The following is a 57,671-nucleotide window of genomic DNA, read 5'->3' on the forward strand; positions in this document are numbered from 1 at the left end:
GGAGACGTCGTAGGACGGCTTCTCCCCCACGAACGGCGCCCGCCTGGTCGGGTAGTCGTCGGGCGCGTCGGGCCGGGGGACGGTGGAGATCTCGTCGGGCACGCCGCGCGGCGGCCTCGGCAACATGCGGGCCGTCTGCTCGGCCAGGTCGGCGGCCTTGGGCCGCTTGGCCGGGTTGCGCTGGAAGCCCGCCTTGAGCAGCGGCTGCAGCTCGGCCGGCACGCCGCTGATGTCGGCCTTGCCGGCGGTGATGTTGTAGAAGATCATCTCCAGCGTGCCCTTGCCGAAGGGCGGCTGGCCGGTGGCGGCGTAGAGCAGCGTGCCCGCCCAGGCGTGGATGTCGACCTCGGGGCCGGCCTCCTGGCCCTCGATGATCTCGGGCGCGAGGTAGCCGGGCGTGCCGATGAACATGCCGGTCTGGGTGAGCCTGGTCGCGTCGACCGCCTGGGCGATGCCGAAGTCGATCAGGACGGGCTCGCCGTCGAGGATCAGCACGTTGCCCGGCTTGAGGTCGCGGTGGATCACGCCGACGGAGTGGACCACGGCCAGCGCGGAGGCCACCCCGTGGGCGAGCCGGACCAGCGCGGGCAGGTCGAGCGGCCCGTCGTCCTTGACGATCTCGTCGAGCGGACGGCCGGGCACGTAACGCGTGACGATGTAGGGACGATGACCGGTTACATCCGCATCGACCACTTCTGCGATGAATTTGCTGCGGACCCGGCGCATGGTCTCGACCTCACGCGAAAGCCGTCGCCTGGCGACCTCGTCACCGGCGACCTCTCCGCGCAGGACCTTGACCGCCACCTGTCGCCCCTGGGGGTCGACAGCGAGGTGGACAACGCCCATCCCGCCTTCACCGAGCCGCCTGAGCAGCCGGTAAGGGCCTAGTCGGTCATCGTTCATGGCATGAAGCACCATATCGGCTTAATCCCCGCCCACGAGATGAACCATGAGGCCACATTCCCACTCGTACAACGTCCGGTACGGCCTCATCGGTTTCCCATCCAACGGTCTCGAATTGGCTTCAGTTCGGCTTCGGAGCCTTCAGGTCGTCAGGGACAGGACCTCGGCGCCCTTCAGCCCGGCCAGCGCGGCGCCCGGCACGGCGAGCTTCGACCTGCGCAGGCCGCTGCCGATCACCACTCTGGGATGTTCGGCGACGTGCACGTCGACCAGGACGGGCCAGTCGCCGGGCAGCCCGAGCGGGGTGATGCCGCCGTACTCCATGCCGGTCAGCTCGACCGCGTCGGCCATCGGCGCGAAGCTCGCCTTGCGGGCGTCGAGGTGTCTGCGCACCACGCCGTTGACGTCGACGCGCATCGTCGCGAGCACCATGCAGGCGGCGTAACGCGTCTCGCCGCCGCGTTTGGCGGCCACGACCACGCAGTTGGCCGACTCGTCGAGCCGTACGCCGTAGCGCTCGCAGAACGCGGCCGTGTCGGCCAGGTCGGGGTCGATCTCCGCCACCTCGGCGCCCTCGACGCCCGGCACGGCGAACGCCACCGGATCGGCCAGCAGGTCGGCGCGGCCGGTCGCGGGCACCCAGTGCAACGTCATCCTCGTCTCCTCGATCGCTCTTCCTTGACCGACCCTATGCCGGTCGAGGAAGTGGCGTGCGACGTCACGCGGACTGCAGCACCCGCCGGTGCAGCAGGGTGACGGCGCTGCGGGCCGACTCCATGGCGCCTGCCTGCCAGGCGATCAAGTGGGTGAGCCAGTCACCCGCGAAGTAGACCCTTCCGGCGGGGCGTTGCAGAAGAGTGAAGGACGAATCAAAGGACGGCCAGTACATCCAGCCTCCCTGGATGTGCTCCTGGCGGTGCCAGGCGATCGAGACGCTGGACAGCAGGTTCTGGCGGTACTTGTCGCCGTGGATCTTCCTGCCCTGGGTGAGGGCCTTGCGCCTTCTGTCCTCGGGGGTGAGGGAGCCGTACAGCTCGGCGTTCTGCTCGGTGTTGTAGTAGCCGACGATCAGGCCGCGGTCGGAGTGGTAGCCGTGGGAGGGGTACCAGATGTGGGTGATGTCCAGGTCGGTCTCGGTGACACCGCCGTAGATGCGGTCCTCCAGCTCCCACCAGCGCCTGCCGTACTCCAGGCCGATCTTGCCGGCGGCGACCGGGATGGGGGTGCTCAGGGCGCTGGTGACCTGCGCTCCGAGGTTGTGCGGGATCTTGGTGAGGAGGTGCGGGGGGAGGGTGGCGATGCAGTAGTCGGCCTTGACGCTGCCGCCCTCGTACGTCACCTCGACGCCGTCGTCCAGGGTCGTGATCTTGGTTACCTTGGCGCCGGTCCTGATCCGGTCGGCCCCCACGGCCTCGGTCAGCTTGGTGACGATCGCGTCCATGCCGCCGACCGGCTGGAACATGGGGGTGGCCATGTCGTAGCCGAAGTCGTTGGTGATGGCGCGGCCGGTGGCGGCGGCCAGCACGTCGTGCAGGGTGCCGGGGGGCGGGATGGGGGTGCCGCCGTCGAGCGCCGGGTACTTGGTGAAGCCGCGCCGGGGTGAGCCCTCGTAGTCGAGCTTGGGGCCGAGGTCGCCGAACCGGCGGAGGAACTCCAGCAGGCGCTGCCGGTCGTCGGCGGTGATCGCCTTGTCGAGCGCGCCGATATTTGTGGCCTTGGCCAGCAATTCTGCGACATATCCGTACATGTCGGCTCGGGCAGTGCGGGCCCGCACGGTCTTCCCGTTGGTGTGGACGTACGCCGAGGCGTTGTTGTTGACGAACGTCTCGATCGGGACGCCCAGCTCCCTGCAGTAGTCGAGGGTGACCATCCAGGGGGCGATGCGGCCGGGCCCGGCGTTGAAGTAGACGCCCTCACCCAGCTTGACGTCCTGGGCCGGGCCGTTCAGCTCGGTCAGGCGGTCGCCGCCGCGCAGCGTCAGGTTCCGGCCGCCGGCCCTGCCCCTGGCTTCGAGCAGGGTGCAGTCATAGCCGGCCTTGCCCAGCTCGTACGCGGCGGTCAGCCCCGCCACGCCCGCGCCGAGGATCACCACCTTGGCCGCGCCCTTGCCGCGCAGGGAGAAGTCGCCGGGACGCGGCGCGGCGAACTCCTTGTCCTGCTCGGAGGGGGCGAGCCCGAGCGCGCCCATGGCGGCGTACATGGCGCCCGCGCCGCCCACCGCTCCGATCCCGACGAGCAGCCCCCGCCGGGTCAGCGCCGCGCCTTCCACCGTCACCCGCCCCCTGAGTCAGCAGTTACCGACATCTCAGCCGTACGGCCCGCTGCCGCAGGCCACCTGGCCGCCGATGGTGGCGAAGATCCCGAGCAGCGCCATGATCTGGCGGAAGTCGTCGGTGGTGAACTCGGTGTGCCGGGAGCCGGCCGTCTTCACGCCGGGCACCAGCGCCACCGCCGCCGCGATGGCGGTCGAGTTCCACTCCACCCCCAGCGTGTACGGCGCCTCCACCCGATAAGGCGTGAAGTCGCTCAACCGGGACAGCCCGCGAGCGGCGGCCTCACGGATCTTCGCCTGGGCGACGCTCGGCGGCAGCAACTCGGCCGAGAACTTGTCGATCCCCTTCTTCACCGCGACCGTCTCGACGTCGCCGAGCAGCTCGCGCGCCTCCTCGCCGACGGCCTCGTCCCCGGTCACCAGCACGACGGGCACGCCGTGGAAGCCCGCGCACGCCGCGACCAGCCGGGTCTCGCCGCACAGCTCGCCGTTGAGGTAGACGTTCTGGATCTCCTTGCCCATCCACGTGTGGTTGAGCACGCCGTGCTGGACGCCGGCCCTGGCGTGGTAGCCCACGAAGCACGCGGCCTGGAACGTGCCGTCGAGCCCCTGGGCCATGCGCTGGGCCTTGCCCGGCCCCCGGATCAGGGTGGCCCGGGGGTCCAGGAGGTCGATCCGCAGGTTCTTGGTGGACCCGTGGGCGTCGTTGACCAGCACCGAGCCGGCGCCGGCGGCGAACGCGCCCTCGACGGCGGCGTTGGCGTCCGCGGTCATCAGCTCGCAGCCGCGGTCGTAGCCGCGTTTGCCGGCGTGCATCTCCTCGGGGTCGGTCAGCCCCGTCACGCCCTCCATGTCCACCGACAGGTAAACCTTCACGCAGTCAACTCCTCGCACTTCGCCGGATCCGTCCCGCGGACGGTCACGCGCCCCACGTCTCCACCCGCCGCACCTCGGCCTCGGTCATGAGGCCGACCTGGGAGGTCAGGAAGGCGGCCGCCTCCGCCCGCCACGGCTCGGGGATCTCCTCGATCGCCGGCGGGTAGCAGTGGTCGAGCCAGCTGGTGGACTCCTCGGTGGCCTCGAAGTGGTCGAGGGCCTTGGCGAACAGGGACCGTTCGACGCCGGGGATCCGGGCCAGGCCGTACTCGACCATCTCCTGGCCCCCGAAGGGGGGCGGCCGCAGCCACTTGCGGGCCACGGGACGGTCGGCGGTGAGTGGCGTGTCCAGGGGACGGCGCTCGACGGCGGCCTGGATGAGCTCCTTGTACAGGCACTTGCCGCAGGTGCGGCAGGGGCCGTCGGTGCCGCGCAGGCACCAGCGCACCTGGTCCTTGAGCTCGGAGTTCAGGGCCAGCCGCATGGTGACGGCCTCGCTCACCCCGCCGACCGGGAGCACGATGTGCACGCCCGCGGCGGCGAACAACCGGCCCCACGCGCCGTGCGGCGCCCACATGGGGTTGTCAGGCGTGAACCGCAACAAGTAACGGTCGCCGCCCAGCCAGCGTGAACCGAGTTCATAGCCGAAGCCCAGGCCACCGAGGTTCATCCGGTCGGCCAGCAGCAACGCCCCCGCCGCGACGGCGTGGTGCTCCGGATAGCCCGGACGCGGCTCGGCGAGGGTGAACTCCAGGTCGGAGGTGACGGTGGTGAGCTCGCGGCCGGTCCGCTCGGCCAGCTTGGCCAGCACGTCGGAGCGGTAGTGCGGCCACCGGTTGGGCACCCGCGGATGCGGCACCCGCCGGAAGTGCACGAACGGCGCCGACGGATGGATGGCCGCCGCGGCCACCGAGTCCGCGCCGCCGCTGTAGGAGAGGGCGAGCCGGTCCCCGGCCCGGCGCGGCTCGGCCCCGACCGGCCCGGCCTCGATGCCCCACCCGTCGTGCAGGGCCGCGGCCACCTCGGCGGAGACGGCCCGGTCGAACGTGATCCGCCGCCTGGTCCAGGGCGCCACGATCGTCCAGGCGGCCACGGCGAACAGGTCGGGGTGGGCGTCGGCGGGCACGCCGCCGATCGAGCAGGAGTTGGTGGCCAGCTTGACGGGATGCTCGTCGGCCGCCCTGCCGGTGATCTCGTCCTCGGGGTCGAGACGGAAGGTCAGCTCGGTGCCGGACCAGGTCACGCGCACGGCCGGCCCCCCTCGGGGACGCGGGCCCGCAGGTCGTCGATGGCCTGCCAGACGAGCACCTCGTTCTGGAGCACGCCGTCGAGGGCCTGCGCGGTCTCCTGCGCCAGCCGGTAGGTGTCGTCGACCCTGGCCTTGTCGATCACCGGCCCGGCCGGCGGGCGGGCGTTCCGCAGCCGCTCGACCTCGCCCTGCAAAGTGGCCATCTCCCTGCGCAGGGTCTGGACCTCCCAGAGCGCGTCCCGGATGTCCTGCCGGTGGTCGGCGACGGAGATGTAACGGGAGTCGAACCACGAACGCACGGCTTTACGCAGCCGGGCGGGGACCGGGACGCGCATCATGAAACGCCACCATACTGGCAAACCCGCTTCCCCTTGGACGGCCTACTCCAAAGGGTCGCATTCGTATGGCGGCCGGGCGGTCACCGTCCGGTGAACTTGGCCTTGGCCTTCTCCGCGAAGGCCCGCATGCCGATCCTGGCGTCGTCGGTGGCGAACAGGCCGGAGAAGTGCAGGCGCTCGATCTCCAGGCCGGAGTCGAGGTCGACCTCGGCGCCCTGGTCGACGGCCTGCTTGGCGGCGCGCAGCGCCACGGCCGGCCCGCCGACGAACGTGGCCGCCCACTCCAGGGCCGCCGTGTAGACCTGCTCGTCCGGCACCACCCGGTCGACCAGCCCGATGGCCAGGGCCTCGGCGGCGGGGACGTGCCGGCCGGTGAAGATCAGATCCTTGGCGCGGGACGGGCCGACGAGCCGGGGCAGGCGCTGCGTGCCGCCCGCGCCCGGGATGAGCCCGAGCAGGATCTCCGGCTGGCCGAGCCGGGCCGACTCGCCCGCCACCCGGAAGTCGGCGCACAGGGCCAGCTCGCAGCCGCCGCCCAGGGCGTAGCCGGTGACGGCGGCGATGACCGGCTTGCCGATGCGGGCCACCGTGGTGAAGCACGCCTGGAGCGTGCGGGAGTGGGTGGACATGTCGGCATAGGACATGTCGGCCATCTCTTTGACGTCCACGCCGGCGGCGAAGACGCGCTCGCCGCCGTAGAGGATCACCGCCTGCACCTGGTCGTCGGCATCGACCTGAAGCGCCGCCTCGACGAGCTCCCGCTGCGTCTGAACGTCGATCGCGTTCATCTTCGGACGGTCAAGACGGATCGTGGCGATCTGGTCGGCCACCTCGACACTCACAAACTCACCCATGAGCCGAACCTAACAGAGCGCCCCCCGCTCACCCCGCTGCGGCCGACCTCACCTCGTCGGCGGCCTTCTTGCTGGTCGACACGCGGACCAGCGCCGCCGACAGGCGGGCCAGCTCGTCGCCGGAGCCGGCCAGGCGGGCCAGGCCGCGTTCCTGGCGGGGCAGGCCGAGCCGGGCCGCGCCGTCCAGCACCCGCCCGTCCAGGTGCGGCGCGACCTGCGGCCACACGCCCTGGACCTCGCGCAGGAAGATGTCGGCGCCGGTCGGGCCGATGCCGGGGAACTCCCGCAGCAGCTCGCCGATGCGCCCGGGGTCGCCCCCGGCCTCGTCGCGCAACCTGCGCAGGTCGCCCTTCCAGCGGTCGAGCAGCAGTTCGGCGCCCCTGCCGAGCATGGTCGAGGTGCGTTCGTCGTAACGCCGGTAGTGGCCGCGGCCCAGGGCGTCCACGCGGTCCTGCCAGCTCGCCCGCGCCATGTCCCGCGGCGTGCGGTACCCGGCGGCGAACAGCTCGCGCGCGGCCGCCACCGCCACCCCGGACGAGATGCGCGCGCTGAGCAGCGTGGCCAGCACGAGGAGCTGGTACAGCGGCCGCGGCCGGTCGGCGAGCCGGATGCCCGCCTCCGCGGCGAACGTCTGGCCGCACTGTTCGAGCAGGGCGTCCAGCACGCCCTTGTCCTTGTCGGCGTCCTTGTCAGCCATGACGCTCCGCTACCCCCGTGGCGGGCGCTCATCCCGGCCCGGCGCGTTTGCCTCCCAGGTCGCGGGGGAGGCGGGGGGTCTCCAGCGAGAAGGAGCGCATCGTGCTGACTTTGACTGACAACGCCGTGGTCGCGATCCGTGACCTGATGGTCGGCGAGGACGTGCCCGCGCACGCCGGCCTGCGGATCGCCGCCAAGCCGGACGAGGCGGGCGCCTTGGAGGTGTCGCTGGCGAGCACGCCGTACGCCGGGGACCAGGTCATCGAGCAGGGGGACGTGCGCGTCTTCGTGGCCGAGGACGCGGCGCCCATTCTCGACGACAAGTCGCTGGACGCCCAGCCGGGCACGCCGGGGCACCCGACGTTCCGGCTGGACCGCCGCACCTGACTGACCGGTCCTACCGGGCCTCCGGCGGCCCGCCCGTCACCTCGGGGCCGCCGGGAGGCCGTCAGCCGGCGGCGCGGCCGGCGCGCACGGCGTCGGCCAGCTCGGCCAGCAGGAGCTCGGTCTCCTCCCAGCCCACGCAGGCGTCGGTGATGCTCTGCCCGTACGTCAGGCCCTCGGCCGGGCCGGGCTCCTGCCGCCCCGGCACCAGGAAGCTCTCCACCATCAGCCCCGCGATGCCCTTCTCGCCCGCCGCCAGGCGTCCGGCCACCTCGCGCACCACGGCCGCCTGCCGTACGTGGTCCTTGCCGCTGTTGCCGTGGCTGGCGTCGATGATCAGCCGCTCCGGCAGCCCGGCCTTGGCCAGCAGCGCCAGCGCGTCGCCGATGGACTGGGGGTCGTAGTTGGGGCCGGTGCGCCCGCCGCGCAGGATGACGTGGCAGTCGGGGTTGCCGGTGGTCGAGACGACCGCGGCCCGGCCCTCGTCGTCGATGCCGAAGAACACCTGCGGGTGCGCGGCGGCGTTCACGCCGTCGATGGCCACCTGCACATCGCCGTCGGTGGCGTTCTTGAAGCCGACCGGCATGGACAGGCCGGAGGTGAGCTGGCGGTGCACCTGGCTCTCGGGCGTGCGCGCGCCGATCGCGCCCCAGGTGACGGCGTCGGCGATGTACTGCGGGCTGGTCGGCTCAAGGAACTCGCAGCCCACCGGCAGCCCGGTGTCGAGCACGTCGAGCAGCACCGTCCTGGCCAGGCGCAGCCCGCGCTGGACGTCGTGGCCGCCGTCGATGTCCGGGTCGTTGATCAGGCCCTTCCAGCCGATGGTGGTACGCGGCTTCTCGAAGTACACCCGCATGACCACGCACAGGGCGTCGCCGAGGTCGCGGGTGGCGGCGGCCAGGCGGCGGGCGTAGTCGAGCGCGGCCTCCGGGTCGTGCACCGAGCACGGGCCGACGATGAGCAGCAGGCGGTCGTCGTCGCCGGCGAGCACGTCGCGCACGGCGTTCCTGCTCGCCGCCACCAGCGCCTCGCGCTCCGGGCCGAGCGGCTGTTCACCGATGAGCTCGCGGGGCGTGGGCAGGGGTTCGAACGAGGTGATGCGCAGGTCGCTGGTCGTGGTCATGGGCTGGTCCTCCGCTTTCGCTGGAAGTTCGAAGGCGGTACGGCCCACATCCGTGGCCCCCGGAGCCGTCCGCCTGAACGACGAAAGGCAGAGACGGGACGTCTCTGCCTTTGGGCTCCGGGTGATCAGTAAGTCAGCGCATGTGACCTTCGGCTCCACCCGGAGCCGCCACATAGCGCCAAAATCGGCTGATCACTGACATGCTGTTGACGCTAGCAGACGCCGGGTGACGGCTCCAAATCCCGTCCGCTATCCGAGATCGGATTCCCAGCCGGGTTCGCGCAGGTCGCCGAGCCCGTAGAGGCCGACCAGGGTGCCGTCGGCGCGGGTGACGACGACGTGGTCGACGTTCGCGCCCTCCATGCGGGTGGCCAGGGCGTCGAGCTGCTCGCTGGGCCGTACGGTGGTGACGCCGGTGTTCATGGCGGCCTCGGCGGTGCCGGTCAGGTCGGCGCCCTTGAGCTCGCGCGACCCGATGACGCCCTGCACCACCTCGTCCCGGTCCACCACGACCGCGAGCCCGGCCGGATCGGCGACGATGCGCTCGCTGAGCTCCTCCAGCGGGTCCTCCAGGTCGGCCGTGACCGGGTCGCGCCGGGCGCCCGAGCCCACCAGGACGGCCTCCCCCTCGTACGGCAGGTCGGCCGCCAGCCAGTCCATCTTGCCCAGGCCGTAGTCGTGCACGTCGGCGAAGCCCAGCCGGGCCAGCCGGTGGGCGGCGCGCGGGCTCAGGTCGCAGAGCCAGTCGTGGCAGTAGACGACGACCGGACGCGACCGGTCCAGCAGGTCGCCGGCCAGCCGGTCGAGCGAGCCGAGCGGCAGGTGCACGGCGCCGGGCAGGTGGGCCCAGGCGTACTCGCGCTCGGGCAGCACCTCGGCGAGCTGGGCGGCGCGCGTCGCGAGCAGGTCCTGGACGCCGACGCGGTCGATGATGCCGGTCATCGGGGCCTCAGCGCTCCCCCCGGCGGGGCCGTTCGGACTTGGGTCCTTCGGCGCGGTCGCCGCCCACCTTGCGCGGGCTCTTGTCCGGGTCCGACTGGAGTTTCCTGGCCACGCGCTTCTTGAGCTCCTGCTCGCTCATCCCCTGCCGGTCCAGTTGCTTGCGCAGCCGGCGGCGCTCGTTGTCGTAGGAGTGACTTCCGGGTCGAGGCATGACAACTCCCCTCTCCTCCGAGGCCCGCCTACCCAGCCCGTCACCTGGTAGTCCTCGGTGGCGGGCGGCAGGAGCCGGTCCGGCGGTCTGTTAAGGGATGAAAAATATCTTCGCAAAGTTCTCGCCAGAGAAGGAAAATGTTGAGACGCTGAACGCGCACCACGCCCCCCCAGTCAAGGAGCGGTTCATGCGCAGAGCGCTGGCGATCGCCGTCGTCGCCTTGTTGCCCTTAACCCAAGTGCCCTCGGCCAACGCCGAAGAACCCGCCGACCGGCAGCAGGCGTTCGCCGCGGCGGCCGACGAGTTCAAGGTCCCGCAGAGCGTGCTGCTCGGCGTCTCGTACCTGGAGTCGCGCTGGGACGCCCACGCGGGCCAGCCGTCGAGCGACGCCGGGTTCGGCCCGATGCACCTGACCGACGCGGCCGCGTACACCGGCTCGAACCACCACGGAGAGGGCGAGGAGGACGCCCGCGGCGACGAGAGCAGGCCGCTCGCGCCCACGGCGACCCCCGCCCCGGCGGAGATCCCCGCCTCGCTGCGCACGATGGAACGCGCCGCGCAGCTCACCGGCGAGAGCCACGAGCGGCTGCGCACCGACGACGCGGCCAACATCCGCGGCGGCGCGGCGCTGCTCGCCGACTACCAGAAGAGCCTCGGCGCGCCCCTGAGCGCCAACCCCGGCGAATGGTACGGAGCCGTCGCCAAGTACTCCGGCGCCGACGAGGCCGACGCGGCCAAGTTCTTCGCCGACGAGGTCTACGCCACCATCCAGGAGGGCGCCGAGCGCACCACGGACGACGGGCAGAAGGTCACCCTGCCCAAGGTCCCGGACCTGGAGAAGATCGAGAAGTGGCTGGAGAAGCTCGGCCTGCGGCCCGCGCGGCGCGACGGCGTCGAGTGCCCGGCCTCGATCTCCTGCGAGTGGATCCCCTCCGCCTACCAGGAGCTCCCGCCGGACGACTACGGCCACTACGACCTGGCGAACCGGCCGGTCAGCCAGAAGGTCGACTACATCATCATCCACGACATGGAGGGCTACTTCCTCCCGTCGATCAAGCTCAACCAGGACCCGAACTACGGCGCGAGCTGGCACTACTCGGTCCGTTCCAGTGACGGGCACATCGCCCAGCACATCAAGACCAAGGACGTCGGCTGGCAGGCCGGCAACTGGTACATCAACGCCAAGTCCATCGGCATCGAGCACGAAGGCTTCCTGGCCGAGGGCAGCACCTGGTACACCGAGGCGATGTACCGCTCGTCGGCCCGGCTCGTCCGCTACCTGGCGCTCAAGCACGGCGTGCCGCTCGACCGCGCCCACATCCTGGGCCACGACAACGTCCCCGGCACGATTCCGAGCACGGTCCGCGGCATGCACGAGGACCCGGGGCCGTTCTGGGACTGGGCGCACTACTTCCAGCTCATGGGCGCGCCGCTGCACCAGTTCGGCGGGCCGCAGGCCGGCTCGGTCATGATCAAGCCGGACTTCGCCACCAACAAGCCCTACTTCTACGGCTGTGACCGCAAGAACCCCGAGGCGGCCTGCCCGCCGCTCAGCGCCGGCACCGTGTGGCTGCGCACCGAGCCGCGCGACGACGCCCCGCTGATCAAGGACATCGGCAAGCACCCGACCGGCGGCTCGCTCTACAGCGTGTACGACCACAGCGCCAGGGCCAGCACCGGCCAGCGCTTCGCCGTCGCCGACCGCCAGGGCGACTGGACGGCGATCTGGTACCTCGGCCAGAAGGCGTGGTTCCACAACCCGGCCGGCGCCCCGACCGCGATCCCCTCGATGGGGCTCGTCGTCACGCCGAAGCCGGGCAGGGCGACCGTGCCGGTGTTCGGGCGGGCGTACCCGGAGCAGGAGGCGTACCCGGCCGGCATTCCGTACCAGGCGGTGACGCCGCTGCAGTACACGTTCTCGGCGGGCGAGAAGTACACGCTGGCCGGGCCGGCCGCCACCGAGTACTACCGGGCGGTCACGTTCGACCTGGCCGACCACACGGTGGTCAGGGGCAAGACGAAGTACCTGGAGATCCAGTTCGGGCACCGCGTGATGTACGTCAAGGCTGACGACGTGCAGGTGTCGTTCTCCGGGTGAACTCCTTGACGGCGCGCCTGGTGCTCGCGAGCGCCTCCTGAGAGGAGTCGAACGTGCGCTGGGCGACGCCGACGAACACGCAGTCGACGACGAGGAGCTGGCTGATCCTGCTGGCCAGGGCGCCGGGACGGAACTCCGTCTCGCGCCCGGCCGAGATCAGCACGTGCTCGGCCAGCTCCGCGATCGTCGAGCGCGGGTTGTTGGTGACGGCCACCGTGGTGGCCCCCGCCTCCCCCGCCCGGCGCAGCGGCTCGATCACGTCGGGGGTCTCCCCCGAGGTGCTGATGCCGATCGCCACGTCGCCCGCCTTCAGCAGGACGGCGCTGGTCAGGGCCAGGTGGGCGTCCTGGAAGGCGTGGCTGGACAGGCCGATGCGCAGCAGCTTCTGGGCGACGTCCTCGGCGACTAATCCCGAGGCGCCCACGCCGTAGGCGTCGATGCGCCTGGCCCCCACGATCGCGTCGACGACCAGGCCCAGGCGCTCGCTGGTGAGCTGGGCGACGGTGTCGTTGATGGCCTCCGACTCGGCCCTGGCCACCTTCTGGATGACCTCCGACAGCGGGTCGTCGGGCGCCAGGTCGCCGGGCACGAGCCGGTCGGGCTGCGCGGCCGCCGCCGCCAGAGCCAGCCTGAGCTGGGGGTATCCGGCGAAGCCGAGCAGCCGCGCGGTGCGCACGATGGTGGCCTCGCTGGTGCCGGAGGCGGCCGACAGCTCCGTGATGGTGCTGCGCGCGACCGTCGCCGGATTCTCCAGGATGAGCCGGGCGACGGTCTGCGCGGCAGGCGTCAGGGACGGCAGGACACCGCGGACCGTGGCCACCAGATTGTCGGCCCGCAGGCCGTTCCCGCTGTCGTCCACGGTCCTGATTATGCACCGCCCGACCACCGGGCCGACCTCGTCCGGATATATCAGCGCAAGGTACCGTTCGTCATTCCCACCGGCTCCTCCGGGACGGCGATCAGCCCCAGTTCCGCCGGAGTGGCAGCGAACGGGTGATGCGGGACAACCCGGACGGTGTATCCGAAGGCCCCCGTACGGTCGAGCGGCACCCGGCCCGTGAAGTGGGCGTGGCCGTCGTCCTCCAGCGACTCCAGGGCCAGCCGCGCGTACCGGGGCCGGACCAGCTCGTCGTGCGGCCCGACCTTGCCGTACGCGGCCTCGACCAGCACGTCACCCGGTTCCAGGTCGCCGAGCGCGATCGTGGCCCGCAGCTCGACCGAGGCGCCCACCTCGGGGGCGTCGCCCACGCCGGACGCCTCGACGTGCTCGACCCGCACGCCCGGCCAGGCCCGCGTGACGCGCACCCGCCAGGCCGCGAACGCCCTGGCCGCGGCGTAGTTGTCGGCCGACAGCGCGCGGGCCGACTTGGCGGCCGGGGTGTAGAGGCCGACGACGTAGTCGCGGAGCATGCGTCCGGCCAGCACCTTGGGCCCGAGCGAGGCCAGGGTGTGCTTGACCATCTCCATCCACCTGCGCGGCAGCTCGTCGAACGGCCGGTCGTAGAAGCGGTCGGACACCTCGTGCTCGATCAGGTCGTACAGGGCGCCGGCCTCCAGCTCGTCGCGCCGGTCGGGGTCGCTGACGCCGTCGGCGGTGGGGATGGCCCAGCCGTTGGTGCCGTCGTACCACTCGTCCCACCAGCCGTCGCGGATCGACAGGTTGAGCCCGCCGTTCAGCGCCGACTTCATGCCCGAGGTGCCGGACGCCTCCAGCGGCCGCAGCGGGTTGTTCAGCCACACGTCGCAGCCCTGGACCATGAGCTGGCCGAGCGTCATGTCGTAGTCGGGCAGGAAGACGATGCGGTGGCGCACGTTGTGCTGGTCGGCGAACTTGACGATCTGCTGGATCAGCTTCTTGCCGCCCTCGTCGGCCGGATGCGCCTTGCCGGCGATCACGATCTGCACCGGCTTGTCCGGGTCGAGCAGCAGCCGGGCCAGCCGCCTGGGGTCACGCAACATGAGCGTGAGCCGCTTGTACGACGGCACCCGCCGGGCGAAGCCGATCGTCAGCACGTCGGGGTCGAGCGCGTCGTCGATCCAGCCCAGCTCGGCGACCGAGGCGCCGCGCTCGCGCCACGACCTGCGCAGCCGCTCGCGCGCGCCCTCGACCAGCCGCCTGCGCAGCTTGCCGCGGATCTCCCAGATCTCCCGGTCGGAGATCTTCTGGATGCCCTCCCAGCCGCGGGCGCGCTCGATCAGCGAGGGCAGCTCGCGGCCGGCCAGCTCCATGAACTCGCGCCCGACCCACGTGGGCGCGTGCACGCCGTTGGTGATCGAGCCGATCGGCACCTCGTCGAGGTCGAAGCCGGGCCACAGGTCCTTGAACATCTCCCGGCTGACCGCGCCGTGCAGCTCGGAGACGCCGTTGACGCGCTGGGCCAGGCGCATGCCCATGACGGCCATGTTGAAGCGGCCGGGCTCGGCCTCGGCGCCCAGGGCCAGGATGCGCTCGACGGGCACGGTCGGCCAGGCGGAGTCGCCGCCGAAGTGGCGTTCGATCAGGTCGCAGGGGAACCGGTCGATGCCGGCGGGCACCGGCGTGTGCGTGGTGAACACCGTGCCGGCGCGGACGGCCTCCAGGGCCTCGTCGAACGACAGGCGCGACTCGGTCAGCTCGCGGATGCGCTCCAGGCCGAGGAAGCCGGCGTGGCCCTCGTTGGTGTGGAAGACCTCGGGCTCGGCGTGGCCGGTGATGCGGCAGTAGGCCCTGATGGCGCGGACGCCGCCCACGCCCAGCAGCAGCTCCTGCATGAGCCGGTGGTCGGTGCCGCCGCCGTAGAGGCGGTCGGTGACGTCGCGGGCGGCGGTGTCGTTGTCGGCCACGTCGGAGTCGAGCAGCAGCAGCGGCACCCGGCCCACCTGCGCCACCCAGACCTGGGCGTGCAGGACGCGGCCCTCGGGCAGGCCGAGACGGATCTTGACGGGTTCGTCGCCGTCCTTCAGCAGGGTCAGCGGCAGCCCGCCGGCGTCGAGCGCCGGGTAGTGCTCGAGCTGCCAGCCCTCCGGCGACAGCGACTGGGTGAAGTAGCCGTGGCGATAGAGCAGGCCGACCGCGAGGATCGGCACGCCCAGGTCGCTGGCCGCCTTGAGGTGGTCGCCGGCGAGGATGCCGAGACCGCCTGAGTACTGGGGCATCGCGGCGGCGATGCCGTACTCGGGGGAGAAGTAGGCGATGGCGCGTGCGACGTCGGGCAGCGTCTGGTACCAGCGCGGCGATGTCATGTATTCGCGCAGGTCGTCCGCTGCGTCGGCCAGGCGGCGGAGGAAACGGCGGTCGGCGGCCAGCTCGTTGAGCCGGGCCGGTGTGACGGCGCCGAGCAGGGCCACGGGATCGTGCCCGACCTGTTCCCACAGGGCCGCGTCGACCTCGGCGAAGAGGTCGAGCGTCTCCGGGTGCCAGGACCAGCGGAGATTGTGCACGAGCTCGCCCAGGGCGGCCAGCTCCGTGGGCAGGACGGTGCGGACGGTAAACCGGCGGATAGCTCTCACGTTTCTGCACCCTACGGGCTAGGAGGGACCTCTCAGTCCTTCACCCCCAAGAAGCCCCTTCAAACCCCAGCACGGAACAAGCATGAAGCCGGACGATTGGGGCAACTTTCCTCTTTGTTGGCTCTCCCGGGAACACACTCGGGAGGTCTATCCGCTGCTGTCCAGTATTTACGTGCAAGGATCGTTACTGCCGGGGTAGGCCGTATCCAGCGGTCCCACGCGGTTGCGGAATCTTGCACATACGGAAAGCCTCCGGCGGCGCCGAGCGCGCCGTCGCAAACCCTGCGAATGCGATGATCGGACGAATTCCCATCACGGACATCTCCCCCGTCGTCGACTGCGGGCAGTGGCCCGCCAAGGCGGTCGCCGGCGAGACCTTCCAGGTCTCGGCGACCGTCTTCCGAGAGGGCCACGACGCCGTGGCCGCGGGCGTGGTGCTCACCTCGCCCGACGGACAGCGTGGCCGCCTGAAACCCATGCGCGAGCTGGCCCCCGGCACCGATCGCTGGGGCGTCGACGTGTGCCTGCCGGCCGAGGGCGACTGGATGTTCCGCGTGGAGGCGTGGAGCGATCCGATCGCGACGTGGCTGCACGACGCCGAGATCAAGATCCCGCGCGGGCTGGACACCGACCTCATGTGCGAGGAGGGGGCCCGGCTGTTCGAGCGGGCCGCCAAGGCCGTCCGCACGGCCGACTGCCCCGCGCCCGGCGGCCAGGGCGGCCCCGGCAACGGGCACGCCAGGAACGGCATGGGCAACAGCAAGGGCAACGGCAACGGCGACAGCGCGTGCGGGCACCGGGCGGCGCTGCTGTCGGTGGCGGCCACGCTGCGGGACGAGGATCTCGACCCGCGCGCCCGGCTGTCCATCGCCCAGCTCCCCGAGACGGCCGCGCTGCTGGCGGCGCATCCGTTCCGCGAGCTGGTGACCAGGGCCAAGCCGTACAAGGTCAGGGTCGACCGGCGCAGGGCGCTCTACGGCTCCTGGTACGAGTTCTTCCCCAGGTCCGAGGGCGCGGTCGTCACCGAGTCCGGCGTCTCCAGGTCGGGCACCTTCGAGACCGCGGCCAAGCGGCTGCCCGCCATCGCCAAGATGGGCTTCGACGTCGTCTACCTGCCGCCGATCCACCCCATCGGCCAGACCTTCCGCAAGGGCCGCAACAACACGCTGAGCCCGGAGCCCGACGAGCCCGGCTCGCCGTGGGCCATCGGCTCGGAGGACGGCGGCCACGACGCCGTCCATCCCGACCTGGGCACCCTTGAGGACTTCGACGAGTTCGTCAGCCGCACCCGCGCCCTGGGCATGGAGGTCGCGCTCGACTTCGCCCTGCAGTGCTCCCCCGACCATCCGTGGGTCAAGGAGCACCCGGAGTGGTTCACCATCCGGGCGGACGGGACGATCGCCTACGCCGAGAACCCGCCGAAGAAGTACCAGGACATCTACCCGATCAACTTCGACAGGGACCCCGAGGGCATCTTCGCCGAGGTCCGGCGGGTGCTGCGGCACTGGATGGACCACGGGGTGCGGATCTTCCGGGTGGACAACCCGCACACCAAGCCGGTGGCGTTCTGGGAGCGCCTGCTGGCCGACATCCACGCGACCGACCCGGACGTGGTGTTCCTGGCCGAGGCGTTCACCCGGCCCGCGATGCTCCAGACGCTCGCCAAGGCCGGGTTCCACCAGTCGTACACGTATTACACGTGGAAGAACTCCAAGTTCGACGTGGAGACCTACCTGTCCGAGCTCGCGCACGAGACGTCCGCGTTCCTGCGGCCGAACCTGTTCGTCAACACCCCGGACATCCTGCACGAGTACCTGCAGCACGGCGGCGTGCCGGCGTTCCGGATCCGGGCGGTGCTGGCCGCTCTCACCTCGCCGACCTGGGGGGTGTACTCCGGGTACGAGCTCGCCGAGAACGTTCCGGTGCGCCCGGGTAGTGAGGAATACCTTGATAGTGAGAAATATCAGTACAAGCCACGCGACTGGGCGGCAGCCGAACGCGAAGGAAGGACCCTCGCCCCGCTCATCACCCATCTGAATTTGTTCCGAAGAGCGCATCCGGCGCTGCAGGAATTGCGTAACCTACGGTTCCACAGGGTCGACCATCCGGACATCGTCTGCTTCTCCAAACGGCTTCCGGGCGCCTATGACACGGCCACACGAAGGCACGGGCTGGGCGACGTCGTTCTGGCGGTTGTCAATCTGGATCCTCACCACACCCACGAGGCGACGGTAGATCTCGACCTGCCCGCCATCGGTCTCGACTGGAACGCCGAGTTCGTCGTGGACGACGAACTGTCAGGCGAGTCCTACCGCTGGAGGCAGAGCAACTATGTGCGTCTCGACCCTCACATCCAGCCTGCCCACATTCTCACCGTACGAGCCGCGCCACGGTAGAACAGAATTCAGCGGGGAGTCTTCAACGTGTGTGAAAGCGCCCTCCTCATGAGTCCCCTCTGGGGGAGTCCATGAGCTCCACACCCATTCCCAACACCTTCGACGAGGAGAAGCCGCGCGATCCTTACTGGTACAAGCGCGCCGTCTTCTACGAGGTTCTGATCAGGGGATTCGCCGACTCCAACGGCGACGGGACCGGGGACATCAGAGGCCTGATCAGCAAGCTCGACTATCTGCAGTGGCTGGGCGTCGACTGCCTCTGGCTGCTGCCCCTGTACGAGTCGCCGCTGCGTGACGGCGGCTACGACATCGCCGACTTCATGAAGATCCTGCCCGAGTTCGGGGATCTGGGAGACTTCGTGAAGCTGGTCGACGAGGCGCACAAACGCGGCATGCGGGTGATCGCCGACCTCGTCATGAACCACACCAGCGACGCCCATCCCTGGTTCCAGGCGTCCAGGCACGACCCGGAAGGGCCGTTCGGCGACTTCTACGTCTGGTCGGACACCGATGAGAAGTACCAGGACGCCCGGATCATCTTCATCGACACCGAGACGTCCAACTGGACCTACGACCCGGTGCGCGGCCAGTACTACTGGCACCGCTTCTTCCACCACCAGCCCGACCTCAACTACGAGAACCCGGACGTGCAGGAGGCCATGCTGGAGGTGCTGCGGTTCTGGCTGGACCTCGGCATCGACGGCTTCCGCCTGGACGCGGTGCCCTACCTCTTCGAGGAGGAGGGCACGAACTGCGAGAACCTGCCCAGGACGCACGAATACCTCAAGAGCATCAGGCGTGAGGTCGACCGGCTCTTCCCGGACCGGGTGCTGCTCGCCGAGGCGAATCAGTGGCCTTCGGACGTGGTGGAATATTTCGGCGATCCGGTAGGCGGCGGGGACGAATGCCACATGGCCTTCCATTTCCCGCTCATGCCCCGCATTTTCATGGCGGTCCGCCGAGAGTCCCGCTACCCGATTTCCGAAATTTTGGCGCAAACGCCGAAAATTCCGGAACATTGCCAGTGGGGGATTTTCCTGCGGAACCATGATGAGCTGACGCTCGAAATGGTGACCGACGAAGAACGCGACTACATGTACACGGAGTACGCCAAAGATCCGCGTATGCGGGCGAATGTCGGCATCCGCCGGCGGCTGGCTCCCCTGCTGGAGAACGACCGCAACCAGATCGAGCTGTTCACCGCGCTGCTCCTGTCGCTGCCGGGCTCCCCCGTGCTCTACTACGGTGACGAGATCGGCATGGGCGACAACATCTGGCTCGGCGACCGCGACGGCGTCCGCACCCCGATGCAGTGGGACCCCGACCGCAACGCCGGGTTCTCCGACTGCGACCCCGGGCGGCTCTACCTGCCCGTGATCATGGACCCGATCTACGGCTACCAGGCGATCAACGTCGAGGCCCACCAGAAGAACGCGGGCTCGCTGCTCCACTGGACCAAGCGGATGATCGAGATCCGCAAACGTCACCCCGTCTTCGGGCTCGGCGAGTTCGCCGAGCTCAACTCCTCCAACCCCAGCGTGCTCGCATTCGTCCGGGAGCTGGGCGACGACCGGATGTTGTGCGTCAACAACCTGTCGCGCTTCCCGCAGCCGGTCGAGCTTGACCTGCGCAGATTCGTCGGCGTCTCCCCCGTGGAAACCATGGGAGGGGTCCCATTCCCGGCAATTGGCGAACTACCGTATCTTTTGACGCTTCCCGGGCATGGGTTCTATTGGTTCACACTCCCACCGGCACACACCCAGGAGGAGTAGGGCGTGATAGAGGAGCTCCTTGCCGCATGGATCGGCCGCCAACGATGGTTCGGCGGCAAGGGGCGCCCGATCGACGATCTGTCGATCGAGTCGGACGTCGCGCTGAGGCCAGGGCTCCGGCACCTGATCGTGGCCGTCTGGCAGGAGGGCGCGCGGGACCGGTACCAGGTCTTCCTGGGCGAGCGGCACGACCTGCCCGACCGGCTCAGCCACGCCCTCATCGGCAACCTCGGCGACACCTGGTTCTACGACGCCGTCCATGACGCCGACGCCATGAGCTGGCTGCTGGAGGGCATGGCGGGCGACGAGACCCGCAGCGGGCTGCGCATGCGGCACGCGCCCGGCGTCGTCATCGACACCTCCCAGCGCAGCCTGGTGCTGGGGGCCGAGCAGTCGAACACCTCGCTCGTGTACGGCGACTCCTACATCTGCAAGCTGTTCCGCCGGCTCATCCCGGGCGTCAATCCGGAGCTGGAGATCATCAGCGCCCTGGCCGCCCGGAGCGCGCCGAACATCGCCCAGCCGTACGGGTGGATCGAGGCCGACGTGGACGGCACGGACACCACGCTCGCCTTCATGCAGGAGTACCTGTCCAACGCCAACGACGGCTGGGACCTCGCGCTGACCAGCGTCCGCGACCTGTACGCCTCGCTGCCCGAGGTCACCGCCGCCGAGGCGGGCGGCGACTTCGCCGCCGAGTCCGTACGGCTGGGCGTCGCCACCGCCCGCGTCCACCACGAGCTGGCCGCGGCGTTCCCCACGGACGTGGTCGAGATTCCCGAGGTCAAACGCATGGCCGAGGGCTTCCGGCGGCAGCTCGGGCGGGCCATGGCCGAGGTGCCCGAGCTGCGGCGGCACATGGCGGCCCTGGAGGACGCCTACCACCAGGTGGAACTGCTCACCAGGGAAGTGCCCGTGCAGCGTGTTCACGGGGATTACCACCTGGGCCAGGTGATGCGCACGCCCACCGACTGGGTGGTGCTCGACTTCGAGGGCGAGCCGGGGCAACCGCTGGCCGAGCGCCGGGCGCTGTCGTCGCCGCTGCGGGACGTGGCCGGGATGCTGCGCTCGTTCGACTACGCGGCCAGGCACCTGCTGGCCGACCATCCGCAGGCCGCCGAACTCCAGCCGCGCGCCGAGGCCTGGGCCGACCGCAACCGCACCGCCTTCCTGGACGGCTACCGCGAGGGCGGCGGCATGATCACGGTCGGGGACGCGGCGCTGCTACGGGCGTTCGAGCTGTCCAAGGCGGTGTACGAGGTGGTCTACGAGGCCCGCAACCGCCCGTCGTGGGTCTCCATCCCGCTGGCCGCCTTCCATCCCCGCCCCGCCTGACCGGCGGGACCCGTCCGTGCCTGACCGGCCGGGCCCGCCGCGGGCGGCCCGGGGTTCAGCGCAGCTCTTCGACCAGGCCGGGCAGGCCCTCGGCGCCGTGGCCGCGGGCGGTGCGCTGGTCGACGATCGCCTTCAGCGGCAGCAGGAGGTCGGGCTTGACCTGCTGCTCCCTGAAGGCGCGCACCAGGTTCTCCAGGCCGGATCTGTTGATCTCCAGGTTCGACACCAGGGTCGTGTAGTCGCGCGACTCGACGGACTTGACCCACTCCGGTTGCGCGGCGGCCATCGCGTTGAGCCACGGGACCAGGAGGGTGCTGGTGAACTCGGTCAACGGATAGCCGGCCGAGTCGACGAGCGCGATCGCCTCCAGGAAGCCGGCGATCTGGCCGTACATGCCGGTGAGCATCGCCAGGTCGAGGAGCGGGGCCAGGCCGGGGTCGGTGCCGACGAAGCGCGGCTCGGCCATCGCGCCGAACGCCTCCTCGAAGCGGTCGAACGCCGCCCGGGACCCGCTGTAGAGCACGAGCGCGCCGGGCCGGCCGATCATCTGGGGCACGGCCATGATGCCGCCGTCCACGTAGTCGCCGCCGCGCGCGGCCACCCATTCGGCCGCCTGGCGGGCCTCGACGGGCCGGCCGGTGGTCAGGTTCGCCACGACGCGCCCTGCCAGCGGGACGTCGGCCAGCAGCTCGTACACGGCCGGGTAGTCGAGCACGCAGACGATCACCAGCGGGCTCGCCGCGACCGCCTCCGCCACCGTCGCGGCGCGGGTGGCGCCCCTGGCGACCAGGGGCTCGGCCTTGTCCGCCGAACGGTTCCACACGGTGACGCGGTGTCCGGCGTCCAGCAGGCTGCCGGCGAGCGCCGCGCCCATGAGGCCGAGACCGATGATGGAAATTTCTTCTGACATTTCGGGATTCCTTAGGTTCTGACGGATGTCTTCACCCTGCCCGCAGGGGGTTATGGTCTGATTCGGAGTTGCTTATGGGGGGCGGAGTGCGGTTCGGGGTGCTGGGGTCGCTCGCCGTGTGGGGGCCCGGCGGCGAGCCCGTCCAGGTGCTGGAGGTCAAGGTCCGGGCGTTGCTGGCCGACCTGCTGATCCACGCCGGGCGGCCGGTCTCCGCCGACCGGCTGATCGAGGACCTGTGGGGCGGCAGGCCGCCGGCGAACGCCCTGGCCGCGCTCCGGGTGAAGGTGTCGCAGCTGCGCCGGGTGCTGGGCGACCGGGAGCTGGTGGCGTACCGGGCGCCGGGGTACGTGCTGCGGGTCGAGCCCGAGGACGTGGACGCCGGACGGTTCGCCGCCCTCGTCGGGCAGGCGCAGCGCAGCGCCGACCCGCGCACCCGCGCCGGGCTGCTGCGGCAGGCCCTCGACCTGTGGCGGGGGGCCGCCTTCGCGGAGTTCGCCGACGAGGAGTTCGCCAGGGCGGCCGTGGCCAGGCTCGACGAGCAGCGGCTGGTGGCCGTGGAGGAGCTGGCCGAGGCGCGGCTCGGGCTGGGCGAGCACGGGCTGCTGGCGGCCGAGCTGGCCGACCTGGTGGCCGAGCACCCGTTCCGCGAGCGGCTGCGGGCCGCGCACGTACGGGCCCTGTACCGGGCGGGACGGCAGGGCGAGGCGCTGGCCAGCTACGCCGACCTGCGGGCGCGGCTGGCCGACGAGCTCGGGCTCGACCCCGGTCCCGAGCTGGTCGCGCTGCACCAGGCGATCCTTGAGCAGGACTCGGCGCTCGACGGGCCGGCGCGGCGACGGACGAACCTGCCGGCGCCGCTCACCGGGCTCGTGGGCCGGGAGGAGGCGGTGGCGCAGGTGCGCGCCCTGCTGCGGGCGAACCGGCTGGTCACGCTGACGGGACCCGGCGGCGTCGGCAAGACCCGCCTCGCGCTCGCCGCGGCCGACTCCCCCGGGCCGCCCGGCTTCGGCGGCGGGGTGTGGCTGGTAGAGCTGGCGGGGCTGCGCGCCGGGGCGCCGGCGGTCGAGGTGGCCGAGGCCGTCGCGGCGGTGCTCGGCCTGCGGGACGACGTGGGCGGCGCGGCGAAGGACCTGACCGCCCGGCTGGCCGACGTCCTGGAGGGCACCCGCACGCTGCTCGTCCTGGACAACTGCGAACACGTCGTCGAGCAGGTCGCCGCGCTGGCCGGACGGCTGCTGCGGGCCGCTCCCGGGCTGCGCGTCCTGGCCACCAGCCAGGAGTCGCTGCGCATCGAGGGCGAGGCGCTGTGGAGCGTGCCGCCGCTGGGGCCGCAGGCGGCGGCGGAGCTGTTCGCCGCCCGCGCGGGCATCGAGCCGGACGCCGACGTCGCCGAGATCTGCGCCCGCCTGGACGGCATCCCGCTGGCCCTGGAGCTGGCCGCGACCCGGATGCGCACGCTCACCCCGCGCCAGCTCGCCGAACGGCTGGACGACCGGTTCCGGGTGCTGGCCTCCGGCCGCCGCGGCGCGCCCGCCCGGCAGCAGACGTTGCGCGCGATGATCGACTGGAGCTGGGAGCTGCTGGGCGAGGACGAGCGCGTCGTGCTGCGGCGGCTGGCCGTGCACGCCGACGGGTGCACGCTGGAGGCGGCCGAGGAGGTCTGCGCCGAGCCGGGCGTGGACGTCCTGGACGCGGTGGCCAGGCTGGTGGACCGCTCGCTGGTGGTGCGGGCCTGGGGTGACGGGGAGCCGCGGTTCCGCCTGCTGGAGTCGGTGGCGGCGTACTGCGTGGAGCGGCTGGAGGCGGCCGGCGAGCCGACGGAGGTGCGGCTCCGGCACGTGCGCCACTACACGGGCCTGGCCGAGCGGGCGGAGCCGTACCTGCGGGGGCACGGGCAGCGGCGCGCGCTCGCCCGGCTCGACGCCGAGGGCGGCAACCTGCGCGCGGCGCTGGAGACGGCGGTGCGGCTCGGCGCGGCGGCCGAGGCGCTGCGGCTGGTGAACGCCCTGGCCTGGTACTGGGTGCTGCGCGGCCGGCTGGGCGAGGGCAAGCGGGCGCTGGAGGCGGCGCTGGCGATCGCGGCGGACGACGATCCGGGCGCCCCGCGGGCCAGGGCGTGGCTGGCGGGCCTGCGGCTGCTGGTGGGGCAGCCGCCGGGCCCGGACGTGACGGGCCTGTTCGCAGCGGTCGAGGACGCCCGGGAGCGGGCCATGGCGCGGTGGTTCGTCGGCTTCGCCCTGTTCGGGTACGACGACCTGTCGGTCAGCGCCGGAATGATCGAGGCGGCGTTGTCGGAGTTCGCCGAACTGGACGACGAGTGGGGCATGGCCGCCACCCTGACCGTCCGGGCCAGGTGGGCGGGGATGCGCGGCGACCTGGCGGGCATGCGGCGCGACGGCGAGCGCGGCCTGGCGCTGTTCCGGCGGACCGGCGACCGCTGGGGCGAGCTGCGGGCGGCGGAGTGCCTGGGCAGCCACGCCGAGATCACCGGCGACTACGACCGGGCCGCGGAGCTGCGCGCGGAGGGCCTGCGCATGGCCGAGGAGCTGGGCCTGTGGAGCTCGGTCTCCGACGCGCTGTCCCGCCTGGGCCGGATCGCCATGCTGCGCGGCGACCACGCGGCGGCCGACGACCACCACGAGCGGGCCAGGCGGCTGGCGGTGTCGCAGTCGAACCGTCCGGCCGAGGAGTTCGCCGAGATCGGGCTGGCGCTCGGCGCGCGCCGCCAGGGACGGCTCGACGAGGCCGAACGGCTGCTGCTGACCTGGCTGGACTGGGTGCTGGACGTCTCCGGCGAGCCGGGCGCGGCGCTGATCCTGGCGGAGCTGGGGTTCGTGGCCGAGCTGCGCGGGGACGCGGCGGGCGCGCTGGAGTTCCAGCTTCGCGGGCTGGCCGCCGCCCGCAGGGTGGGCGACCCGCGCGCGACCGCCCTCGCGCTGGAGGGGCTGGCGGGGGCGCGGGCGCTCGGCGGCCGGTACGCGGAGGCGGCGCGGCTGCTCGGCAAGGCCGCCGCGCTCAGGGCGTCCGTCGGCGCGCCGCTGCCGGCGGGCGAGCGGGGGGACGTGGACCGGATCACGGCGGTCGTGACGGCGGGCCTCGGGGCGGCGGGGCTGGCGACCGGCCTGGCCGAAGGGGCCGGCATGCCGGTGGACGACCTCCTGCCGGACGCGTCGGGCGCCTGATGGCCTCATACAGGGCGTGTCCGGCCACGACACGGCCAAGGATCATCCATGACGATCCCGCATACTTCTGCGATCATCCCGGGATTTTGCACATTCGGTGATTGTCGCCGTGAAAGCGGGCAGTGCCTGAGATGGACGGTCATCATAAGGCAGGGTTGGGAGCATGCCCATGAGGACAGAGCTCGACCGCCTCGCTGGCGGGGCGCACCACGATCCGCACTCCGTGCTCGGAGCACACCCGGTCCCGGGCGGCGTGGTGTTCCGCGCGCTGCGCCCGCTGGCCGAGCGGGTGCAGGTGGTGCTCGACGACGGCACGGCCCACGACATGAGACACCAGGCCCACGGCGTGTTCGAGGCCACGGTCGCCGGGCTGGACAAGGTGCCCGACTACACCCTGCGGGTCCGGTACGCCGGTGGGGAGCCGTACGAGGTCAAGGACCCGTACCGGCACTGGCCCACGCTGGGTGAGGTGGACCTGCACCTCATCGGCGAGGGGCGGCACGAGCGGCTGTGGGAGGTCCTGGGCGCCCGCGTGATGGAGCACCAGGACGTGCAGGGCACCGCGTTCGCCGTCTGGGCGCCGAACGCGCGCGGCATCAGGGTCGTCGGCGACTTCAACCACTGGGACGGCACCGCCTACCCGATGCGCTCGCTCGGCCGGTCGGGCGTGTGGGAGCTGTTCGTCCCGGGGCTGGCGGCCGGTGAGCGGTACAAGTTCCAGATCCTCGGCGCCGACGGGCTCTGGCGCGACAAGGCCGACCCCATGGCCCGGCGCACCGAGGTGCCCCCGATGACCGCCTCCGTGATCGACGAGTCCGCCTACACCTGGGCCGACGACGACTGGATGGCCGCGCGGCGCGACCGGCCGGCGCAGCTCGGGCCGATGAGCGTCTACGAGGTGCACCTGGGCTCGTGGCGGCCGGGGCTGTCCTACCTGGAGCTGGCCGACCAGCTCTCCGAGTACGCGGCCGACATGGGGTTCACGCACGTCGAGCTGCTGCCGGTGGCCGAGCACCCGTTCGGCGGCTCGTGGGGCTACCAGGTGACGTCCTACTACGCGCCGACGGCCAGGTTCGGCACGCCCGACGAGTTCCGGCACTTCGTGGACCGCATGCACCAGCGCGGCATCGGCGTGCTGCTGGACTGGGTGCCGGCCCACTTCCCCATGGACGAGTGGGCCCTGGCCCGCTTCGACGGCACCCCGCTGTACGAGCACGCCGACCCGGCCAGGGGCGAGCACCCCGACTGGGGCACCTACGTCTTCGACTTCGGCCGCAGGGAGGTCAAGAACTTCCTGGTCGCGAACGCGCTCTACTGGCTGAAGGAGTTCCACGTGGACGGCCTGCGCGTGGACGCGGTCGCCTCGATGCTCTACCTCGACTACTCGCGCCGCGAGGGCGAGTGGACCCCCAACGTCTACGGCGGCCGGGAGAACCTCGACGCGGTCGAGTTCCTCAAGGAGATGAACTCCGTCTGCTACCGGGAGGCTCCGGGCATCTCGACCGTCGCCGAGGAGTCGACGGCCTGGCCGGGCGTCTCGCGGCCGGTGCACCTGGGCGGGCTCGGCTTCGGGTTCAAGTGGAACATGGGCTGGATGCACGACACGCTCGAATACCTGCGCCGCGAGCCGATCTTTCGCCAGTACCACCACCACCAGATGACGTTCTCCCTCATCTACGCCTATTCCGAGAACTACGTGCTGCCGCTGTCCCATGACGAGGTGGTGCACGGCAAGGGCTCGCTGCTCGGCAAGATGCCGGGGGACGAATGGCAGCGGTTCGCCCAGCTCAGGGCGTTGCTGGCGTTCATGTGGGCGCATCCGGGCAAGCAGCTGCTGTTCATGGGCGGCGAGTTCGGCCAGGGCTCGGAGTGGTCGGAGGAGCGCGGGCTCGACTGGTGGGTGCTGGAGTTCGACGGGCACAAGGGCGTGCAGCGGCTCGTCCGCGACCTCAACAGGCTCTACAAGGAGACCCCGGCGCTGTGGGAGCAGGACGCCAGGCCGGAGGGGTTCCGCTGGATCGACGCCGACGACGCCTCCGGGAACACGTTCTCGTTCGTCCGGTACGCGGCCGACGGGTCGGCGGCGGCCTGCGTGGTCAACTTCAGCGGCGGGGCGCACGAGAGCTACCGGCTCGGCCTGCCCTACGGCGGCCACTGGGCGGAGGTCGTCAACACCGACGCCTACGACTACTGGGGCAGCGGTGTGGGCAACATGGGCGGGGTCGAGGCCGAGGCCGAGCCGTGGCACGGGCTGCCGTTCTCCACGACGTTGCGGGTGCCGCCGCTCGGCGCGGTGTGGCTGACCAAGGAGGCGCCGACAGAGCAGTCAGGGCCGTCGGGGTCGTTGAACGTTTGAGGTGCGTGCGCTGAAAGTTCGGTGAGAAACAGGGCCGGGCTCTGTGCTGGCGGGATAAATCGCCCTAAACTCCGAGATCATCCCCCTCGGAGGACGCGTGCGATTTCGCCCCCTGATCGTGTGCTCGATCGTGCTGGCCCTGTCATCAGCCTCCGTCCCGGCGTTCGCCGACGACCCCGCGGCGACGCCGACGCCGGCGCCCTCCCAGAGCAAGCTGGAGGAGGGCCTCGCGCTCGACGGCGACACCACCCGGGCCATCGTCGAGCTGACCGACGCCGCGCAGCACGAGCCGGTGGCCGGCGTGGCGGCGGCCCAGAGCGTCGACGTGCTGCTGCAGCCGCAGAGCCAGTCGTTCATGGTGGTGGAGGGCACCGCCGAGGAGCTGGCGAAGCTGGCCGAGGACCCGCGCGTCACCTCCATCCACCGCGACCGGACGTACGCGCCGGCCGAGGTGGGGTCCAACATCACCCAGATCGGCGCGGACAAGGCCCACGAGAAGAACTTCACCGGCGCGGGCCAGAACATCGTCGTCCTGGACACCGGGATCGACCGCGACCACCCGTACTTCGGGGGCAGGCTCGCAGGCGAGGCGTGCTTCTCGGCCGTGGAGAGCGGCGTGGAGTCGCTGTGCCCGAACGGGCAGCCCCAGCAGACGGGCGAGGGCGCGGCCGACGCCACCACCGCCAAGTGCCTGTCCGGCGGCGTGAACCTGTGCGAGCACGGCACGCACGTCGCCGGCATCGCCGCGGGCAGCGGCGGCGTGGCCCCGGGCGCCGGGATCATCGCGGTGCAGGTGTTCAGCCGGGTGAACGACGAGGACATCTGCACGGGCGAGTCGTCGTGCCTGCTGGCCTTCGAGTCGTCGCTGCGGCTGGCCATGGACTACGTGGCCACGCTCACCCAGCCCATCGCGGCGGTGAACCTGAGCCTGGGCGGCGCGCTGTCGGAGACCGACTGCGACGCCACCGAGGAGGGCGCGGTCTTCAAGCCGAAGATCGACGCCCTGCTGGCCAAGGGCATCGCGACCGTGGTCGCCGCCGGGAACGAGTTCTTCGAGGGCGCCTCCTACCCCGCGTGCGTCTCCTCGGCGGTCGCGGTCGGCGCGAATGACGGCGCCGACGCCATCGCCGACTTCTCCAACCGGGGCTCGCTGGTCGACTTCTTCGCCCCCGGCGTGGACATCCAGTCCTCGGTGCCGGACAACCAGATGGCCACGCACAGCGGCACGTCGATGGCGACGCCGCACGTCGCCGGCGCGCTGGCGCTGATGAAGGCCGCCGCGCCGCAGACGCCCGTCGCCGACCTGATCAACACGCTCAAGACCACGGGCCGGCCCTACCAGTACGAGGCCAACGGCGCCCAGGTCACCACCCCCCGCCTGGACGTGGGCGCCGCCCTGGCCGGCACCGGCACCCAGCCGCCGATCACGCAGGCGCCGACGACCGGCCCCACCGCCGACCCCGAGCCCGACCCCACGGACGGCAGCGGCCCGACGCCCCAGCCCGACCCCGACGACGGGCAGCCCGCCCCGGCCCCGACGTCCTCGGTCACGCCGGTCCCGCTGCCGACGGTCACGGTGACGGTGACCGTCACGCCGACCCCCGCCCCGTCGGCCGCCGCCGTCTGCACGCGCGGCACGGCCGGCGCCAGGATGACGGCCGGCAAGTGGGCCGTGGAGATCCACCGCAGCAGCGGGACGATCCCCGACACCACGCTGAACTGCTACCTGAAGCTGATCGGCAAGGCCAGCAAGGTGTTCCCCGAGCTGACCAAGGCGTCGTCGCTGGGCAAGGCGTACCGGGTGCTGAAGGGCACGAAGACGTCCCGCGACAAGCTGGACAGCGCGTTGCTGACGGCCTGGCTCAACTGGGCCCACGGCAGGAACGGCACCACCGTGCTGACCGCCGCAGAGAAGGTGCGGCTGAGCGGCGCGGCGTCGAAGGCGGCGCTGAAGAAGGCGACGAGGAACGTGCTCAAGTCGCTCTGAGCCAGCCTCACCGACGGAAGGGCCGGCCGGCCCTTCCGTCTTCCCCGCCGCATGGCAAAAACCCGCTCAGCTTTCACTGCTTTCACATAGGCCACCGACATCACACTTGTCACACCAGGGGATGGACACCTCACACCGGACGGTCTGACCCTCGGAGGACTAAGTGAGGCTACGGTCCCTGCTCGCCTGCGCTGCCGCGCTGGCCACGACATCCGCCGTGCTCTGCGCGGCGCCACCGCTGAGCGCCGACGCGCACGACACCGGCGACCCGGTCATCAGCCCCGCCCTCGTCGCGGAGGTCCAGGCCAAGAGCAAGGTCCGGTCGATCATCCAGCTCAAGCCGGGGCAGAACGTGCAGGCCGTGGCCAAGGATCTCGAACAGGCCTCCGAGGGCAGCCGGGTGCTGGAGGCGGCGCAGTCGCCCCACTTCTTCGTCGCCGAGCTGGACGGCAAGACGCTGGCCCAGCTCAGGAAGGACGACCGCGTCCAGGCGGTCTACAAGGACGAGCTGCGCCCGGCCGTCCTGGACACGAGCACCCGGATCATCGGCTCCGACCGGGCCAACGCGGCCGGCTGGACGGGCCGGGGCTTCACGGTGGCCGTCCTGGACACGGGCATCGACCGCGACCACCCGTTCTTCGCCGGCCGGATCGTGGACGAGGCGTGCTTCTCCTCCTCCGACGCCAGTGACGGCTCGGTCTCGCTCTGCCCGAACAACCAGCCGAGCCAGACCGGCCCGGGGTCCGCGGACGCCGAGACCGCCCAGTGCGTCGTGAACGGCGTCAACGCCTGCTCGCACGGCACGCACGTCGCGGGCATCGCCGCGGGCCGGATGACGACCGGCGCACCCTCCGACGGCGTCGCGCCCGCCGCGGGCATCCTGCCGATCCAGGTGTTCAGCCGCATCGACAGCGCGATGACGTGCGCGGTCATCGGCACCCAGGCGCCCTGCTTCCTCAGCTACACCTCCGACCAGAAGCTGGCGCTGGAGTACGTCGCGCGGGTGGCCGCGGCCCGGCGCGTCGCCGCGGCGAACCTGAGCCTGGGCGGCGGCGGGCCGTACCGCGAGAACTGCGACTCCGACCCGAGCGCGGCGAGCCTCAAGCCGGACTTCGACACGCTGATCTCCCTCGGGGTCGCGCCCGTGGTCGCGGCCGGCAACAACGGCTTCCCCGACGGCGTCTCGGCGCCCGCCTGCATCTCCTCCGCCGTCGCGGTGGGCGCCACCGACGACCGGGACGCGCTGGCCGACTTCTCCAACCGGGGCCCGCTGCTCGACCTGCTCGCGCCGGGCGTGGGCATCAGGTCGTCGGTGCCGGACGACACCTACGCCGACAAGAGCGGCACGTCGATGGCCGCGCCACACGTGGCGGGGGCGTTCGCGCTGATGCGGCAGGCGTACCCGAACTTCACGGTGGCGCAGAGCCTGCAGCGGTTGCAGGCCACGGGCCGCAGCATCGGCTACGCCGCCGGCGGCGCCCAGGCGCGCACGGCCCGCATCGACGTGTTCAGCGCCACGGCCCCGAGCACGCCCAAAGCCTGAGAGCAGCACCCGGAACAGGGCCGGATCCGACGATCCGGCCCTTTCGCTTACCAGGACAAGAAGCGATAACAGAACACAAGCGCCTCTCTGACATCTCTTGTCCAATATCTACACTTCTTTACACAAACGCCCCCGACCCCCCGGAGGATCAGTTGAGACTCATGTCTCTGCTGGCCGGTTCGATCACCCTCGCCGCCACCGCTGCGTCGCTGGTCGCCACCCCCGCCCTGGCCGACCCCGAGTCCAAGATCGACCCGGCCGTCACCTCGACGGGCGAGCACCGCGTCATCGTCCGCGTCCGCCAGCCCGCCCAGGTGCAGTCGGCCCTGGCCGGCGCGGAAGGGGTCAGGCAGGACAAGCGGAACGTCGTGGCCACGCCGCCCGCCGAGCTGGCCGGCAAGCTCGACTTCTTCGTCTACCGCGGCACCCGCGCCGAGCTGGAGAAGGTCGCCGAGCAGGCGGACGTCGTCTCGATCCGCAAGGACCGGCTCAACGAGCCCTCGCTGGCGCAGAGCGTGCCGCTGATCGGCGCCGACCGGGCGCACCGGCAGGGCTTCACCGGCAAGGGCACCGCCGTCGCGATCATCGACTCCGGCATCGACAACGACCACCCGGCCTTCGGCCGCCGCATCGCGGCCCAGGCGTGCTTCTCCGCCACCGACCCGGCCGACGGCTCGACGCCGCTGTGCCCCAACGGCAGCCAGTTCCAGATCGGCGACGGCGCGGCCAGCTCCGAGACCGAGGCGTGCCTGCGCAACGCCCCCCGGCCCGAGTACGGCCTGTGCTACCACGGCACCCACGTCGCCGGCATCACCGCGGGCCAGGCCACCAAGGAGTTCCCGAACCCCGGCGTCGCCCCCAAGGCCAAGATCATCGCGATCCAGGTCTTCAGCCGCTTCGACAACTCCCCCTACTGCGGCGCCGCGGCGTCCTGCGTGCTCGCCTACGACTCCTCGGTCCTGACCGGCATGGCGTACGCGAACGTGCTGGCCGACCAGTACGACATCGCCGCGGTCAACCTGAGCCTGGGCGGCGGCAAGTACGACACCTCCTGCGACGAGGGCGACGGCGCCGACTTCAAGGCCGAGGTGGACCACCTCCAGGCCAAGGGCGTGGCCACCGTCGTGGCCGCGGGCAACAACGGCTTCGACGCCTCCGTCTCCTGGCCCGCCTGCGTCTCCAACGTCGTGACCGTGGGCGCCACCGACAAGCAGGACGCCGTGGCCTCCTTCTCCAACCGGGGCGCCATGCTCGACCTGTTCGCGCCCGGCGTCTCGATCACCGCCGCCATCAGCGGCAACGCCTACGCCACGCTGAACGGCACCTCGATGGCCGCCCCGCACGTCGCCGGCTCGTTCGCGCTGCTGCGGCAGAAGCGCGCGCACGCCACCTCCGACCAGCTCCTCGACGCATTGAAGCGCACCGGCAAGCCCATCACGTACGCCAGCGCGGGGACCCAGCTCACCACCCCCCGCATCAACGTCTACGCCGCCCTGCACAACCACCGCTGACCCGGCATCGGCCCAGGTTCCAGGCGGACGCCCCTCCCCCCGGGCGGCCGCCTGGACCTCTTCCGGGCCCGACACGAAATGTGTCGCTTAGGGTGGCTATATGGACGCAGGCAGGGCGATCTTCGAAACCGTCGACAAGCTTCGCCAGCGGCGCACCGGCCCGCTGGTCCTGGAGCTCGATCTCACCGAGGGGCTCACGGAAGGACCGCCGTCCGACCCGGTCGCCGCGGTGTTGTCCATGCGCAAGACCCGTCTGTCGGACGTGCTGTCCGGCCTCCGGCGGGCCGGCCGGGACTCCCGGGTCAAGGCGCTGGTGGTCAAGGTCGGCGGCAACCCCATGGGCCTGGCCATGGTCCAGGAGCTGCGCGAGGCCGTCACCCGCTTCCGCGCCTCCGGCAAGCTGACCGTGGCCTACGCCGAGACGTTCGGGGAGTTCAGCGGCGGCACGGTGCCCTACTACCTGGCCACCGCGTTCGAGCGGGTCTACCTCCAGCCCAGCGGCGACGTCGGGCTCACGGGGGTGGCGATGGAGCAGCGTTTCCTCAAGGGCGCGCTGACCAAGCTGGGCGTGGCGGTCGAGGCCGGGCAGCGGCACGAGTACAAGACCGCGGTCAACACCTTCACCCAGGACCACATGACCGAGCCCCACCGCGAGTCGATGACCCGCATCGTGGAGTCGGTCGCCGAGCAGCTCGTCCACGGCATCGCCGAGGGCCGCAGGCTCGACCCGGCCAAGGTGCGCGAACTGATCGACCGCGGCCCCTTCACCGCCTCCGAGGCGCAGGAGAGCGGCCTGGTGGACGCCCTGGCCTACCGCGACGAGGTGTACGACGAGGTCCGGCGGGCCACGGGCGGCGAGGCCCACCTGCTGTTCGTCTCCCGGTACGCCAGGAGCGCGGCGGTGCGGAAGCTGCCGCACCCCATGGCCGACGGCATCGCGCTCGTGCACGGCAGCGGGCAGATCAGGAGCGGCCGCAGCGGCCGCAGCCCGCTCGGCGGGGGCGGCGCGATGGGCTCCGACACGATCAGCGCGGCGCTGCGCGCGGCCCGCCGGGACGAGCACGTCAAGGCCGTGGTCTTCCGCGTGGACAGCCCCGGCGGCTCGTACGTGGCCTCCGACACGGTGTGGCGGGAGGTGACGCTGACCCGCCGGGTGAAGCCGGTGATCGTCTCCATGGGCGACCTGGCCGCGTCCGGCGGATACTTCGTGTCCATGGGCGCCGACGTGATCGTGGCCCAGCCCGGCACCCTGACCGGCTCGATCGGCGTTTATGGCGGCAAGCCCGTCATGACTGACTTGCTCCAAAAAGTCGGGATAAATACTGAACTGGTCGCCGACGGGGTCAACGCCGGCATGTTCTCCACCGCCCGCGGCTTCTCCCCCGAGCAGTGGGACCGGGTGAACGGGTGGCTCGACCGCATCTACGACGACTTCGTGGGCAAGGTCGCGCAGAGCCGCGGCCTCACCCGCGAGCGCGCCCACGAGCTGGCCAGAGGCCGGGTCTGGACCGGCGCGGACGCCCACGCCAACGGCCTGGTCGACGAGCTGGGCGGCCTTGAGCACGCCCTCGGGCTGGCCCGCGAGCGCGCCCGGCTGGCCGACGACGCCCCCGTGCGCGTCTACCCCAGGCTCAACCCGCTGGAGCGCCTGCGGGGCCCGGAGTCCAGCGAGGACAAGTCCGCCGCCCTGGCCAGGATGCGGCTCGACGCCTGGGGGCCGCTGGCCCGCCTGTCGGCCGAGCTGGGCCTGCCCGCCGCCGGTCCGCTCTCTTTGCCCGGTTGGTACGTCATCAGGTAATCGATCTTGCATGCTCGGCGGCGTGGGCGTCGTCGACCTGACGGGCCGGGTCGTCGAGACGCTGGTCAGGGCCGGGACGAAGACGTCCCTGTATCCGCACTTCGAGCGCCGGGGTTGAAGAAGGCCGCGGCCCGCTCCAGGGCGCCGGTGTCGCGCAGGATGTCGCCGGGGCGGTTGGCGTAGCCGACGAGCGCGCCGCCCCACGACCCGAAGTACTCCGCTGACAGGCGCAGCGTGCCGATCAGCGGATCGGCCACCGACTCGTCCTCCTCGCTGATCGTGGTGACCGCCCAGACGGTCTTGCCCGCCATGCTCGCCTTGAAGTCGTAGCCGGGGACGCGCATCCAGGCCGACCAGTAATCCAGGTAGAGCTTGGTGGTGGCCGAGACGCTGTACCAGTAGAGCGGGGAGACGATCACCAGGTCGGTGGCGTCGAGCGTGGCCTCGGCGAGCAGCTTCTCCGCGCCCTCGGGGACGGGGTAGACGCCGTCGCCGCTGTGGCGGATGTCCCGGAAGGGCGGCAGCGGGTGGTCGTCGAGGCGCAGCCAGCGTTGCCCGACGTCCGGCGGGAGCGCGGCGGCGGCGTGCCTGGCCAGGGTCTCGGTGTTGCCGTCACGGCGGTTGCCGCCCAGGAGGAAGAGAAAACTGCGCATTCAGCATCCCATCGGCCGGTAGCGGGCGCGCAGCCGTACCAACGGCTGGAGCGCGGGGGTGACATAGGGGACGGCGAGCACCTGGGCGACGAAGAGCGTGTGGTCGCCGGCCGGGACGACCTGGGTCGTCTCGGCCTCCAGGGCCGCCACACCGCCCTCGACCACCAGCGCCTCGGTGTGCGCCCCCCGATGGTGGGGGGTGCCCGCCAGCAGGAGGCGGGCGCTGGGACGGCCGGCGGTGGCGAAACGGCTGGCGATCGCGGCCTGGCCGGAGGACAGCAGCGAGGCCGCCCACCGGTCCTGCCGGAGCAGCACCTCGCACAGGTAGCCGCGGGAGGCCAGGCTGATCAGCACGAGCGGCGGCTCGGCCGAGACGGACATCAGCGCCGACACGGTCACGCCCAGGTCGTCACGCCCGTCCCGGACGGTGATCACCGCGACGCCCGCGGCCAGTTGCGCCATCGCCTCCGTGAACTCGCTCACAGCGGAGACCTCCGGCCGGAGGCCCCCGCCGCGGGCGTCAGGCGAGGCCGTTGGAGGTCAGCCATTCCTTGGCCACCGTGGCGGGCTCGTCCTTGTTGACGGAGATCTTCTGCATCATGTCGAGCAGCGACTGGGTGCTCAGCTTGGCCGAGATGCCGTTGAGCGTGGTGCGGATCGTGTCGTTCGCGCCGGACTTGAACAGCAGCGGCGTGACGTTCTGGGCGGGGAAGATGTTCTTGGTGTCCTGGAGCGGCACCAGGTTGTTGGCCAGCATCTTGGGGTCCGTGGTGAACACGTTGCCGACCTGGATCGAGCCGTCCTTCAGGGCGTCGGCCGTGGCCGGGCCCTTCGGCTCCCACTGCTTGAACTCCAGCCCGTAGACCTCCTTGAAGCGCGCCTCCCACCGCTTCTTGAACTCGGGCGGGCCGCCGACGACCATGTTCTTGGAGACCTTGGCCAGGTCCTCGATGGTGTTCAGCGACTGCTTGGTCTGGGTGTCCTTGGTGACCGAGAGGCTGTCCTTGTCCTCGGCCGGGGAGGAGTCGAGCACTTCGAGCTCGGCCGGGAGCTTCTCCTTCAGCGCCGCGTTGACCTCGTCGGTCGTCGAGGCGGTGTTCTTCAGGTCGACGAAGGCCAGCAGGTTGCCGTTGTACTCCGGAACGATGGTCAGGCCGCCGTTCTTGACCTGGTCGTAGACGGCCTCGCGGCTGCCGATGCGCGGCTTCTCCTCGACCTGCACGCCCTTGGCCTCAAGGGCCTGGGCGTAGATCGACGCGAGCAGCACGCTCTCGTCGAAGTCGAAGGAGCCGATGACGGCCTTGCCCCCGGCCGCCGAGGCCGAGCCGCTGGGCGCCGCGCTCGTGGTGTCGAGCGGGTTGCCCCCACCGCCGCTCCCGCCGCCGCAGGCGGCCAGCGCCAGCGTCGCCGACACGAGCACCGCCGCGGTGCCGATCATGCGTCTCATGTGTGAATTTCCCTTCTAAAGCGGCAGGTAATACCGGAGACTATCGAACCTTCAGTCTCTGGCTCACCCCCGGCGAAACGGTCACCCTCTGGATGAGGGCGAACACGATCTGCACAACAAGCGCGAACAGCACAATCAGTACTGAACCCCCCACAACGCTCGCATAATCCTTGGTCGCGAAACCGTCGATCACGAACCGCCCGAGCCCGCCGAGCCCCGTGTACGCGGCGACCGTGGTGGTGGAGACCACCTGGATCGCCGACAGCCTGAGCCCGAGCAGGATCAGCGGCAGCGCCACCGGCACCAGCACCCGGCCGAGCACCTGCCCGCCGCGCAGCCCCATCCCGTACGCCGCGTCGCGCAGCTCCGGATCGACGCCCTTGATCCCCTCGTAGGTGTTGACCAGGATCGGCGGCACCGACAGCAGCACCAGCGGGATGATCACCGGCCAGATCGAGGACGTGCCGAGCAGCAGCACGAACAGCACCAGCAGGCCGAGCGTCGGCAGCGCCCTGGCCAGGTTCGCCGAGATGACGACCACGACCTCGCCCCGCCCGGTGTGGCCGATGGCCAGCCCCAGCGGCACCGCGATCAGCATCGCCAGCACCAGCGCCAGGGCCGAGAACTCCAGGTGCTCCAGCAGCCGCGCCGGGATGCCGTCGGGGCCGGCCCAGTTCGCCCCGGTGCCGAAGAAGTCGGCCAGCCAGCCGAAGAACGAGCCCAACCAGCTCACGACGTCCCCTTCCGCGCGCGCACCCAGGGGGTGAGCAGGCGCTGGGCCAGGACCAGCAGGCCGTCGGCGACCAGCGCCAGCGCCACGATCAGCACGATGCCGGTGACCACCGGCGGCATGAACGGGTTCTGGTAGGCCCGGGTGAACAGCCCGCCGAGCCCGCCCTGGCCGATCAGCGCGCCCACGCTGACCAGGCTGATGCTGGAGACCGCGACCACGCGCAGCCCGGCCAGCACCACCGGCGTGGCGATGGGCAGCTCGACCTGCAGCAGGCGGCGCATGGGCGTGAACCCCATCGCGACGGCCGACTGGCGCACGTGGTCGGGCACCGAGTTCAGCCCGTCGACCACGGCCGGGATGAGCACGGCCATGCCGTAGAAGGTCAGCGGGATGATCACGGTGGTCTGCGACAGCCCGGTCACCGAGATCAGCAGCATGAACACCGGCAGCGACGGCAGCGCGTAGACGACGTTCATCAGGCCCGAGGTGGGCTGGTAGAGCCAGCGCCAGCGCACGCAGGCCAGCCCGAGCGGCAACGCCAGCACCAGCGCGGCCAGGATCGGCACCAGGGACATGGTCAGGTGGTCGGTCAGCAGGTTCCTGATGCTGTCGGCGCGGCCGGTGTCCCAGTTGCGCGCGATCCACTCCCAGATGCTGGGCGGACCCTCACGCATCGGCGGCCTCCGCCAGCGCCTCGTCCAGGGCCTCCCTGGTGGCCACGCCGACGACCCTGCCGTCCTCGTCCACCGCGACCGAGCAGCCGGAGGGCGACAGCAGCGCCGCGTCCAGGGCCGAGCGCATCGAGTCGCGGCCGAGCACGAACGTCCCGTACGGCTCCAGCTCCTCGGGCCGCGACCCGGCGAACCAGCCCACGGGCCGGTCGTCGTCGGTCACGACCAGCAGCCACGGCTCGTCGCTGGCCGCCCGTTCGCGCACGGTCAGGTCGGTACGCAGCCGCAGCCCCTTGGTGGAGATGAACTGCAGCCGCCGGATCCCCCGGTCGTGGCCCAGGAACTCGCGGACGAAGTCGTCGGCCGGCTCCGACAGCAGCGTCTTGGGGTCGGCGAGCTGGGCCAGCCGCCCGCCCACGCGCAGCACGGCCACCCGGTCGCCGAGCTTGATCGCCTCGTCGATGTCGTGGGTGACGAACACGATGGTCTTGTTCAGCTCCGCCTGCAGCCGCAGCAGCTCGTCCTGGAGGCTGGTGCGGACGATCGGGTCGACCGCGCTGAACGGCTCGTCCATGAGCAGCACGGGCGGGTCGGCGGCCAGCGCCCTGGCCACGCCCACGCGCTGCTGCTGCCCGCCGGAGAGCTGGAAGGGATAGCGGCCGGCGAAGGCCGGGTCGAGGCCGACGCGTTCGAGCAGCTCCATCGCCCGCGCGCGGGCCTTCTTCTTGTCCCAGCCCAGCAGGTACGGGACCGTCGCGATGTTGTCGACGATCTTCCGGTGCGGGAAGAGGCCGGCCTGCTGGATGACGTACCCGATGCCGCGGCGCAGCGTCGGCGGGTCGATGCCGCTCACGGGCACCCCGTCGAGGAGGATCTGTCCTTCGGAAGCGTCGATCATGCGATTGATCATCCGGAGGGACGTCGTCTTCCCGCAGCCCGAGGGGCCCACCAGCACGGTGATCTCGCCGGTGGGCGCCTCAAGGGAGAGGGCGTCCACGGCGGTGGTGCCGTCTGGATAGCGTTTGGTGACAGCGTCGAATGTGATCACGCGTGACCTCTCGCTCGATGGCAGGGCCGCGGCCCCCCTGCCACGACCGCCGCATGATCTCGGTGGCCCACAAGACTACGGCGACCCTCACCCCCGTGTCCCCACGGGGGATGGCTTAAACGTTTCACTGACCAGGGAGATTTACCGGAATTTCCGATCAAGTGGTGCGCCGGGCCTAGGTGAGTTGGCATGATTACCTCCACAAACTCCAGACGCGTACCCCTCACCTCAGCGTCCGCACATTTAGCAAGAGGATCGGCCCCGTGTCCCAGCCGCTCACCGGTCAGCGCCCCCGCACAGAACTGATCGCAGAGCTCTACGACCGCCATGCCGCCGGGCTGTTCGCGTACTGCGCCGACCAGCTCGGCGATCCGGGCACCGCGTCCGACGTCCTGGCGTCCGTGCTGTCCGGCGTCCCCGACGTCGCCCCGCCCCGTGCCGCCCTGTACGCCTACGCCCGCCGCCAGATCCACCGGCGGGACGTCGTCTACGCCCCGCCCGTCGTGGACCCGCTCATCGACCCGGCCTCGGCGCTGGTCGAGCGCGTGCTGCGCGAGCTTCGCCCGCAGCAGCGCGAGGTGCTGGTGCTGTGCGCGGTGTGCGGGCTGAGCCGGGCCGAGCTGGCCTGGGTGCTCGACGTCGCCCCCGACACCGCCGACGAGCTCGCCTTCGGGGCGGGCCACCGGTTCCGCGAGGTCCTGGACATGGCCCTGACCGCGCTGGCCGGCGGACGGGCGCCGAAGCCGGTCGCCGACGTGTACGGCGCGCTCGCGGTCGCGCCGCTGCGGGACGTCCTGGGACGTCTGCCCTGGCCGGAGCCGCCCGCGATCCTGCGGGTGCACTTCGCGGGGTCGGTGCCGGCCGAGCCGGGGCCGCTGTTCGTCAAGCCGCTCTGGCCCGCGCCGCCGCAGTGGCCGCTGCCGCTCGCCGAGTCCGACCCGGCGACCAGCACCGGGATCTTCCCGGCGGACCTGCTCACGCCGCCGCCCGCCGGACGGCCGTCCGTGCACGAGGCGACGACCGCGCCGATGCCCAAGCTGCGCGACCCGCTCGGGGCGCTGGACTCGATGGGGCCGCTGCGCGACCCGGCCGCGCGGGCGGCGGCCGTACGGCCGTTCCTGCCCAAGCCGCCGCAGCCCTCGGAGCCCCCGCAGCCCCCCGAGCCCCCGCAGCCTGAGTCCGTACGGCCGTTCAGCACGGGTGACTTCACCGCGCCGCCCGCCGCTCCGGCCGAGGGCCGGGTGGCGGGGGCCGCCGTTCCCCCGCTCGGGGAGCGGCCCTTCTTCCTGGCCGCGCCCATCCCCGCGGACGTGCTGGACGACGAGCCCATCACTCAGGAGATGCCCGCGATCAGGGACGTCCCGGCGCATCAGGACGCGGGCCGCGCTGCCCGGCGTCCCCTGGCGGCGGAGCAGCCGGTCAAGGAGGCGGCGCCGCTGTTCACCCCGAGGTCCAGGACCACCGCCGAACCGGTCTACCGCATGCCCGCCCCCGAGCCGGCCCCCGCCCCGGCCCCAGCCGATCCGGCCCTGTCCGCCTCCGCCCTGTCCGATCCGGCTGTGTCCGGCCCGGCACCGTCCGGGCGCAGCCGCGCGGCGGACTTCGCCGTCGAGCTCGCCCGCGAGCTGGAGGCCGACCGCGCGCGCTACCCGGACCCCGCGCGCGACCTCCAGGGCCCGGCCCGCCGCAAGCCCGGCGCCGAACCGGCCCGCTCGCCGGGGAGAGGCGGCGCCAAGCCCGGCGCCCGCAAGCAGCCGGCGGGCAAGAAGAAGGCGGCGGCCAGGAAGAAGGCGCTCAAGCGGCGCCGGGAACGGCACTACGACTGGGCCTGGGAGTTGATCGGGTTCCTGATCTGCGTGGCCATCGCGATGATCGTGTTCTTCTCCGTGCCGATGTTCATGGGCCCGTGAGCGCCTACATGGTGTTGACGATCAGCCCGATGTGGGTGAAGTAGTTCAGGGCGCCGAACAGCAGGAACGCCGCCCCGGCGATCCCCCAGCACACCCCGGTCACGGTCGTGACCGGGCCGCCCCTGGCCCGCAGCGCGAACGGGAACAGCACCGCGCCCACCCCGACCAGCACGTACAGGCCGGAGATGAAGGTGGCCTCCAGCAGCGGCAGGCCGGCGAAGGCCCCCGAGATCGGCTCCTGCGGTGGCGCGGCGAACAGCGTGTACGTCCACCCCGCCGCCGCGATGCCGAAGCAGGCCAGCCCCATGCCGAAGACGAACAGCGAGATCGGCCCGGCCGTGCGCGCCACGAGCTTGCGCCGGTCGGGCGCCACGGTGATCACACCCCAGCGTTTCCACAGGTAGAGCGCGGCGGCCAGCAGCAGCACGCCGAACGCCAGCGAGGGCTCCCCGAAGATGATGTTGTCGAACGGGAAGCCCTGCCCGGCCAGCGGCCAGGTGAGCGTCATGTGCAGCCCGGTGACCGCCAGGACGGACCCGACCGCGCCGAACGCCAGCGCCCAGCCGTCCACGTGTTCCAGCGGGTCGCCCCTGAGCAGCCGGCGGCCGAAGGAGACCACGAGCAGCAACCCGACGCCGGCGGCGACCGCCATGATCGTGTTGTAGGTGGGCATCCTGGCCCAGTCGATCTTCAACTCCGGCTGTGCCAGGATCCCCCAGAATCCGCTCATACAGGGATGATTACCCTGAGTGTCTTTAACTTAACTTATCGTCACGACACCGACAGGATCAGGCCGCTCGTCGGCACGCCGGTCCCCGCCGTGACCAGGACGTTCCGCGCCCCGGCCACCTGGTTGGCGGCCGTCCCCCTGATCTGCCGGACGGCCTCGGCGATGCCGTTCATGCCGTGGATGTACGCCTCGCCCAGCTGGCCGCCGTGCGGGTTGACGGGCAGGCGGCCGTCCAGCTCGATGCCGCCGTCCCGCAGGTAGTCGGGGGCCTCGCCGCGTCCGCAGAAGCCCAGCTCCTCCAGCTGGGCCAGGACGAACGGGGTGAAGTGGTCGTACAGGATGGCCGTCTGGATGTCCGCCGGGGACAGCCCGGACATCTTCCACAGTTGCCGCCCGACCACCGACATCTCCGGAAGGCCGCTCATGTCGTCCCGGTAGTAGCTCGTCATCATCATCTGGCCCGCGCCCGCCCCCTGCGCCGCCGCCGTGATCACCGCGGGCGACCTGCGCAGGTCGTGGGCGCGTTCGGCGGACGTCACGACCAGGGCCACCGCGCCGTCGCTCTCCTGGCAGCAGTCGAGCAGGTGCAGCGGCTCCACGATCCACCGGGACGCCTGGTGCTCCGCCAGCGTGATCGGCCGCCCGTGGAACCAGGCGGCCGGGTTGGTGGCGGCGTGCCGGCGCATGGCCACCGCCACCCGGCCGAAGTCCTCCGACGTCGCCCCGAACTCGTGCATGTACCGCCGCGCGAACATGGCGACCCACGCGGCCGGGGTCATCAGCCCGTACGGCACGTGCCAGCTCATCTCCAGGCCCTGTGAGGTGGGCTCCCCGGTCAGCCGGGCGTTCGGCTGACCGAAGCGACGGCCCGAGCGCTCGTTGAAGGCCCGGTAGCAGACCACCGTCCTGGCCATGCCGGTGGCCACGGCCATCGCCGCGTGCGCGACCGTGCCGCAGGCCGCGCCGCCGCCGTACTCGACGCGGGAGAAGAAGGTCAGGTCGCCGACGCCGGTCTCCCGGGCGACGGCGATCTCCTGGTTGGCGTCCTGGGTGTAGGTGACCATGCCGTCCACGTCGGACGGCGGCACCCCGGCGTCGTCCAGGGCGGCGAGCACGGCCTCGGCCGCCAGCCGCAGCTCCGACCGGCCGGAGTCCTTGCTGAACTCGGTGGCCCCGATGCCCGCGATCGCGGCCCGCCCGCCCGGCATCACGCGCTCCCGGGCAGGACGAAGGTGACGGTGCCGGTGGCGTGGTCGCCCAGGCTCACCGTGCCGCGCACCCGCGCGGTGTACCGGTCGCCGTCGCGCTCGACGATCACGCCGCTGAAGCTCAGCCGGTCCCCCGCGTACGCCGGGACGCCCAGTTTGACGTTGATGCTGGTGATGACCGCCTCCGGGCCCGTCCAGTCGGTGACATAGCGTTCCACCAGGCCCATGGTGGTGAGGATGTTGAGGAAGATGTCCTTGGAGCCCTGGGCGCGGGCCTTGGCGGTGTCGTGGTGCACGGGGGTGAAGTCCCTGGTGGCCAGGGCGGTGGCGATCACCGTCGTGGGGGTCAGGTCCACCTCCAGCTCGGGCAGGGCCGTTCCGGCGGCGGGGGTCACGGCTCCTCCGGCGTCCACATCGGCAGGACGAGCTCGTCGTCCATCGACCGGTACGTCACCTTCAGGGCCATCCCGACCTCCACCTTCTCGACCGGGCAGTCCACGACGTTGCCCACGATCCGTACTCCTTCCGGCAGTTCCACCACGCCCACCACGAACGGGACCTCACGCCCCGGCACCGGCGGATGGTGGTGGACGACGTAGCTGTAGAGGGTGCCGCGGCCGCTCACCACGACGTGCGACCGGTTCCCCGAGCGGCAGTTCGGGCACATCGGGCCGGGCGGATGGCGCAGCTCCCCGCAGTCCGCGCAGCTCTGGACGCGCAGCTCGCCGTGCCGCGCCCCCTCCCAGAAGAACGCGGTGTCCGCGTTGACCGCCGGCCGCAGCGGGTACGGCTCCCGCGCGCGCGGGGCGGGCGCCTTCGGGCGGAACTTCAGCACCCGGAAGAGCATCTCGGCGACCGGCTGGTCGTCGTCGCCGTACCAGGTGACGTTCCAGGTGGCGAAGTAGCCCTCGCCCAGGGCGGTGCGCTTCGGCCCGGCCAGCGACGTGAAGCGGGTGGCGGGGGTCAGCAGCTCGCCGATCCTGGCGTACCGGTGGTAGGTCTGCTCGCAGTTGGTCGCGACGACCCCGGTGAAGCCCGCGGCGTCGAGCGCGGCCAGCAGGTCGTCCACCGGCGAGCGGTCCTTGGCCTGCGGGCCCGGCCCCTGCATGGTCCACACCTGGGCCATCGCGGGCGGCGCCACGCCCTCCTCCAGGTAGCGCGGGTTGGCGTCGCCCATGGCCGCCAGCCAGTGGCGGATCATGGGCGCGTTCACCGGGTCGGCGGCCGGGGCGCCGCGCAGCTCCCCCATCGCCATCTGCTTGCCGGCCAGCTCGTGCAGCTCCGCGTCGGTCATCGCGTCAGTCGTCGTGCCGGACGTCGCATCGGTCGTCGCATCGGTCGTTGCGTCGGTCGTTGCGTCGGTCATCGCGGCGGCCTCGGCAGGCTCAGGCCGAGCATCGCGATCAGCTCGCGCTGCACCTCGTTGACCCCGCCGCCGAACGTCAGCACCACCGCGCCCTTGACGCCGTGGTCCATGCGCTCGGCCAGCTCGGCCGTCTGCGGGTCGGAGGGGTCGCCGTAGCGGGACACGACGTCGCACACCAGCCGGCCGATCTCCTGCATGCGCTCGGAGCCGTAGATCTTGGTGGCCGAGGCGTCGGGCGCGCCCAGCCAGCCGAGGTCCATGTTCGCCGCCACCTGCCAGTTGAGCAGCTCGTTCGTACGGAAGGCGGCCCACACCCGGGCGAGGGCGCGGCGTACGTCCGGATTGTCGGTCAGCCCGGCGTGCCTGGCCCAGGCGAGGAAGCGGTCGTAGGTCTGGCCGAGGTTGCCGGCCGGGCCCAGGGTGACGCGTTCGTGGTTGAGCTGGTTGACGATCAGGTCCCAGCCCCGGTCCACCTCGCCCACCACCATGTCCACCGGGACGCGCACGTCGGAGTAGTAGGTGGAGTTCGTGTGGTGGCGGCCGTCCATGGTGATGATCGGCGTCCAGGAGAAGCCGGGGTCGTCGGTGGCGGCGATCATCATCGTGATGCCCTTGTGCTTCTTGGCCTCGGGGTTCGTCCGGGCGGCCAGCCAGATGTACTGGGCGTAGTGCGCGCCGCTGGTGAAGATCTTCTGGCCGTTGACGACGTAGTGGTCGCCGTCCAGCACCGCCGTGGTGCGCAGGGAGGCCAGGTCGGTGCCGGCCTCGGGCTCGCTGTAGCCGATCGCGAAGTGGCACTCGCCGGCCAGGATGCGCGGCAGGAACCGGTCCTTCTGCTCCTGGGTGCCGTACTGCATCAGGGTCGGGCCCACCGTCTGCACGGTGATGATCGGGTACGGCACCCCGGCGCGGGCGATCTCGTTGGCGAAGATCTGCTGCTCCAGGGGGCCGTAGCCGCCCCCGCCGTACTCCTTGGGCCAGCCCAGCCCGAGCTTGCCGTCGCGGCCGAGCCGGCGGCAGTGCTCCATGTACGCCTCGCCGAACGGGTCGTCGGCGATCTTCGCGCGGTCCTCGGCGGTCAGGCAGCCGCGGAAGTACTCGCGCAGCTCGTCGCGGAGCGCGCGCTGCTCCCGGGTCAGGTCGATCAGCATCAGACGAGGGCTCCGATCAGGTCGAGCTGGGCGTCGGCGCCGCCGAGCAGGTGGGACAGGTGCTTGGCCTGCGCGAAGTGGCGGTGCAGCGGGTAGGTGACGTCGAGGCCGAGGCCGCCGTGCAGGTGCTGGCAGGTGTAGAGCGCCTTGACGGCCTCGCAGACGTGGAACGCGGCCAGCGCCACGTCCTCGTCGGCGGGCAGGCCCTCGGCCAGCCGCCAGGCCGCCGACCACATGGCCACGTCGAGGGCCCGTCCGGCGATGTAGACGTCGGCGATCTGCATGGTCACGGCCTGGAACTCGGCCAGCGCCCGGCCGAACTGCCGTCTCGTCCTGATGTAGGAGGTGGTCAGGTCGAGCGCCCCGGCCAGGACGCCGCTCGCCTGCGCGGCGACGGCCACGGTGAACAGGCGTCCGGCGTCGGCGGCCGCCTCGGGCCCGGCCACCGCCTCGGCGGGGGTGCCGTCCAGCAGGATCGTGGCGGCCGGTTCGCCGGTCGAGGTGAACTCGGGGCCCGCGGGCGGCGACGCCACCAGGAACAGCCCCTCGTCCGCGGTGACCAGGACGTCGTCCGCCGGGTAGGGCACCGCGACCTTGCGCCCGGTCAGCGACCAGCCGTCGCCTTCGCGGCGGGCAGCGGTCGTCGGCGGATCGGCCGGGGCCCGGCCGGGCTCGCGCCGGGCCAGGGTGCCGCGCGTGACGCGCCGTCGCTGGTCGGGGCTGCCGTGCCGGGCCAGGGCCAGCGTGCTCACCAGGACGGGCAACGCCGGTACGGCCGCCGCCCGCGCCCCCACCTCGCGCAACACCACGGCCATCTCGACGGGGCCGAGCCCGGCGCCGCCCGCCTCCTCGGACGCGCACACGCCCATGAGCCCGGCCTGCCACAGCACGTCCTCGGCCGCCGAGCCGCCCTGCCCTTGCCCGGCCGCCGGGCCGCCTTCACCCCGCCTGGCCGCCGGGCCGCCCTCTCCTTGCTTGGCCAGCACTTCGGCGGTCAGCTTCTTCAGGTCCTGCTGGGTCTCGTCCAGATTGAAATCCATCAGCTCTCCAAGAGGTGGTGCCTGCCGTGCTCGACGAACTCGTCCTCGATCGCCTTGACGTCCACGCCGGTCAGGGGGCGCAACCCGGACGGCGAGCGCCACCAGACGGGGTCGCCGGTCCGCCACGCCTCCTTGGCCAGGATCCGCTTGATGACCTTGTGAGAGGGAGTCTGCGGGAGTTCCCTACAAATCCGGATATAGCGGGGTAAGGACTTGGGGCCCAGGTCGGTACGCCCGGCCAGGAACGCCGCGAACGCCTCCGCGTCGAAGGGGACGTCCATGACCAGCGCCGCCATCACCTGGTCGCCGGCCGCCGCGTCCGGCACCGGATAGACGGCCGCCTCCACCACGCCGCCGAACTCCCGCAGGGCGGCCTCCACGGGGGCGACGGCCAGGTTCTCGCCGTCCACGCGCAGCCGTTCGGTGCCGCGTCCGGCGAAGAAGACGTGGCCGGCGGGGTCGGCGTAGGCCAGGTCGCCGGACCAGAACGCGCCGTTCCTGACGCGTTCGGCGTCCGCGTCCGGGTCGTTGTAGTAGCCCTCGAACAGGCCGGGGCCGGCGGTGTTGACCAGCTCGCCGACGGCCTCGTCCGGGTTGAGCAGGCGGCCACCCTCGATGCGGGCGGGCGGGCACGGGCGTCCGGTGGCGGGGTCGAGGATCTGCACGCCCGCGCCGAGCCTGCCCAGGCTGCCGGGCGGGGCGCCGGGGTCGGGGCTGAAGGAGATGGCCGTCTCGGTGGAGCCGAACGCGTCGATCACCCGGCAGCCGAACCGCTCGCCGAACCGCCTGGTCGCGACCGCGCTGCCCTCGTTGCCGAAGGCGATCCGCAGGGGGTTGTCGGCGTCGTCCGGGCGTTCTGGGGTGGCCAGGACGTAGGAGAGCGCCTTGCCGACGTAGTGCAGGTAGGTGCAGCCGTGCCGCCGCACGTCCGGCAGCAGGCCGGAGGCCGAGAACCGCCTGCGCACGGCCAGCGCCGCCCCCGAGGCCACGGCCGGGGCGTAGGCGGCCATCAGGGCTCCGGAGTGGAACAGCGGCATCGAGCAGTAGACGACGTCCGCGGGCGTGAGCAGCGCGGCCAGGCTCAGCCCCGGCAGCGCCAGCTTGCGCTGCGTGACCCGGACGGCCCTGGGCCGCCCCGAGGTCCCGGACGTGAAGATCAGCATCACCAGGTCGCCGGGAGCCGCCTCGCCGGCCCGCCCGCCGCCCTCCCCCAGGGACGACACCAGGGACAGCGGCATGCCCTCCACGCCCAGCTCCTCGGCGACCGACGCGGCGAGGGCGGCGAAGGGGGCGTCCCAGAGCAGGAGGTCCACGTCGGTGGCGCGGGCGTCGCGGACCAGCTCCACGGCGGGGCGCGTCGGGTTCAGGGCGACCAGCACGTGCCCGTCCAGCGCCGCCCCGCCGAGCACGAGGAGCAGCTCCGGGACGTTCTCCGCCAGCACGCCCACGTGCAGGCCCGCGCCGCGCCCGCTCAGCCAGGCCCCCGCCGCCCGGCAGCGGGCGACGTGCTCGCGCCACGACCACACCGCGCCCTCGAACATCAGCCCAGGTCGGTCGTCCTGCGCCCGGTCGAGGAGCAGGGCCGCCAGCGTCTGCGCGATCATCGAGCCTCCAGCAAGCGCTAGGTAAGCCGAATGGCAAACTAGAACAGATTCTAATATCTGTCCAGTGCCGACCCTCTGCACAATGTTCCGACATAGTCCCGTAACGCCATAGACATGCGCCGATACGCCCTGTTTGTGACTCGCGAGTAACAAGTCGCGTTGCCGAGAAATCAGATAACGTGTTCTTATGCGTACCTCGCCCGGGTCATTCTCCGCGCCCCCCAGCGACACCGAGGGGGCCGCCGAGGGCCGCGCCGCGGCGGGCGGTCGCAGCCTCCGCACCCGCAGCCAGCACCAACGCCGCAAGCGCATCGTCCAGGCCGCCGCCGCGCTGGCCTCGCGCGGCGGCGTCGAGGCGATGCAGATGCGCACGGTCGCCGAGCGCGCCGGCGTGGCGCTGGGCACGCTCTACCGCTACTTCCCGTCCAAGATGGACCTGGTCGTGGCGGTCGTGGGCGAGGAGATCGACCTGCTGGAGAGCAGCATCGAGCGCCGCCCGCCGGGGGCGTCCACGCCGGCCAGCCGGGCCGTCGACGTGCTCATGCGGGCCACGCGGGGGCTGATGCGCGAGCCGGAGCTGGCCGACGCGCTGATCCGGTCGTTGATCATGGCCGAGGTCCAGACACCGTTCGGCGACCGCATGACGGGGCTGCTGCTGCGGGTGTCCGCCGACGGGCTGACCATCGACCAGGCCGGCGAGGAGCAGCTCGACCTCGCGGGCTCGCTGGCCAGCGTGTGGGTGCAGGAGCTGCTGGAGATGTTGCGCGGGCGGCGCACGTACGACCAGATCCAGCGGCGCATCGAGACCGCCGCGACCCGCCTCCTGGCCGACATCTAACCCCTTCCGGACATCTCCGACATGCCCTAATCGGCTTTTTGTCGGTGGCGGAAGCTATACAGGGGGCATGAGCGACAAGCCGACGAGCGAAGACTTCCTCCGGCTGGCCGATCCCATGCGGCGCGAGCTGTTCGCACACTGCTACCGCATGCTGGGGTCGGTGCACGACGCCGAGGATCTCGTGCAGGAGACCTATCTGCGCGCCTGGCGCGGCTACGACGGGTTCGAGGGGCGGTCGTCGCTGCGCACGTGGCTCTACCGCATCGCCACCACCGCCTGCCTGACCGCGCTCGACAGCCGCGGCCGGCGGCCCCTGCCGACCGGTCTCGGCGCCCCGAGCACCGAGGCGGCCGCGCCGCTGGTCCAGGACGGCGAGGTGCCCTGGCTGGAGCCGGTGCCCGACACGCTGGCCGGGGTCGAGGCGGCCGGCGACCCCGCCTCGATCGTGACCTCGCGCGAGAGCATCCGGCTCGCGCTCGTCGCCGCGCTCCAGCACCTGCCGCCCCGGCAGCGCGCCGTGCTGATCCTGCGCGACGTGCTCAGGTGGCGGGCGGCCGAGGTCGCCGAGGCGGTCGGCCTGTCCACGGCGGCCGTCAACAGCATCCTGCAGCGGGCCCGCGCGCAGCTCAGCGAGGTCTCGCCGAGCCTCGACGACCAGGTCGAGCCGCTCTCCGCCGAGCAGCGCCACCTGCTCGACCGCTACGTCGCCGCCTTCGAGAACTACGACGTCGACGAGCTGGTCTCGCTGTTCACCAAAGACGCGATCTGGGAGATGCCCCCCTACGTGGGGTGGTACGAGGGCCCCGACGCGATCGGCGAGCTCGTCTCCACGCAGTGCCCCGCCAGCCGGCCGCACGACCTCAGGCTGCTCCCCGTGGCCGCCAACGGCCAGCCCGCGTTCGCCGTCTACTTCCGCGAGCACGACGTCTACCGCCGCTTCGCCATCATGGTGCTGGCGTTGCGCGAAGAAGGCATCAACCACGTCGCCATGTTCTTTGACCTGCGGCTTTTCGACACTTTCGGGTTGCGTGCCGAGTTCCCCGCCGGAAGCGAGGCTTCCACCAGAAAGTAGAACGCGTTACAGTCGCGGCCAGAGCAACGTTCTGGAGGCGACTGTGGGCACACCTGTGATCGTCGAGGCCGTTCGCACGCCCATCGGCAAGCGGGCGGGATGGTTGTCGGAGCTCAAGCCGCAGCAGGTGCTGGCCGCGGCGCTGAACGGCCTGGTCCGGCGCGCCGGCGTCGATCCGGCCACGATCGGCCAGATGTTCGCCGGGTGCGTCACGCAGGCCGGCGAGCAGGGCGGCCACGTCGGCCGCCACTCGTGGCTCTACGCCGGGCTCCCCTACCAGACGGGCGTCACCACGCTCGACGCCCAGTGCGGCTCCTCGCAGCAGGCCGTGCACCTGGCGGCGGCGATGATCCGGGCGGGCGTCATCGAGGCCGGCGTCGGATGCGGGGTCGAGATGATGAGCAGGGCGCCGCTCGGCAGCAACGTGCGCCCCGCGCGGCCGCGTCCCGACGACTGGAGCATCGACCTGCCCGACCAGTTCACCGCGGCCGAACGCATCGCCCGGCGGCGCGGGCTGACCCGGGAGCGGCTCGACTGGTTCGGCGCGCGGTCGCAGCGCCTGGCGGCCAAGGCGTGGGCCGACGGGCGGTTCGACCGGGAGATCGTGCCCGTCGGATCCGTCCGCAGAGACCAGGGGTTACGCGAGACCACGGTCGAGAGCCTGGCCGGGCTCAAGCCGGTCGCCGAGGGCGCCCTGCACACCGCCGGCACGTCCTCGCAGATCTCCGACGGCGCGGCCGCCGTGCTGGTGACGAGCGAGCAGGAGGCCCGTCGGCAGGGGCTGCGGCCCAGGGCGCGCATCCTGGCGCAGGCGCTCGTCGGGGCCGAGCCCTACTATCATCTCGACGGTCCCGTGGAGGCGACCGCGAAGGTGCTGACGGCGGCCGGGATGACCATGGGCGACATCGACAGGTTCGAGGTGAACGAGGCGTTCGCGTCCGTGGTGCTCTCGTGGGCCGCGGTGCACGAGCCCGACCTCGACCGGGTCAACGTCAACGGCGGGGCCATCGCGCTCGGCCATCCCGTCGGGGCCACCGGCGCCCGGCTCATCACCACCGCCCTGCACGAGCTCGAACGCTCTGACACCACCACCGCGCTGGTCACCATGTGCGCGGGCGGCGCCCTGGCCACGGCGACGATCCTCGAACGCCTGGCCTGATCCACCATTCACACGCACGTGCTCGATCGGGGGAACCGGTGGGGAAGACCAGGCGCAGGCCGTACGCGGAACAGCGGCCGCAGGAGCTCGGGGGCGGGGTGTGGAGCGTGCCGGTGCCCATCCCGGGCAACCCGCTCGGCTACACGCTCGTCTACGCCGTCGAGTCGCCGCGCGGGCCGGTGCTGGTGGACGCCGGATGGAACCATCCCGACGCCTGGCAGGCGCTCAGCGGCGGCCTGGCCACGCTCGGGCTCGACGTCGCGACCGTGAGCGGCGTGGTCGTCACCCACTTCCATCCCGACCACGCCGGGCTGGCCGGGCAGGTCAAGGAGGCGTCCGGGGCCTGGATCGCCATGCACGAGGAGGACGCCGCGCTGGTCCGGCTCATGCACCGGTTCGCCGCGGAGGAGCACGCGAGCTTCCAGTCCGACATGCTCAGGCGGGCCGGCGCCGACCCCGGCGAGGTGCGCGAGGCGATGGGCGCCCGGCCGACGCCGCCCGCGCTGCCCGACCGCGAGCTGCGCGACGGCGACCTGGTGGAGCTGCCCGGCCGCAAGCTGCGCGCCGTGCACACCCCCGGCCACACGCCGGGCCACATCTGCCTGCACCTGGAGGACGCCGACCGGCTGTTCACCGGCGACCACGTCCTTCCCGACATCACCCCGCACATCGGGATCTATCCCTACGATCGCGACGACATCGATCCGCTGGGCGACTTCCTGGACTCGCTCGACCGGGTCGGCGAGCTGGGCCCCCTGGACGCCCTGCCGGCACACGAGTGGATATTTCCCGATGTTGCCGCGCGCGCCGCCGAGATCCGCCACCATCACGAGGAGAAGCTGATCCGGTTGCGCACCCTCATGGCCGAGCGGTCGCGACCGCTGACCATCTGGGAGGTCGCCTCCATGATGACCTGGAACCGGCCCTGGGACGACCTGGCCCCCGTGCTGCGCGGCATGGCGGCCGGCGAGGCCGCGGCCCATCTGCGCACCCTGGAGACCCGGGGCCTGATCCGCCGCGTCCCGGACGTCTATCCCGTACGCTTCCAGGCTCTAGACTCCTAGACATCCGATGTCTAGGGAGAAGAGTGTGGCGGTCACCGACGCGGCCATCGACAAGATCAAGCAGATGATCCTCTCCGGGGAGCTGACCCCGGGAGACCGTCTGCCGAAGGAGGCCGACCTCGCCGAGCGGCTCGGCCTGTCGCGCAACTCGCTGCGCGAGGCCGTGCGCGCGCTCGCCCTGATCAACGTCCTCGACGTGCGCCAGGGCGACGGCACGTACGTCACCAGCCTGGAGCCGCACCTGCTGCTCGACACCATGTCGTTCGTGCTCGACCTGCACCGCGACGACACGGTGATCCAGTTCTTCGAGGTGCGGCGCATCCTCGAACCGGCCGCGACGGCCCTGGCCACCGAGCTCATGCGCGACGAGGAGATCGAGGAGCTGCGGCGCATCCTCGACTCGCTGCCCGCGCAGCCGACGGTCGAGGAGCTGGTCGCCAACGACCTGGAGTTCCATCAGCGCATCGCGCGCGGGTCGGGCAACAGCGTGCTCTGCTCGTTCATCGAGAGCCTGTCAGGTCCGACCACTCGGGCCCGGGTGTGGCGCGGCCTCACCCAGGAGGGCGCGATGGAGAAGACCCGCGAGCAGCACACCGCGATCTACGAGGCCATCGCCGCCCGCCAGCCGGACGTGGCGCGGTCGTGGGCCACCGTGCACGTGGCGGGCGTGGAGGCGTGGCTGCGCAAGGCCCTCGACTGATCGGCACCCGTTCCCCGGGTAGGAACCGTGTCGTGGCCGACAAACTGGAGCGATACCGCAGCAAACGCGACCCCAGCCGGACCCCCGAGCCCGTGCCCGCCACCCCTCCCGAGGACGGTGGCGGCGCCGCGTTCGTCATCCAGGAGCACCACGCCCGGTCCCTGCACTGGGACCTGCGGCTGGAACGCGACGGCGTGCTGGCCTCCTGGGCGGTCCCCAAGGGCCTGCCCGCCGACCCCGGCACCAACCACCTGGCGGTGCACACCGAGGACCATCCGATGGAGTACCTCACCTTCCACGGCGAGATCCCCAAGGGCGAGTACGGCGGCGGGACCATGACCGTCTGGGACACCGGCACGTACGAGACCGAGAAGTGGTCCGAGCGCGAGGTCAAGTTCGTCCTGCACGGCCGACGCGCCTCCGGGCGGTTCGTGCTGTTCCGGACGCGGGGCAAGAACTGGATGATCCACCGCATGGACGCCCCCGTCCGCGACCCGTTCCCCGACGTGGCGCCCATGCTGCCCACCGAGCGCGCCCGTCCGCCCAGGGACGCCGCCGCCTACGCCTTCGAGTTCGCCTGGGGCGGACGCCGGCTGCTGGTCCCCGTCGACGGCGGACGCACGACGGCCGCCCGCGAGCATCCCTGGCTGCGCCCGCTGGCCGAGTCGTTCGGCAGCCGCACGGCGGTGCTGGACGGCGAGGTGGTCACGCTGGCCGGGACCGAGATCCTGGTCGTCCAGGACCTGCTGTACGACGAGGGCCGCTCCCTGGTGGACGAGCCGTTCGCCGACCGGCGGGCCGCCCTGGAGGCGCTTGGGCTGGCCGGGCCCCGCTGGCAGACCGCGCCCTCGTGGCCCGGCGAGGCCGGCGCGGTCCGGCAGGCCGCGCGCGAGCAGGGGCTGCCCGGCGTGGTGGCCAAACGCCTGGACTCCCGCTACGAGTCCGGCACGTCCACGTCCTGGCTGTTCATCCCCTCCTGAGGCCGCAAGCCCGTCGAGCACATGGTCGCCAGGCCGAGAGCGTCGTCGGCGGCTGCGCCGTGGCCCATGGCGACAGCGGCGGCCCCTGCGGCGGGCTGGACGGCGGCCGGTGATCCTCTTCTCCCGGGTGCGGGACGTGGGCCTTCGGCGCATACGTACGGGTGCACTGAACGAGGACGGGCCCGGCCGCGGTCAGCCCAGCAGGCCCTCGCCGGCCAGTTCCAGCCACAGCTCCTCGGGGACCGGGCGGGACCACAGCGCGGCGTTGGCCAGGACCTCCTCGGGCGCGCGGGCGCCCAGCACGATCGAGGCGACCGCCGGATGGCGCAGTGGGAAGGCCATGGCCGCCTGCGGCAGCGAGACGCCGTGGCGCTCGCAGACGGCGGCGATCCGGACGGCCCGGTCCAGCAGCGGCGCCGGCGCGGGCGCGTAGTCGAAGGTGCCCGACGGGGCCGGCGTGGCCAGGAGGCCGCTGTTGAAGACCCCGGCGGCCAGCACCCGGACGCCGCGTTCGGCGCATTCGTCCAGCAGCGGCAGCCCCGACTGGTCGAGCAGCGTGTAGCGCCCGGCGAGCATGACGACGTCGACGCCGGTCTCCCGGACGAAGCGCAGCGGCGCCTGCCACTGGTTCATCCCGACGCCGATCGCCTTGACCACGCCCTGCTCCCGCAGCTCGGCCAGCGCCGGGTACGCCTCGGCCAGCGCCTGCTCCAGATGGTCGTCGGGGTCGTGGATGAGCGCGATGTCGATCTCCGGCAGGCCGAGCCGGGCCAGGGAGTCCTCCAGGGAGTCGCGCACGCCGTCGGCCGAGAAGTCCCATGCGCGGCCCAGCCCGACCGGGACGTCGAACATCTCGTCGTCGTCGCGCACCTGCGAGGGCACCACCAGCCGGCCCACCTTCGTGGACAGGACGTAGCCCGACCGCTCCGCGAGCGCGGCGCCCAGGCGGCGCTCGGACAGCCCCAGCCCGTAGTGGGGCGCGGTGTCGAAGAGCCGCACGCCGCTGTCCCAGGCCGCGTCGACCGTGGCCCGCGCCTGCTCGCCGGAGACCGCCTGGTAGAGGTTGCCGAGCGGGGCGCCGCCGAGGCCGACGCGGGGCAGGTCGATCACGTCAGCTCCCATACCTGTCGCAGGCCGCCCGCCGACTTGTCGAAGTCGCCGTCGAGCAGGCGGTTCATCTGGCGCTGCCAGGCCTGGTCGGCGGGGTCGTCCTTGAGCGCGGCCTGCAGCGCGGCGTAGTCCTCGACCTCCACGAAGTGGAACAGGTCGAGGCCGTCGCGGAAGATGCGCCACGAGATCACGCCGTTGGCGCGCATGGCGGACTCCAGAGCGGCCGGGATCTCGGCGTGCTCCCGGTCGTAGGTCTCCTCGCACCCGGGCCGGAGCCTGGTGCGCAGGGCGAGGCGTTCCATCAGTCCTGCGCCTTTCCGCCGGCGATCCTGCTGATGATCAGTGCGATGAGAATGATGCCACCGTAGATGACCGGCTGCCAGAAACCGGAGACCCCGATGAGGGTGAGGATGTTCTGGACCAGGCCGATCACCAGCACGCCGGTCAGCGCGCCGAGGACGGTGCCCTTGCCGCCGTCCATGCTGACGCCGCCGATGACGGCCGCGGCGAAGACCATGAAGATCCAGCCGTCGCCCATCTCGTTGCCGATCGCGCCGAGACGCCCGGTCTCCAGGATGCCGGCCGTGGCGGCCAGGATCCCGCCGAGGACGAACACGCCGAACAGCACGCGGTCCACCCGGATGCCGGCGGCGCGGGCGGCGTCGGCGTTGCCGCCGATGGCGTACAGGGAGCGGCCGAGCCTGAGGTAGGTCAGGCCGAAGACGCCGGCGGCGAACAGCAGCGCGGCGATCCAGATGGCGGCGGGCAGGCCGAGCCAGGTGGCGCTGCCGAGGTAGAGCATCGAGTCGGGGAGCTGGAACAGCGTCTTGCCCTGGGTGAGCCCCTGCTGGAGGCCGTCCACGATGATCAGCATGGCCAGCGTGACGATGAACGCCGACAGCTGGAACCTGATGATCAGGAACCCGTTGAAGGCGCCGATGGCCGCGCCCACGAGCAGGGCCAGCGGGATCACCAGCCAGCCGGGCAGCCCGAGGCCGAACCCGCCCGCCGAGGCCGGGACGACCAGCATCACGGCGATGCCGGGCGCGGTGCCGACCGTCGACTCCAGCGACAGGTCGAACTTCCCGGCGATCAGGATCATCGCCTCGGCCAGCACGAGCAGCGAGATCGCCGCCTGCTGCTGCAGGACGTTCGTCAGGTTGCCCGCCGTCAGGAAGGTCGGGTCGAGGAACGCGCCCACGACGAGCAGGAGCAGGATCACCGGCACCAGGGTCAGGTCGCGGAACCTGGCCAGCCTCAGCCGGGGGGCCGGAGCAGTCAAAGTGGTCACTCTTGTATGCCTTCCATCACGGCCACGAGCTCGTGGTCGGTCCAGCCACGCGGCACGTCCTTGACGACCCTGCCGTGGAACATCACCAGCACCCGGTCGCAGATGCGCAGGTCGTCGAGCTCGTCGGAGACCACGACGGCCCCCGCGCCCCGGCCGACCGCGTCCTCGACCGCGCCGAGCAGGGCCTGCTTGGCCTTGACGTCGACGCCCGCGGTCGGGTTGATCACGACCAGCGCTCTCGGGTCGTCCACCAGCGCCCGCGCGAACACGACCTTCTGCGCGTTCCCGCCGGACAGGTCGCCGACGGGCTGGTCGGGCCCCTCGGTCTTGATGTCCAGGTTCTCGATCATCTGGACGGCCCTGGCCCGGCGCCGCGCGGGCGAGACGATGCCGTAGGAGCCCAGTTTGTGGGCGATCGGCAGGGTCGCGTTCTCCCCCACCGACAACATCGGCACGAAACCCTCGTGGTGCCGGTCCTCGGGCACGAACCCGAGCCCGGCGCGCATGGCGGCGGGCACGTCGCCCGGCCTGACCCGGGTGCCGTCGATCGTGACCACGCCCGTGTCCGGCTTGCGCAGCCCGACCAGGGTCTCGGCCAGGCCGACCTTGCCGCTGCTCGCCGAGCCCGCCAGGCCCACGACCTCGCCGGACCTGACCGAGATGTCCACGTCCTGGTAGCGGCCGGTCAGCGACAGGCCCACGCCCGACAGCACGACCGCCTCGCCCGGCACGCGCTGCCGGGACTCGTAGGCGGCCGTGGCCTCGCCGGTCATCGCGTCCACCAGCTCGTCCTGGGGGAACCCGGCGACCGGCCGGGTCACGATGTGCCGGGCGTCGCGGAAGACCGTGACGCTCTGGCAGATCTCGTACACCTCGTCCAGGTGGTGGGAGATGTACATCATCGTGACGCCCTGCTCGCGCAGCGAGCGCATGCGGGTGAACAGCCGCTCGATGGCCGGGCCGTCGAGCCTGGCGGTGGGCTCGTCGAGGATGATGAACCGGGCGCCGAACGACAGCGCCCGCGCGATCTCCACGAGCTGCCGCTGCTCGACGCCCAGCTCGCCGGCCAGAGCCTGCGGGTCGACGTCCACCTCGTAGGTGTCCAGCAGCTCACGCGCCTTGGCCCGCAGCGCCCGCCAGTTGATCATCTGGCCGCGGCCGGTCTGGCGGTTGACGAACAGGTTCTCCGCGACCGTCAGCGCCGGGATGATCGTGGACTTCTGGTACACGCAGGCGACGCGCTGCCGCCAGGCGTCGCGGTCGGCCAGGGCGGGCGCCGCCTCTCCCGAGAACAGCACCTCGCCCTCGTCCGGCCGCTGGAGCCCGGTGAGGATCGACACGAGGGTGGACTTCCCCGCGCCGTTCCGGCCGACGAGGGCGTGGGTCTGGCCCTCGGCGATGGCGATCTCCGCGCCGTTCAGCGCGGTGGTCGGGCCGAAACGCTTGACGACATTTCGGGCTTCAACGTGATATTTCATCACTTGACCTGGTTACCCCAGAGGTTCTGGTCGTCCACGTTGTCCTTCGTCACCAGCGGCGCCGGGAGCTGGTCCTCGAAGCCGTTGGGCAGCTGGATGATGGTGCTGCCGTGGTCGGTCGGGCCCGGCTGGAACGTCTTGCCGTCGACCGCCGCCTTGGCGTAGAAGATCGCGTACCGGGCGTAGAGGTCGG

50 protein-coding genes (2 of these 50 only partly in view) are annotated in these 57,671 nt (G+C 71.7%); 18 read left to right on the top strand and 32 right to left on the bottom strand.

Features of this window, described 5'->3' with window-relative positions; all coding sequences use genetic code 11:
* The 8 genes from ABT158_RS09175 to ABT158_RS09210 form a co-directional block, all read right to left on the bottom strand.
* Window positions 1-918: the 5' end (the start) of a serine/threonine-protein kinase gene (locus tag ABT158_RS09175; protein WP_352352240.1), read on the bottom strand. The gene continues 1,254 nt to the left of window position 1, outside the view; 918 of the gene's 2,172 nt are visible here — the first part of the coding sequence; it begins with the start codon at window positions 916-918; the stop codon falls past the left edge of the window.
* 126 nt (window positions 919-1,044) lie between these two features.
* Window positions 1,045-1,557 carry a YbaK/EbsC family protein gene (locus ABT158_RS09180; protein ID WP_352352241.1) on the bottom strand — a complete coding sequence of 171 codons (513 nt, stop codon included), beginning with the start codon at window positions 1,555-1,557 and terminating at the stop codon, window positions 1,045-1,047.
* Between the two features lie 64 nt (window positions 1,558-1,621).
* Entirely contained in the window at window positions 1,622-3,178 is a 1,557-nt protein-coding gene (locus ABT158_RS09185; RefSeq protein WP_352352242.1) for a flavin monoamine oxidase family protein, read from the bottom strand.
* 30 nt (window positions 3,179-3,208) lie between these two features.
* Window positions 3,209-4,051: a M55 family metallopeptidase gene (locus ABT158_RS09190; protein ID WP_352352243.1), complete on the bottom strand. Its 843-nt coding sequence runs from the start codon at window positions 4,049-4,051 to the stop codon at window positions 3,209-3,211.
* A 43-nt stretch (window positions 4,052-4,094) separates the two neighbouring features.
* A complete protein-coding gene (locus ABT158_RS09195; protein ID WP_352352244.1) occupies window positions 4,095-5,300 on the bottom strand; it encodes a DUF6395 domain-containing protein in 1,206 nt (401 codons plus the stop codon).
* Window positions 5,291-5,638, bottom strand: a complete 348-nt coding sequence (locus ABT158_RS09200; RefSeq protein WP_352352245.1) for a hypothetical protein — start codon at window positions 5,636-5,638, stop codon at window positions 5,291-5,293. Before ABT158_RS09200 ends, ABT158_RS09195 begins: the two co-directional genes overlap by 10 nt.
* An 80-nt stretch (window positions 5,639-5,718) precedes the next feature.
* Window positions 5,719-6,492, bottom strand: coding sequence for an enoyl-CoA hydratase/isomerase family protein (locus ABT158_RS09205; protein WP_352352246.1), 774 nt, complete (start codon window positions 6,490-6,492; stop codon window positions 5,719-5,721).
* 28 nt (window positions 6,493-6,520) lie between these two features.
* A complete protein-coding gene (locus ABT158_RS09210; protein WP_352352247.1) occupies window positions 6,521-7,189 on the bottom strand; it encodes an HhH-GDP family DNA glycosylase in 669 nt (222 codons plus the stop codon).
* 101 nt (window positions 7,190-7,290) lie between these two features.
* Here ABT158_RS09210 and ABT158_RS09215 point away from each other — a divergent pair, with 101 nt between their 5' ends.
* On the top strand, window positions 7,291-7,575 hold the full coding sequence (locus tag ABT158_RS09215) for a HesB/IscA family protein (RefSeq protein ID WP_352328823.1): 285 nt from the start codon (window positions 7,291-7,293) through the stop codon (window positions 7,573-7,575).
* A 61-nt stretch (window positions 7,576-7,636) separates the two neighbouring features.
* Here the strand turns inward: ABT158_RS09215 and ABT158_RS09220 are convergent, their stop codons facing one another.
* The 3 genes from ABT158_RS09220 to ABT158_RS09230 all read right to left on the bottom strand — a co-directional run bounded on the left by ABT158_RS09220 (window position 7,637) and on the right by ABT158_RS09230 (window position 9,848).
* A complete protein-coding gene (locus ABT158_RS09220; protein WP_352352248.1) occupies window positions 7,637-8,695 on the bottom strand; it encodes a 3-deoxy-7-phosphoheptulonate synthase in 1,059 nt (352 codons plus the stop codon).
* Between the two features lie 249 nt (window positions 8,696-8,944).
* Complete coding sequence (locus ABT158_RS09225; RefSeq protein WP_352352249.1) at window positions 8,945-9,637, bottom strand: CBS domain-containing protein; 693 nt, start codon at window positions 9,635-9,637, stop codon at window positions 8,945-8,947.
* A gap of 7 nt (window positions 9,638-9,644) precedes the next feature.
* The gene (locus ABT158_RS09230; protein WP_352322071.1) at window positions 9,645-9,848 is read right to left on the bottom strand and encodes a hypothetical protein; all 204 of its coding nucleotides are present in this window, start codon (window positions 9,846-9,848) and stop codon (window positions 9,645-9,647) included.
* 187 nt (window positions 9,849-10,035) lie between these two features.
* Here ABT158_RS09230 and ABT158_RS09235 point away from each other — a divergent pair, with 187 nt between their 5' ends.
* Window positions 10,036-11,946 (top strand): N-acetylmuramoyl-L-alanine amidase, encoded by a 1,911-nt coding sequence (locus ABT158_RS09235; RefSeq protein ID WP_352352250.1) that lies wholly within the window; start codon window positions 10,036-10,038, stop codon window positions 11,944-11,946.
* Here ABT158_RS09235 and ABT158_RS09240 read toward each other — a convergent pair.
* Complete coding sequence (locus ABT158_RS09240; RefSeq protein ID WP_352352251.1) at window positions 11,909-12,805, bottom strand: MurR/RpiR family transcriptional regulator; 897 nt, start codon at window positions 12,803-12,805, stop codon at window positions 11,909-11,911. The genes ABT158_RS09235 and ABT158_RS09240 overlap by 38 nt on opposite strands.
* A gap of 50 nt (window positions 12,806-12,855) precedes the next feature.
* Window positions 12,856-15,435 (bottom strand): alpha-glucan family phosphorylase, encoded by a 2,580-nt coding sequence (glgP, locus tag ABT158_RS09245; protein WP_352352252.1) that lies wholly within the window; start codon window positions 15,433-15,435, stop codon window positions 12,856-12,858.
* Between the two features lie 293 nt (window positions 15,436-15,728).
* Here glgP and ABT158_RS09250 point away from each other — a divergent pair, with 293 nt between their 5' ends.
* The 3 genes from ABT158_RS09250 to ABT158_RS09260 all read left to right on the top strand — a co-directional run bounded on the left by ABT158_RS09250 (window position 15,729) and on the right by ABT158_RS09260 (window position 20,938).
* Window positions 15,729-17,831 carry an alpha-1,4-glucan--maltose-1-phosphate maltosyltransferase gene (locus tag ABT158_RS09250; protein WP_352352253.1) on the top strand — a complete coding sequence of 701 codons (2,103 nt, stop codon included), beginning with the start codon at window positions 15,729-15,731 and terminating at the stop codon, window positions 17,829-17,831.
* 71 nt (window positions 17,832-17,902) lie between these two features.
* Entirely contained in the window at window positions 17,903-19,603 is a 1,701-nt protein-coding gene (gene treS, locus ABT158_RS09255; protein WP_352352254.1) for a maltose alpha-D-glucosyltransferase, read from the top strand.
* Between the two features lie 3 nt (window positions 19,604-19,606).
* Complete coding sequence (locus tag ABT158_RS09260; protein ID WP_352352255.1) at window positions 19,607-20,938, top strand: maltokinase N-terminal cap-like domain-containing protein; 1,332 nt, start codon at window positions 19,607-19,609, stop codon at window positions 20,936-20,938.
* A 55-nt stretch (window positions 20,939-20,993) separates the two neighbouring features.
* Here the strand turns inward: ABT158_RS09260 and ABT158_RS09265 are convergent, their stop codons facing one another.
* A complete protein-coding gene (locus tag ABT158_RS09265) occupies window positions 20,994-21,848 on the bottom strand; it encodes an NAD(P)-dependent oxidoreductase (RefSeq protein ID WP_352352256.1) in 855 nt (284 codons plus the stop codon).
* A gap of 74 nt (window positions 21,849-21,922) precedes the next feature.
* On the opposite strand from ABT158_RS09265, the gene ABT158_RS09270 reads away from it, so the two are divergent.
* The 6 genes from ABT158_RS09270 to sppA all read left to right on the top strand — a co-directional run bounded on the left by ABT158_RS09270 (window position 21,923) and on the right by sppA (window position 34,225).
* Complete coding sequence (locus ABT158_RS09270; protein WP_352352257.1) at window positions 21,923-25,030, top strand: AfsR/SARP family transcriptional regulator; 3,108 nt, start codon at window positions 21,923-21,925, stop codon at window positions 25,028-25,030.
* Between the two features lie 169 nt (window positions 25,031-25,199).
* Window positions 25,200-27,386 carry a 1,4-alpha-glucan branching protein GlgB gene (gene glgB / locus ABT158_RS09275; protein ID WP_352352258.1) on the top strand — a complete coding sequence of 729 codons (2,187 nt, stop codon included), beginning with the start codon at window positions 25,200-25,202 and terminating at the stop codon, window positions 27,384-27,386.
* Window positions 27,387-27,483: 97 nt separating this feature from the next.
* Window positions 27,484-29,373: a S8 family peptidase gene (locus tag ABT158_RS09280; protein WP_352352259.1), complete on the top strand. Its 1,890-nt coding sequence runs from the start codon at window positions 27,484-27,486 to the stop codon at window positions 29,371-29,373.
* 163 nt (window positions 29,374-29,536) lie between these two features.
* Entirely contained in the window at window positions 29,537-30,916 is a 1,380-nt protein-coding gene (locus ABT158_RS09285) for a S8 family peptidase (protein WP_352352260.1), read from the top strand.
* Between the two features lie 161 nt (window positions 30,917-31,077).
* Window positions 31,078-32,427 (top strand): S8 family peptidase, encoded by a 1,350-nt coding sequence (locus ABT158_RS09290; protein ID WP_352352351.1) that lies wholly within the window; start codon window positions 31,078-31,080, stop codon window positions 32,425-32,427.
* A gap of 100 nt (window positions 32,428-32,527) precedes the next feature.
* The gene (gene sppA, locus ABT158_RS09295; RefSeq protein WP_352352261.1) at window positions 32,528-34,225 is read left to right on the top strand and encodes a signal peptide peptidase SppA; all 1,698 of its coding nucleotides are present in this window, start codon (window positions 32,528-32,530) and stop codon (window positions 34,223-34,225) included.
* Window positions 34,226-34,290: 65 nt separating this feature from the next.
* Here the strand turns inward: sppA and ABT158_RS09300 are convergent, their stop codons facing one another.
* Genes ABT158_RS09300 through ABT158_RS09325 form a run of 6 tightly spaced genes read right to left on the bottom strand, consistent with a single transcriptional unit; the run spans window position 34,291 to window position 38,777 of the window.
* Complete coding sequence (locus ABT158_RS09300) at window positions 34,291-34,878, bottom strand: flavodoxin family protein (RefSeq protein WP_352352262.1); 588 nt, start codon at window positions 34,876-34,878, stop codon at window positions 34,291-34,293.
* Entirely contained in the window at window positions 34,879-35,361 is a 483-nt protein-coding gene (locus ABT158_RS09305; protein ID WP_352352263.1) for a flavin reductase family protein, read from the bottom strand.
* Between the two features lie 37 nt (window positions 35,362-35,398).
* Window positions 35,399-36,325 carry an ABC transporter substrate-binding protein gene (locus ABT158_RS09310; RefSeq protein WP_352352264.1) on the bottom strand — a complete coding sequence of 309 codons (927 nt, stop codon included), beginning with the start codon at window positions 36,323-36,325 and terminating at the stop codon, window positions 35,399-35,401.
* 40 nt (window positions 36,326-36,365) lie between these two features.
* Complete coding sequence (locus ABT158_RS09315; RefSeq protein WP_352352265.1) at window positions 36,366-37,058, bottom strand: ABC transporter permease; 693 nt, start codon at window positions 37,056-37,058, stop codon at window positions 36,366-36,368.
* Window positions 37,055-37,732, bottom strand: coding sequence for an ABC transporter permease (locus ABT158_RS09320; protein ID WP_352322038.1), 678 nt, complete (start codon window positions 37,730-37,732; stop codon window positions 37,055-37,057). The genes ABT158_RS09315 and ABT158_RS09320 overlap by 4 nt, the downstream gene beginning before the upstream one ends.
* Complete coding sequence (locus ABT158_RS09325) at window positions 37,725-38,777, bottom strand: ABC transporter ATP-binding protein (RefSeq protein ID WP_352352266.1); 1,053 nt, start codon at window positions 38,775-38,777, stop codon at window positions 37,725-37,727. The genes ABT158_RS09320 and ABT158_RS09325 overlap by 8 nt, the downstream gene beginning before the upstream one ends.
* A 263-nt stretch (window positions 38,778-39,040) precedes the next feature.
* Between ABT158_RS09325 and ABT158_RS09330 the strand changes: the two genes are divergently transcribed.
* Window positions 39,041-40,687 (top strand): sigma factor-like helix-turn-helix DNA-binding protein, encoded by a 1,647-nt coding sequence (locus tag ABT158_RS09330; RefSeq protein ID WP_352352267.1) that lies wholly within the window; start codon window positions 39,041-39,043, stop codon window positions 40,685-40,687.
* A 4-nt stretch (window positions 40,688-40,691) separates the two neighbouring features.
* Here ABT158_RS09330 and ABT158_RS09335 read toward each other — a convergent pair whose 3' ends face one another.
* The 7 genes from ABT158_RS09335 to ABT158_RS09365 form a co-directional block, all read right to left on the bottom strand.
* Window positions 40,692-41,417 carry a DUF981 family protein gene (locus ABT158_RS09335; protein WP_352352268.1) on the bottom strand — a complete coding sequence of 242 codons (726 nt, stop codon included), beginning with the start codon at window positions 41,415-41,417 and terminating at the stop codon, window positions 40,692-40,694.
* Between the two features lie 41 nt (window positions 41,418-41,458).
* Entirely contained in the window at window positions 41,459-42,625 is a 1,167-nt protein-coding gene (locus ABT158_RS09340; protein ID WP_352352269.1) for a lipid-transfer protein, read from the bottom strand.
* Complete coding sequence (locus ABT158_RS09345) at window positions 42,625-43,020, bottom strand: MaoC/PaaZ C-terminal domain-containing protein (protein ID WP_352352270.1); 396 nt, start codon at window positions 43,018-43,020, stop codon at window positions 42,625-42,627. Before ABT158_RS09345 ends, ABT158_RS09340 begins: the two co-directional genes overlap by 1 nt.
* Window positions 43,017-43,919 carry a bifunctional MaoC family dehydratase N-terminal/OB-fold nucleic acid binding domain-containing protein gene (locus ABT158_RS09350; protein ID WP_352352271.1) on the bottom strand — a complete coding sequence of 301 codons (903 nt, stop codon included), beginning with the start codon at window positions 43,917-43,919 and terminating at the stop codon, window positions 43,017-43,019. The genes ABT158_RS09345 and ABT158_RS09350 overlap by 4 nt, the downstream gene beginning before the upstream one ends.
* A gap of 68 nt (window positions 43,920-43,987) precedes the next feature.
* Window positions 43,988-45,142: an acyl-CoA dehydrogenase family protein gene (locus tag ABT158_RS09355; RefSeq protein ID WP_352352272.1), complete on the bottom strand. Its 1,155-nt coding sequence runs from the start codon at window positions 45,140-45,142 to the stop codon at window positions 43,988-43,990.
* Window positions 45,142-46,182: an acyl-CoA dehydrogenase family protein gene (locus tag ABT158_RS09360; RefSeq protein WP_352352273.1), complete on the bottom strand. Its 1,041-nt coding sequence runs from the start codon at window positions 46,180-46,182 to the stop codon at window positions 45,142-45,144. The genes ABT158_RS09355 and ABT158_RS09360 overlap by 1 nt, the downstream gene beginning before the upstream one ends.
* A complete protein-coding gene (locus tag ABT158_RS09365) occupies window positions 46,182-47,786 on the bottom strand; it encodes an AMP-binding protein (protein ID WP_352352274.1) in 1,605 nt (534 codons plus the stop codon). The genes ABT158_RS09360 and ABT158_RS09365 overlap by 1 nt, the downstream gene beginning before the upstream one ends.
* Window positions 47,787-47,973: 187 nt before the next feature.
* On the opposite strand from ABT158_RS09365, the gene ABT158_RS09370 reads away from it, so the two are divergent.
* The 6 genes from ABT158_RS09370 (at window position 47,974) to ABT158_RS09395 (ending at window position 53,599) form a co-directional block, all read left to right on the top strand.
* A complete protein-coding gene (locus ABT158_RS09370; protein ID WP_352352275.1) occupies window positions 47,974-48,624 on the top strand; it encodes a TetR family transcriptional regulator in 651 nt (216 codons plus the stop codon).
* A 67-nt stretch (window positions 48,625-48,691) separates the two neighbouring features.
* The gene (locus ABT158_RS09375) at window positions 48,692-49,696 is read left to right on the top strand and encodes a sigma-70 family RNA polymerase sigma factor (RefSeq protein ID WP_352352276.1); all 1,005 of its coding nucleotides are present in this window, start codon (window positions 48,692-48,694) and stop codon (window positions 49,694-49,696) included.
* Window positions 49,697-49,739: 43 nt separating this feature from the next.
* Window positions 49,740-50,855 carry a steroid 3-ketoacyl-CoA thiolase gene (locus tag ABT158_RS09380; RefSeq protein ID WP_352352277.1) on the top strand — a complete coding sequence of 372 codons (1,116 nt, stop codon included), beginning with the start codon at window positions 49,740-49,742 and terminating at the stop codon, window positions 50,853-50,855.
* Window positions 50,856-50,893: 38 nt separating this feature from the next.
* Window positions 50,894-51,919, top strand: a complete 1,026-nt coding sequence (locus ABT158_RS09385; protein WP_352352278.1) for an MBL fold metallo-hydrolase — start codon at window positions 50,894-50,896, stop codon at window positions 51,917-51,919.
* A 25-nt stretch (window positions 51,920-51,944) separates the two neighbouring features.
* Window positions 51,945-52,619: a FadR/GntR family transcriptional regulator gene (locus tag ABT158_RS09390; protein ID WP_352352279.1), complete on the top strand. Its 675-nt coding sequence runs from the start codon at window positions 51,945-51,947 to the stop codon at window positions 52,617-52,619.
* Between the two features lie 32 nt (window positions 52,620-52,651).
* Window positions 52,652-53,599: a DNA polymerase ligase N-terminal domain-containing protein gene (locus ABT158_RS09395; RefSeq protein ID WP_352352280.1), complete on the top strand. Its 948-nt coding sequence runs from the start codon at window positions 52,652-52,654 to the stop codon at window positions 53,597-53,599.
* Between the two features lie 192 nt (window positions 53,600-53,791).
* Here the strand turns inward: ABT158_RS09395 and ABT158_RS09400 are convergent, their stop codons facing one another.
* The 5 genes in view from ABT158_RS09400 to ABT158_RS09420 are tightly spaced (each overlapping or abutting the next) and all read right to left on the bottom strand, a layout consistent with a single transcriptional unit that may run on beyond the window.
* Window positions 53,792-54,709, bottom strand: a complete 918-nt coding sequence (locus tag ABT158_RS09400; RefSeq protein ID WP_352352281.1) for an aldo/keto reductase — start codon at window positions 54,707-54,709, stop codon at window positions 53,792-53,794.
* Window positions 54,706-55,011, bottom strand: a complete 306-nt coding sequence (locus ABT158_RS09405) for an L-rhamnose mutarotase (RefSeq protein ID WP_352352282.1) — start codon at window positions 55,009-55,011, stop codon at window positions 54,706-54,708. Before ABT158_RS09405 ends, ABT158_RS09400 begins: the two co-directional genes overlap by 4 nt.
* Window positions 55,011-56,000, bottom strand: a complete 990-nt coding sequence (locus ABT158_RS09410; RefSeq protein ID WP_352352283.1) for an ABC transporter permease — start codon at window positions 55,998-56,000, stop codon at window positions 55,011-55,013. Before ABT158_RS09410 ends, ABT158_RS09405 begins: the two co-directional genes overlap by 1 nt.
* Entirely contained in the window at window positions 55,997-57,478 is a 1,482-nt protein-coding gene (locus ABT158_RS09415; RefSeq protein WP_352352284.1) for a sugar ABC transporter ATP-binding protein, read from the bottom strand. The genes ABT158_RS09410 and ABT158_RS09415 overlap by 4 nt, the downstream gene beginning before the upstream one ends.
* On the bottom strand, window positions 57,478-57,671 hold the final stretch of the coding sequence (locus tag ABT158_RS09420) for a sugar ABC transporter substrate-binding protein (protein WP_352352285.1). It continues 847 nt past the right edge of the window; the window shows 194 of its 1,041 coding nt (coding positions 848-1,041); its start codon lies off the right edge, out of view; its stop codon occupies window positions 57,478-57,480. Before ABT158_RS09420 ends, ABT158_RS09415 begins: the two co-directional genes overlap by 1 nt.

Source organism: Nonomuraea sp. NPDC001636, from assembly GCF_040298265.1.
Lineage (GTDB): Bacteria > Actinomycetota > Actinomycetes > Streptosporangiales > Streptosporangiaceae > Nonomuraea.

What these genes read in the sequence shown, in the direction of transcription:
- ABT158_RS09290 (WP_352352351.1), top strand. Translation starts at nt 31,078, where the DNA reads ATGTCTCTGCTGGCCGGTTCGATCACCCTCGCCGCCACCGCTGCGTCG.
- ABT158_RS09225 (WP_352352249.1), bottom strand. Translation starts at nt 9,637, where the DNA reads ATGACCGGCATCATCGACCGCGTCGGCGTCCAGGACCTGCTCGCGACG.
- ABT158_RS09370 (WP_352352275.1), top strand. Translation starts at nt 47,974, where the DNA reads ATGCGTACCTCGCCCGGGTCATTCTCCGCGCCCCCCAGCGACACCGAG.
- ABT158_RS09250 (WP_352352253.1), top strand. Translation starts at nt 15,729, where the DNA reads ATGATCGGACGAATTCCCATCACGGACATCTCCCCCGTCGTCGACTGC.
- ABT158_RS09270 (WP_352352257.1), top strand. Translation starts at nt 21,923, where the DNA reads ATGGGGGGCGGAGTGCGGTTCGGGGTGCTGGGGTCGCTCGCCGTGTGG.
- ABT158_RS09300 (WP_352352262.1), bottom strand. Translation starts at nt 34,878, where the DNA reads ATGCGCAGTTTTCTCTTCCTCCTGGGCGGCAACCGCCGTGACGGCAAC.
- ABT158_RS09405 (WP_352352282.1), bottom strand. Translation starts at nt 55,011, where the DNA reads ATGGAACGCCTCGCCCTGCGCACCAGGCTCCGGCCCGGGTGCGAGGAG.
- sppA (WP_352352261.1), top strand. Translation starts at nt 32,528, where the DNA reads ATGGACGCAGGCAGGGCGATCTTCGAAACCGTCGACAAGCTTCGCCAG.
- ABT158_RS09350 (WP_352352271.1), bottom strand. Translation starts at nt 43,919, where the DNA reads ATGACCGACGCGGAGCTGCACGAGCTGGCCGGCAAGCAGATGGCGATG.
- ABT158_RS09355 (WP_352352272.1), bottom strand. Translation starts at nt 45,142, where the DNA reads ATGCTGATCGACCTGACCCGGGAGCAGCGCGCGCTCCGCGACGAGCTG.
- ABT158_RS09200 (WP_352352245.1), bottom strand. Translation starts at nt 5,638, where the DNA reads ATGATGCGCGTCCCGGTCCCCGCCCGGCTGCGTAAAGCCGTGCGTTCG.
- ABT158_RS09340 (WP_352352269.1), bottom strand. Translation starts at nt 42,625, where the DNA reads ATGCCGGGCGGGCGGGCCGCGATCGCGGGCATCGGGGCCACCGAGTTC.
- treS (WP_352352254.1), top strand. Translation starts at nt 17,903, where the DNA reads ATGAGCTCCACACCCATTCCCAACACCTTCGACGAGGAGAAGCCGCGC.
- ABT158_RS09365 (WP_352352274.1), bottom strand. Translation starts at nt 47,786, where the DNA reads ATGATCGCGCAGACGCTGGCGGCCCTGCTCCTCGACCGGGCGCAGGAC.
- ABT158_RS09205 (WP_352352246.1), bottom strand. Translation starts at nt 6,492, where the DNA reads ATGGGTGAGTTTGTGAGTGTCGAGGTGGCCGACCAGATCGCCACGATC.
- ABT158_RS09310 (WP_352352264.1), bottom strand. Translation starts at nt 36,325, where the DNA reads ATGAGACGCATGATCGGCACCGCGGCGGTGCTCGTGTCGGCGACGCTG.
- ABT158_RS09235 (WP_352352250.1), top strand. Translation starts at nt 10,036, where the DNA reads ATGCGCAGAGCGCTGGCGATCGCCGTCGTCGCCTTGTTGCCCTTAACC.
- glgB (WP_352352258.1), top strand. Translation starts at nt 25,200, where the DNA reads ATGAGGACAGAGCTCGACCGCCTCGCTGGCGGGGCGCACCACGATCCG.
- ABT158_RS09320 (WP_352322038.1), bottom strand. Translation starts at nt 37,732, where the DNA reads ATGCGTGAGGGTCCGCCCAGCATCTGGGAGTGGATCGCGCGCAACTGG.
- ABT158_RS09375 (WP_352352276.1), top strand. Translation starts at nt 48,692, where the DNA reads ATGAGCGACAAGCCGACGAGCGAAGACTTCCTCCGGCTGGCCGATCCC.
- ABT158_RS09335 (WP_352352268.1), bottom strand. Translation starts at nt 41,417, where the DNA reads ATGAGCGGATTCTGGGGGATCCTGGCACAGCCGGAGTTGAAGATCGAC.
- ABT158_RS09230 (WP_352322071.1), bottom strand. Translation starts at nt 9,848, where the DNA reads ATGCCTCGACCCGGAAGTCACTCCTACGACAACGAGCGCCGCCGGCTG.
- ABT158_RS09360 (WP_352352273.1), bottom strand. Translation starts at nt 46,182, where the DNA reads ATGGATTTCAATCTGGACGAGACCCAGCAGGACCTGAAGAAGCTGACC.
- ABT158_RS09265 (WP_352352256.1), bottom strand. Translation starts at nt 21,848, where the DNA reads ATGTCAGAAGAAATTTCCATCATCGGTCTCGGCCTCATGGGCGCGGCG.
- ABT158_RS09220 (WP_352352248.1), bottom strand. Translation starts at nt 8,695, where the DNA reads ATGACCACGACCAGCGACCTGCGCATCACCTCGTTCGAACCCCTGCCC.
- ABT158_RS09210 (WP_352352247.1), bottom strand. Translation starts at nt 7,189, where the DNA reads ATGGCTGACAAGGACGCCGACAAGGACAAGGGCGTGCTGGACGCCCTG.
- ABT158_RS09180 (WP_352352241.1), bottom strand. Translation starts at nt 1,557, where the DNA reads ATGACGTTGCACTGGGTGCCCGCGACCGGCCGCGCCGACCTGCTGGCC.
- ABT158_RS09415 (WP_352352284.1), bottom strand. Translation starts at nt 57,478, where the DNA reads ATGAAATATCACGTTGAAGCCCGAAATGTCGTCAAGCGTTTCGGCCCG.